Here is a 46415-nt window from a genome sequence, read left to right as displayed (position 1 = left end):
TTGATTATCCACGACAAATGGTTGCGAATAATTTACCTTGTTATCACGTAAGTAGATTGTATTTGCTTATATTAATTTTTCAAAATGAGAATTGCTGTTTCGCTCTGGTGTTACTGGCAAAAACTTTAGGATGTACTTTAGTAAAAACAAATATCGACTTTTTACCAATAAATATAAACTTAGAACAGAGTAAATGTGTGATGACGTACGAACAAGCAAATAAAATACAACTAAACTAACCCATTAATTGGAAAAATATGAACGCCAAAGCAAACAGAGAATCACATAATTTCGAGCTCTATACAAGACAAATTAAAATCACTTTCTTCGAGCCAAAGAATAGAATTCATAAAAATTACACCATATATATTGGTTAATTTTCTAGGATATATCCAACCTTTACTTAAGGGCGTAGTTGCTGAGAAGCTACAAGTAAATTATACTTGTACAGCTGAAATCTAATTGCAGTACCAGTTCTGTATGAATTGTGATCTATTTTTTCCAATTATTCAGAGTTGTTAGATATAAGTTACCTCTGAAGATAATCAATTATACCTTCATACAGAAATGGTTTATTAATGATCGCTTAAAATCTAAATTTGTCAATAACAAAAAAATTATACTAACTTTACTGCATCAATAGTGTCAGAATTAAGCGGCAATAGGCGGAAATTCATGGCAATTTTTACTAATTATATATATCCATATTATTCTAAACATATAGATAATAGTGTGTGTATTCCTAAGGCAAACATCTAGAGAAGTAAATTCTATCTAACTTAGTTTTTCTAGATATTTATGAGCAAAATAAGTAGTTCTTGTATTATTTCAAGAATATTTATGTGCGTAGTTAGATATTAGTGTGGTGGCAAGCTAATGTTAAGTCTTTTAATTGCCTAGAATGTAAAATGTTATACTCAAGCACATGAACAAGAAGTAATCACACAAATGTGTGTGTGTCTTGTTTGAGTATGACAATTGAATTAATTTATTCACATCTAATTCAGTTTATATATTTTTTTAAACTGCATTAGAATTTTGTTTATGAAATCATAAAATAATAAGCCTAATTCGTAATTGAATTAGATAAAATTTGTTATGTATATCAAATACATATTTAATGTTAATTTTTAAGGCAATTTATAATTTTAAATATAGTAGATAATACTCTATTAATGCGATAGGAAAAATATATTTTTTCTGTAAAATAATAATGTAATATATTAGTAATGTAATATACTTATTTTGTTGTTTATAGCCGCTAATCTCTTAATAGAGTGAATTTAGTATTTATATTTGCTAAATACGCTCTACATTGGCATGTAAATATTTATTTTATATATTGGTAGTAAAAGTAATAAATAATACTAATATTTTATAGTGTTGTATATGGATCGTTGTTTATAAGGGAAATAAAATGGCAGCAATTCAAGTTGATAAAGAAGTTTTTGAAGCTTTGAAGCAAGCTTACGCAGAACAATTTGGCTCTTCACCTAAGTCTTTGATTACTAAGTTAAATCAAGTATATAAAGAAGAATTAGACGATCCCAGGGATGATTTAATCTCTGCTCGGACAATACGAGGTTTTTTCAATGCTGATAAGCTACCAAAAATGCAGGAAAAAAATCTTAATTATTTGTGTAATATTCTTCTAAAGAAAAAAAGTTATAGAGAAGCATTACGACAATTGATAAAAATTGAAACTACTGAAAATGAGTTGGGAGATGATTGGTTAGAACCTTACTGGAAACACTTAAAAAGGAAGTGTAGTACTATGAGGGTTCTTGATATGAATGAGGCAGTAGATATAAACAATATTTATGTGAAATTTAATATTTCAAAAGATATTAAGGGACAAAAGCAGCACACTATTGAAAAATTACTAAATGAGTTAGAACTGAACAAAGATAAAAGCCCTAAACGTTTAGCTTTCTCAAATGATGAAAATCTAATTTCCGGTTCAGAAGCTGTAAAGCACTATAAAAAGCTTATTGTCTGGGGAAAACCAGGAGGTGGGAAAACCACTTTTTTGAAATATTTGGCGATAAACTCAAATCTAGAAGAGTCAGTTAACAAACTTATTCCAGTATTCATTTCACTTAAAGAGTTTGTGGAAAGCGATAGTAATCACAAATTAATAAATGCAATTATAAATGAATTTAAATTTATTCCAAATTCTGAAGCAATAATTCAATCTTTGCTCAGAAAAGGAGAGTTTTTAATTATGTTAGACGGTTTAGATGAAGTAAAACTGGATGATAATCGAATTTACCAAGAAATAGAAAGTTTGACGACTTCATATCCAGACAATAATTTTATAGTTACTTGTCGTACAGGCACTACTGATTACGTATTTAAAGATTTTACAGAAGTTGAAGCCGCAGATTTTGGCTGGGACCAAATAAAAAAATTTGTATACAAATGGTTTACTGAACGTGGAGAAGGAAAAGTTGCTCAAAAGTTTATTAAGAAGTTGGAAACAAATGAATATGTTAAGGAACTAGCAACAAATCCACTATTACTAACAATTCTATGTTGTATCTTTGATGATTCTTATGACTTTACAAATAGCCGTTATGAACTGTATGCAGATGCAGTAGATTCTTTCTTAAGAAGGTGGGATGCTAGCCGTAGAATTGACAGAAATTTATATTTAAAGCTACCACGTCAGCGCAAAATAGCAATGCTGAGTGAAATTGCTTATGACGGGCTAAATCATAAACCTAAAAAAATTTTATGGAAAGAATGGGAATTACGAGATAAGATGATTAACTTTTTGAAAAGTATTAGTGTTGAAGCTGAAATTCATAAGGTATTAAAAGAAATTGAAGCTTATTATGGTTTAATCATTAAAAGGGCAAAGGGAATTTATTCTTTTTCCCATCTCACTTTTCAAGAGTATTTTGCTGCTGAGTACATTGTAGAGAATAGAGAGATTGTTTATTTAAATCAATTTGTAGAAGAAAATTTAACAAAACGCAGATGGCGACAAGTATTTGTCTTGATTATTGAACGTCTTAATAAAGCTAAGGCTGATGAGTTTCTCATATTGATGTTTAAACGTACTAACGAAATTGTTAAAAATAACCAATTATTGCAGGATATGCTTGCGTGGTTAGATAGAATAACTGAAAATTCCGGTGTTGCATCCAGTTCTTGGAGAGCTTTTTATCTCGCTATTGATTTGGACGTGGACCTTTACATCAGTCATGAAATCGATATAGACAGAATTCCTGCAGGAAAACTATCTACAGATATGAGAAGCTTTAATATGAAGCGAAAAAAACTCACACCTGCAACAGAAAAAACGAAGCTTATATCTGGTTTGGCTGGTATCCTAGCGTTAGCCGTAGGTTCTTATACAGAAGAATATAATGGATCGCAAATTCCTCAAAAGGCTAGTGACTTTACAAAAGAGCGTTTCAAGTTTTACCAGCCGCAAAACATTAGTGAAAATTTTATTTTAGCAATTAATAAAGCCAAACAAATTGGCTATGTTGATTTAGCTACAGATTTGGAAGAAGCAAAAAAATCAATCCCTGAAACTACTTTCGAACGTATTGAATGGAGAGATTGGGCTGAAAAATTAAGACTAATAATGCTTGAGCATCTAGATATTGGTCATAAAGTACACTTTGATAAAGTAGATAGTAAGATATTAGGAGATTATATTTATGCTAATAATCTACTTTTAGAGTGTATTCAGGTAGAAAGCTATTCATCTAAGGGATTACGTGACGAAGTATTTAATAATTTACTATTACCAACCCATAAAATTTCAGCAAATTTATTGACTTCTTGATATCCACAAGCCTAAGGACTATATCGTTCTACATTTTGATGTAGATTAATTTTTTATGACTGATTTTAGCTGTCCTATTATTTTCAAATCTTAAAATATTTTTTAGATTTTGGATCTAATTTCATCATATAATTGCTCAAATAAAATAGAGCGAGATAACCATATCACTAGGGTGTATTTAATTCATATATTTAAATATATAAATAAACATGAATTAAATTTATATTTGCCAAATAAAAATTTAAATAACCAATTATTTTTAAATATTTTTGCATCAAATAATCATTAAAAAAATATTATTTATATGCAGCAGCTAGCATTATATATAATAATATTATTATGTATATTTAAATTTCTAATACAAAGTAATATGCTGCCAAGATTTATATTTTTTTCAGCAGCGTTAGGATTAGGAACCTATGGGTCAGCAATTTACTTAAATATTGATGCTAGAAATATTCCTTTTCTTCAGGAAATTATGTATGCTTCTATTGCTGTAGGATTATATATAAATGTTCTTGGTATTGATAGAAGTATTCTCAAAGGATGTTTAGATTCAATTGCGAAAGTAATATTTGTTGGTGTACCGTTAAAAATTTTAATCCCAGGTTTTCTCTTAAGTATTTTATCCCCTCAAATTAGAGCTACATCTTATTTATGTGCAACAGTGATAGCTCAAATAGATCCAATTGCAGCAGGAAAATCTTTAGAATGTAGTAAAATCAGTTCAAAGTCCGCAACTATACTGAGAGCTTGGTCGAGTTTTGACGACCCCATAACTGTCTTATTTGCTTTTTATATTTTTCTACCAGCTTTACTTTTAGAAAACTTCAATTTTGCTGAATACTTCATTTCATATATATTGAAAGATATTATTATTTGCTTTTTGGTATATCAAATTTATACAATTTATCAGCAAAAAATTATCATAAAATACCGTCAGAAATTAATTATAGATACAATATTAATCATCCTAACTATTTTGTATAGCATCATATTTAAATCTTTTCTATTACCTGCAACTATAGGACTCTTTATTAGACCATTTGAATCAGAAATATTTACAAGGATTACTTCTGGAATATTTTTGTTAAGTGCATTAATTTTAGGGTTAATGTCTGCAAATGTAAAACTATATTGGTATTCTGGATTTATATTAGCAGTTGCAACATTCTTTGTGGCACAAATTATAGTAACTCAGATATTTATAAAAGATTCCATGAATAGTAAGGCTAGAGTTATGTTCGGTCATCAAAATGGAATGACAGCTATGCTATTAACTATCGCCATTGAAATGTCAGCTAGCCAGGAAACTAATAATTTATTATCTGTAACGTTACCTGCAATTATTTGGATTGCGTTATTCTATTTCGGAAGTAATTATATTTTAGATAGAGTATTACCGTCTGTAAAAGAGGAATCATCTGCTAATAATATTCAGAACAAAATATCTAACAGAAAAATATAACTCTTCAACTCGCTTTAAAAATATAGTATTTGATAAGCTGGAAAATCTTAATCATTAACTGAATTTTACGGTCATATACGGAATATAATGGCAATTTTACTTCGGCACTGAGATACCGTATACAATCGAATTATCCTAAGTAAATTAGCAAATTCATGAAATTAAATTTTCATAGATTACCTATGTGGGTAAAGACTTCGGTTGGTGCTGTCGCTGTTATTTCATTAGTTCTAGCAGGTGTTAGATTTAATATCCGAGACCTCATCGACACCGTAAAATTTCCAGAACAGGTATCTAACCCAAAAAAAGAATATCTAGAAATGAAAATATTAGTGCTATATGAAACTAATAAAAATCCGATTGAAAATGTAGAAGTTAAGTTAATAGTATCAAATGGTTCACCTGCAACAAAAAAAACTGATGATAATGGATACGTAAGTTTTATTATTCCTAAAGAAATTGGGGTAACGTTATTTTTTAGAAAACAAGGTTTTAAAAATAAAAATAAAACTTGGAATAGGACTATAGATCCAGAGCGAGTTAATATTTACTATTTGACACCAGAATAAGATGTCTCTTGTGGAAAAATTTGTCCCAAAACTCACCTATAAATCCTCATTCTAATAATCTATAATCCTCTTCTGTTCGCGACGCAGATATTTTAGGCGTGTAATTTTGTTTGAATCGACGCGCTTCCATAGAGAAACACTTGTATAAGCTCTTTCTTGAGTTTTACGATTTGCGGGTTAGTTCGGTTACAAATTGGTGCGTTTATTCAGCCTTGAAGAATTTAAAAATTTCATCTTTTATTTATTACAACCCTTACATGTAGTGAGTTTTATCCAGTTCAAACCTCGCTTCGATTTAAAAATGCCGCTTATTGCCACTTATTTCCGCTTGTTGCCACAAAGGTTTATAATAAGGTCGTTAGCCTGACAAATGCTACAATTAAATAGGTGTAATCATGTCAAATCAACCAAAGCAGACCAAGGTGAAAGTTTGCAATCACAAACCAGATGATAAATGGGATGATGGCTGTTGTGGCGATGATTCAGGTACAAATAAAAGTTCTGAAATTATTAGCAATAGCACGCAAAAGAAACAAAGATCTCATGAAATAGATGATATTTCAGTAAATTCTTAAGAATAGCAATTCTTCGTGTGAGGAGTTTAAAATAATAATTTTAAGATGATATCCTAATTAAGTTTTAAAGCTATGTTACCCTTATTTCATTGATTATGTAATTAATAGTCAATGATCTATATTTATGTATAATTTATTTCCATGATTATGGAATAATGATAAATTTTGCTTCGAGGAAATTTGAGTGTTTCCAAAGCACCTTTAGTTTAATAATGAGAGAATCTTGAGATACCTCTTAAAAAGGAGCATTTGTATTTACCACAATTTAATTCTAAAATTTCTTCCAAAAAAAGAAGATTTACGACCCTCTAATTTATCTTTAGCTCTATTGCGGGCTCTTTTAGCTTTTTTATCATTTGGTTTTATTTTGATCGCCGCTTCATATGCTGTAACTGCGTCTTTATAGCGTTTCGTATCAAACAAAACATTACCTTTACTATAGAAACTTTCAAAATGTTCTGGTTGATAGATAATCGCCATATCATAAGCTTCGATGGCTTTTTGATATCGCTTCAATTTATATAATGAATTACCTTTGTTATACCAAGAATTATAATCATTACCTTGAATTTCAATTGCTCGGTCGTAAGCATCAACTGCTGATTCATAACGTTTAATTTTGTGCAGACACCAACCTTTATTAAACCAAGCTTTATAGCTTTTGGGTTGGTATTTAATTACTTGTTGAAAAGATTCAATTGCTTCTTCATGACGTTCCAGATTAATCAGCATATTACCTTTAGATAGCCATGCTTGGGAATAATCTGGTTGGTATTGCACAGCTTTCTCATATGCTTCAAATGCTTCTTTATGCTCTTTTAATCTGGCATAGGCATTACCTAAATTATACCAAGCTTCAACATAATCAATTTTTAAACCCGTTGCTTGTTTATATGCTTGTACTGCATCTTTATAGCGATGTTGTTTATGTAAGGCTTGTCCCTTATTGTTCCAAGCTACATCAAACTTATGATTCAAATTAGTTGCTCTTTCGTAAGCATAAATTGCTTGGGAATATCGATTAATTTTACTTAAAGCTTCACCCATTGAATTCCAAACTTCTGGTTGATTCTCATCCAGTTTTAATGCTTTGTCAAATGAGCTAATAGCATCTTCATATTTTTTTAGTTTGTATAGACTTAATCCTCTACCTATCCATGCTTGTTTATCATTATTTTCTAGCTGAATTGCATTATTATAAGCTTCTGATGCTTCTTGGTATTTTCCTGTATCATAAAATGTTTTACCCAAACCATTCCAGGCTGGGGAAAAATCGGGTTTAATATCAACTAATTTTTCATAAGAGTTAATCGCATTTTCATATTGTTTTAAATCATAAAATGTATTAGCTTTCTTATATAATTCATTAGCATTTTCTTTACCTATAATCTTTACTAATGAGAAAGATATAAGACCCCCAGTAATTACTAAAATAACTGCAGCTAATGATTTAATAATAATTTTTTTATAATTAATTTTGGAGGAAATCGCAGGTTTTAATTGCTCTAATTTCGGAGAAATAAGAAATGTTTTTGATGTTTGATTTTTTTGCCGTTCTAACTTTCTCAAAGATTCCAATGCAACAGTTGCTGAAGAAAAACGCTGACGAAAATCATAGCGCACCATCATATCTAAAATTTGTCCTAACCCAGGACTAACCTGTGCTCGATCTCGCCAAATAATCTCATAAGTTTCTTCATCTTTTTCTAATTCTTCGGGAGCAAGTCCGGTTAATGCTTGAATCCCAATTATCCCCAAAGCATAAATATCGCTATTAAATTTGGGAGAACCCTGTGCTTGTTCTGCGGCGATGTATCCAGGAGTACCGATCACTACAGTAGATTTAGTTTTTCCTTCCGGAGTAAATATTTGTGTGCTGATTTGTTTAACTGCACCAAAATCTATTAAAACTAATTTGTTATCTTGTTCTCTACGCAGAATATTTCCAGGGTTAATGTCGCGATGAATTACCTGTTGCTGATGAATAAATTCTAATATTTGTAAAATCTCTATCAACAAAGAAATTACTTCCTGCTCGCTTTTTTTCTCTCCGGGTATTAATTCTTGATAAAGGTCATGACCAGCGATAAATTCTTGAACGAGGTAAAATTCTTGATTTTCTTCTAAGTAAGCTAATAATTGCGGAATTTGATTGTGGTTTCCTAATTTATGTAAAACTTGAGCCTCTGTATCGAACAAACGTCTAGCTGTTTGCAGGTTCAATAAATCTGTTGATTGAGCTTTTAATTTTTTGACAACACACTCAGGTTTACCAGGTAAGTGGGTATCTTGGGCGATATATGTTTCCCCAAAACCACCTCCTCCTAAATGTTTGACAATTTGGTACCGTCCAACAAGTATTTTTGCCAACATTTTAGTTTGCGATCGCGTGTTTCGATATATTCTAATTTCAATCTTGCCATATTCACCAGCATCAAGTTTTTTTTATAGTGTAGTTTTGATACCTTTCGTAAGAATTGAATATTTTCGGCTCTTTAAATCTATCATTATCGATTTATAAGTTGAGGTATTAAAAATTAGGTTCTTCAAATTGATAAATAAATTAGTATAGTCAGCTATTACTTAGTTTTTGAGGGGTAAGAAAATAAAATATTTTTTCCTCTGTTTTAAAAGTGTTATTTATCACTAAAGACAGATTTTAAATAGTGAGACAAATGTGAATATTTACTATTAATCTGTTATTTTACTCAAACGTCCTGCAATCTAAAATCTAATAAAATTCCAACTTGCAATGATACCTATTAGTGATAATGTTCGCGGTAAAAGGATACCAGTAGCCACTTACTGTCTGATTGGTATTAATATAATGTTATTTTTTTGGGAACTAAAACTAGAATTAAGTGGCGAATTAAGTAATTTTATTTACAGTTGGGGAGTCATTCCCAGTAAAATTAGTTTGGCAATTGCCGATGCAATTTCAGGTAATCCTGCAGCTTGGATAGTAGTTATATTAAGTTCGACGTCTTTACTCACAGGAATGTTTCTTCATGGGAGTTTCAGTCAGATATTAGGTAATTCGTTGTTTTTATGGGTTTTTGGTAAATCGGTAGAGAAAGCCTTTGGTCATGGCAAATTTTTAAGTTTATATCTGATTTGTGGTGTTATTACTGGTTTAATCCAAATTTTAGCTGAACCTACTTTGAAAGTACCCTTAATTGGTGCAAATGCAGCGATCGCTTCTCTTTTAGGAGCATATGCGTTTAGATTTCCCAAGGCTAAAGTTGATACTATTTTGCCTTTAATAATTGTGTTTATTCCCATAGAAGTACCTGCTTCGTTGTATCTTTTGTGGTGGTTTTTACAACAGTTATTTTACAGTGTTGGTAGTTTAAATATTAATGGTGGAGTAAATCCTAGTAGTGCAGGATACTGGGCACATGCTGCAGGTATATTCGTTGGTGGGAGTTGGGCGCGTTTTAGATCTTAAAATCACCTCCAAAGGCTATTCACTCTTCTGGTATTAGCTTTCAACTATTTTATTTACCTAAAATATTTCCAATTTTGGATAGCTAATTTTCAGTTTTCTATGTCATGGAAACACGATCGCCAACTTTAAAAAGAGTAAAGACTTTACCCGTATGGCAAACACTTTACCGGAAAAAGATACTGTTACTCGCGCCTTAAAACTCGGAATGCTCAGTATAGCTCAAGATGAAACAAGCCATGCAGCATATTTGTATGAAGCAATGATGCGCAGGATGTCTGCAAATGAAGTTCAAGTCTTGATAGATGAATGGCGCAAACGTAAGGTTAATGCTATGTGGGTATTTGCTGGCAATTTGTTACAGCGCCAAGAGGAACAACCTTTATTAGTGCAGGATAGCGTAGCATCCGAAACAGAAGCAAATACAGAATTTGCTGCTGCTTAAATCTACTTTTAAGCTTCAAGCTAGACTATTCTGCTAATTACCTATATCCTCCTTCGGACACAAACAGATAGTTTTTATAATCGTTAGTGTTCGAGGGGATTTTCACAAAGTAAATTTACTACGCAAATAGACTGAACTATTGATTATTTATTTATATAAAACTTATTACTTGCGATCGCACAGCTTTATTTCTGTACTTGTATCCCACAACTATTAAATTTACTCCAACTAAACCTTTTAGAAGTAACTTTTAGAACATTGAAATTTGGGATTAAGTTTTTTTAGACTTTAGATATAGCTGATTTAAAATTTGTCGGAATAAATCATTTTACTTTTGTTTTTACCTTGCCTCTTAATTAAATGTATTTAATTATACTATGCAATGAATGGGTAATTTTTGAGCGAATATAATTATAATTCTCTCTAAATAAGGGGGAGCGCTGAAGAAGGTGATACATTAAATAACCCTTCTTCTACGCCCAGGGTGACAAATAGTAATAAGGGGGAAACCTAATCGGAATTAACTTTTACAACTAATAGTCCTAAGCTTAATTCGTATATGCAAGGAGTGAGGGGTCTTCCCCCTTAAGTGCCCTAGGCAACTTTATCATAAAATTTGGCTATAAGAAAACGAACAGAATCATCAAAAAATCTTATTCGTACCAAAGGTGTGAAATATTACTTTTATTTTCTCAAGTAATTAATAAAATAAAGTGTAACTTCATGCAAGCCTTTAAGTGATTTTAACCAGGCTATAATCCGAAGTTAATCTAATAGTTGTTTACTAAAGAGTGATTCACTTTTTGCTGCAACATTTGAACCCCTCAGGTCTCGATTAACATGGGTCTTGGGGGATTATTTATTCTTCCCCATTATTTGCGATCTCTTATGTATAAATTTTGAGTAAGATATTCTTATAGGTAAGCCAGGACAGAAAAATAATTTCAGTACTGCCTGTGAAAAGTAAGAATAATTTTCCAGTTTCTACAAGGGGAGCCAATAATCTTTTAGATATTGCTAAGTCTTATCTAGTCGACCGAGTTGCACCCATAGCCAATGATATAGATTCCAATCCAGATAGTTTACTCACAGCACTTAAAGGGCTTGGTGAATTGGGTTTATTGGCTTTGAAGGTTCCTCATCGTTGGGGTGGAGAGGAATTAGGACAAAATGATTTTAGTGATTTTCAAGAATTAGTAGCTAGATATTCTGGAGCTTTAGCTTTCTTACAAACCCAACATCAAAGCGCCGGAAGTATGTTGGTAAACAGTAGCAATTCTCATTTGCAAGAAGATTATCTCCCCTATATGGGAACTGGAGAATTATTGGTAGGTGTTGGATTTTCCCAATTACGTCGTCAGGGAAAACCTTTAACTGAAGCGATCGCTGTCCCTGGAGGATATCAATTAGATGGTTTTGTCCCTTGGGTGACAGGATATGGTTATTTCCATTACTTTATTGTTGCTGCGACCTTGTCAGATGGTCGTGCGGTTTTTGGAGTTGTACCTTTCCAGGGAACACAACAGCAAGGTGGAGGTTCAATAACGTTTTCCGATCCCGCGTCCTTAGCAGCAATGACATCAACCAACACAGTGAGTGCAACTTTAAATAGTTGGTTCTTAGCATTGGAAAATGTTGTTGCAGTCAAAGCCCCTAGTTGGATAAATCATAACGATCACATCAAGGTTCTTAAAAGTACTCCTATGGTGATAGGTTGTGCTTTAGCTGGGTTAGACCTCATTGAATCGACATTACAAAAAAAACCTTTTCCGTTTATTCAAACAGCTTTTGAGTCTCTGAATAAAGAACTCAGGGAATGTCGACAACAAATTAGGGAAATAAGCCAGCAGCCCGCAGATGTAGAATTATCTGTAAAGTTAAAATTACGAGCATGGTCAATAGATCTTGCGGCACGTATCGCCCATGCTTGTGTTACTGTTTCTAGTGGAGCGGCTAACTACACTCATCACAATGCCCAAAGAATTTATCGGGAAGCATTGGTGTTTACAGTAACGGGTCAAACCTCAGCAGTCATGGAAGCAACACTAGCCAGGTTAACGCGGAACTCCAACCCAACTTTCTCTAATCTGAAACAAAACACCCATAAAACAGAAATTACAGCAAAAACCAGATCAAAAATTACATCAAAGAGTTCCCAAAACTTTATTAGTTACTCCCGTGTCATCCACCTCAGTCACACAATTGATACTGGTATCCCCCAGTGGGAAGGTGACCCACCAGTAGAATTTGAAACAGTAGCCAATTTGACTGATGATGGTTATTATTTGCGTCGTTTCTCAATGGGGGAACACAGTGCGACTCACGTTAATGCACCTAATAGTTTTCATTTGAATGGCATGGGTATCGATAAATATCCTGCAGACTCTTTAGTTTTACCCGCAGTAGTTATAGATGCTCGGAAGCAAGCATTAGCTAATCCTGACTATAAACTTACTCTTGAAGATGTATTTGCTTGGGAAACACAAAATGGAGAAATACCTTCTGAGTCTTTAGTCTTACTGAATACGGCTTGGAAAGACAAATGGGGTGCTTGCGATGCTTTTCTTCCACAGGATCCCCAAGGAAATCTACACTTTCCAGGTTTTAGTCTTGATGCAGTACATTTTTTACTCGAAAAACGGCTAATTGCTGGAGTTGGTATTGATACTCACGGAGTCGATTCGGGTAACGATAAGACTTTCGCTGTTAACCACTTAGTATTAGAAAAACCCCGCATTGTATTAGAAAATCTGAGCAATTTAGAACAGTTATCTCCCACCGGGACAACTTTAGTTATTGGAGTTTTACGCTTGAGTGATGGTTCGGGTTCTCCTGCTGGAGTACTTGCATTTTGTAATAGTTGAATTGACAAGAAGTCAAATCATTTATCTTAAAGTCTAATACCAACTTGGAAAAATAGTGAGACAAATAAATTTTGTAGAGACGCGACAGAGCCTGCGGCGTCGGCGTTAGCCTCTGTCGCGTCTCTACGGGATAATCTGTTGTAATGATTTATTGAATTGGTATAATTTTAAAAATCTGAAAGCTATATTTTTTCTGTATAGTAATCTACCTTTTAAATACGTAATACTTGAAAATATTTTTCTGAAAGATAAAGTTATGTGTAGATGTGTAACGATTACAAAGCTTAATAAAAATGGTATTAAGAAAGTTACATTTAAGTAGAAATTAGAGACTAAAATCGAAACAAACCTATTAGTTTTGTCGCAAAGCCATAATAGAAGGGGTTGTTTTCGTTATGTCCGACTTAAATAGAGGAATCATGAAATTTGAGGGTGCTGACTCTCCAAAATTAGTTGTGATTTCGAGTATTTTTATCTTGGGGTCAATTACCGCTCTAATTATTTGGGCACTCAGTTCCGCCTACGCTATTAACTAAATATCTATTGATTGAGTACAAAACTAGGGTGTAGTAAGTGTTTTAGTGCAGTTAATATACGAAAACACGTAGGGGGATTATAGATATTAATACTCAATATTTGAGACTCAAGATTTAATCCTCAAGATTATTGATGCTTAAAATTAACCATTTTTGAGGTCAATGACTTGAGGTTAATCATGTTTTTCCCTTACTGTTATTGCTGTATTCTAAACATAGCTAGAATATCTCTAAAATTATCAGTTCTTGTATAACACCCAAAAATCAAATAAATTAATATTAGCGAACAATGGGGGCGTAGAACGTAACCAACGCCCCTACTTAATTTGACCTATAATTTGCCCCGAAATACTCAGAAAAGCTTTAGATTTGAAATGGGAAACGAATTCTAAAGTTTATAACATAATTTACGTATGAGCGAACTATGGGGTGCCTTACTTGTTTTAATTGTTTGCCCAATTTTGGGTGCAGTTCCGCTAATTGCTTGGATTACAAAGGCTTTGACCCAACAGCAATTAGTGAGGGTTGGCACTGGGAATATTAGCGTTTCTGCTGCTTTTTACCATGGTGGTACGCTAGTAGGAATATTGGCAGTTCTTTCTGAAGCATTGAAAGGAATTGTTGCAGTTTTAATTGCGAGAACATTTTTTGGTCACGGATCGGCTTGGGAATTAATTGGTTTATTTGCTCTAGTAATTGGGAGATATTGGATTGGTAGAGGTGCGGGAACGACAAATGTTGTTTGGGGATTTGCACTTCATGATCCCTTAGCATCGGTATTTATATTTTTATTTGCCAGTATTAGTTTTAGTATTTTGCGATCGCGAACCATAGCTAAGTTCGGGGTATTGGTGACGATCCCAATTATTGTGGCGGTTTTACATTTTGATGATACTCCGAAAATTCTGGCAGCAGTTGCCTTATCCGGGTTAATAGCTTGGATTTATACTCAAATCCCTGATGATTTAGATTTATCTCCAGAGGAAGCGAAAGCTGATTCCCAAGCTGTATTTCAGTTATTTCGTGGCGAACAAACTATATTATCCCTTGATGACGATCTAGATGCAGCATTTGTGGGAGAAAAAGCTGCGAGATTATCTCAAATTAATCAGTGGGGTTATCCCGTTCCCAAGGGTTGGGTGCTTTTACCCTATGACGATCCACAACCATTAATTGATTATCTACAACCTTCAGAATTATCGCCATTAGTAGTACGTTCTTCAGCTATTGGTGAAGATACAGAATATTCTTCTGCTGCCGGACAATACGATACAATTCTCAACGTCACAACAAAAGAAGGGCTACAACAAGCAATCGTCAAAATTCAAGCTTCCTATGATAGCCCTAGAGCATTACAATATCGTAGCGATCGCGGCTTGAAATCCGCAGCAATGGGAATCCTCATCCAGCAACAAGTTCGTGGGGTATTTTCGGGGGTTGCTTTTAGTCGGGATCCCATGAGTCAAGAACTTGATGCAGTAGTAATTGAGGCTTTACCGGGTAGCCCCACCCAAGTGGTTTCGGGAAAGGTGACTCCAGAGCAATATCGCGCCTTTGTTACAGATGGGGAAAACCATTCTTTAATTCAATTGGAAGGTTCGGGTAAAGTTCCACAAGTATTGATCAAACAAGTGGCTTACCTATCGCGACAAATCGAAACGCGCTATCACGGCATTCCTCAAGATATTGAATGGTGTTATGATGGGCAAACTTTGTGGGTATTACAAGCTCGACCGATTACAACTTTACAACCGATTTGGACGCGTAAAATTGCTGCAGAAGTTATTCCAGGGACAATTTGTCCTTTAACTTGGTCCATTAATCGCCCCCTTACCTGTGGTGTCTGGGGTACTATTTTTAGCATTGTATTATCAGAACGAGCTTTAGGATTAGATTTTAACCAAACTGCAACTTTACACTTCTCTCGAGCTTATTTTAATGCATCTCTCCTGGGAGAGATATTTAATCGGATGGGATTACCATCAGAAAGTTTGGAATTTTTGACAAGGGGAGCTAAATTTACCAAACCACCTATCGAATCGACATTACGAAATATTCCTGGACTTCTACGTTTATTAGTTAGGGAATTATGTTTGGAAAAAGATTTTAAACGGGATTTGCGTCAAAGATTTACTCCAGCCTTATCGGAGCTAGAAGAATTACCCGGCGATAATCTTGAGCCTAAGCTTTTATTGGAAAGGATTAATTTTATTTTGGAAATGCTGCGTCGCACAACTTATTACAGTATTTTGGCTCCTTTAAGCGCAGCATTACGACAAGCAGTTTGGCGAACCAAAGATTCTGAAATTGATCGTCAAAAAGATCCAGAAGTCGCAGCACTCAAAGCCTTAACAGAATTAGCAATTGCTGCTAAACAAATATTACCAAAGCCAGAACCTGACGATGTATTAGAAGGACTAGCCCAAACATCTCAGGGTATAAAAATTCTGACTCAATTTAACCAATTTTTAGAAAATTATGGTTATTTAAGTGAGGTCGGTACGGATATCGCCGTTCCTACTTGGAAGGAAAATCCTCAAGTCGTCAGAGAATTATTTGTGCAATTGATCCAAGGAAATACTCCACCACTAAACAATAATCGTCAAAAGCAGTCGCGCAAACATCAAGGAGCAGTACAAAGAAGAATCAACCTCAAAGCCAAAGTATCAGAAGTTTATTCTCGACTGCTAGCTGAATTACGATGGTCCTTTTTAGCTTTAGAAAAACAACTGTTAAAAAGCGGTTTACTAAAACAACCTGGAGATATATTTTTTCTAGAATTAGAAGAAGTACAAGCTCTTATTGAAAGTCGCAATACAAGCTTACTGGATAATTTGCCTCAACTCATAGTAAAACGTCAGGAAAAGTTCGAGGAAGACAAACATTTCAATCGAGTTCCCCTGTTAGTATATGGCAATGCACCTTTATCGCCTTTGGAATCTGCGAATAAAGTATCCGAACAAATATTACAAGGTATTCCAGCTAGCCCAGGAAAAGTTCAAGGAAAGGTCAAAGTTTTGCACAGCTTTGAAGCAAGTATAGATATCGATAAAAATACAATTTTGGTTTTACCTTACACAGATGCTGGCTGGGCACCAATTTTAGTTCGAGCAGGGGGTTTAATTGCTGACGCAGGTGGTAGACTTTCCCATGGAGCTATTCTTGCTCGGGAATATGGTATCCCTGCAATAATGGACGTCAAAAATGCTACTTGGGTGTTACAAGATGGACAAAAAGTTACAGTTGATGGCTCTAGCGGTATTGTGGAAATTGATAACGATCTAAGACCAGAATGAAATTTATTTCCCTCAGTAAACTAGCAGAAGAATCTGTTTCTCATAACCCTGAAATAAGGAAAAAGGTAATTTTGCGTGCAGGTGAATTACCTCACCTCACAAATTTCTCTCAAGCACGTTTTGCTCCAGGACAAACTTCACCTGCTCATGCTCATCAAGATATGTGGGAAGTATTCTTTGTTGAGTCTGGTTCTGGAGTTATTTCTATAAATGCTCGAGAATATCCTCTTTTTCTTGGCGATTGTGCAGTAGTGGAACCAGGTGAAGTTCACGAAATAAGGAATAATAGTGATCTGGAGTTAGTTCTTACCTACTTTGGATTAAAAACTAGTCAATGAAGTTAAATATTACGACTTCTACTCAAGATAATGCTCATAAATACCGGTATTTAGAAGCCCAGAAAGCAACCTGGGCATTGCACTACCTATTGATAATTAAGCCTAGGTTGCAATCAGGTAACATATTCGACGTGTGCTTATTTCACGCCTGATATTTGATTAATCCTGGGTAAAAGCGTTAGAAATTTTTATTTTTCAAATCTTACTTTCAAATCTTACTCTGCCAGATCATAGTCCTTTGCTAGTTGACATTGAATATCTTGCTTACTATTTTTTATTAGCCAAAGTTTATATTTTTATATCTTTCCCATACTATGTCAGGGGAACATTTTGTTTAGTTTTTAGTAAAAATTAATTTATCAACTTTAGTAAAAATTGACTTATCAGCGATTTGATTTTTCTCTAGAAATAATATATGGAGAGATTTTTATCTCATGTTATTTAGAATTAGCATTTACGGATTCATTGTTACGTTTTCTAAATTCTAGAATGTGTCCATAAGCTAGGAGTAGTCATAACCAATTACGAGTGGAATGGTTTTGAGATAGCGGGATAAATTGTAAAGAAATATCACTGAAATCCTCTCTTATCCTATTGTTTAACAGTTTCACATTCCTATTATTTTAGTTAGAGTACATCCTAAGGGAGACAGGAAAAATCCATAACACCTTTTTTTTACATTGAGTTCGAATATATTAATGAAAACTTACAATTACAAGCTTAGATCTATGTATATCAGGCAGAATAACTTACTCAGCACACCATGTAATGTGACAAATCTATTACCAAAAACTATGAATTCCATAGATAATAAATTATGGATTATCTGCTTTTTCAATATATAACGAATGAAACGTAAACTTTTTCTTATGGAACATATCTAAGATTTTTTTTATAATTGCACTTCAGATAGTAGTTAATAGTGTTTGAAACCATGTAAGCTATTTTTAATACAGATTAAATTTTCCAGGCCAAAGTACTTAACTAAGGTCTTAAATAGTTGTGCATCAAAGTGATATAACTACCACTCCTTTATCATTGGACTCATTATTTTCCTTACATAATTTAGCAAAAAAACAATAATGCAAGTAATAACAGTAAGTTTTTCTTGTGTTACTTTTTCTGGTCTCAAAAATCAGGTAATTGCTATAAATGTGTGGTTATATCACATCGGAATCATTCCTATTTTCTCAGTCAATCATTGTTTATTTGATTAAAAAAAATCTGAAAATGCAGATAACTAATCGCATTCATTTTAGAAATATCAAGGGCGACTTATTTGGTGGTTTAACTGCTGCCATTATTGCTCTACCAATGGCTTTGGCTTTTGGTGTTGCTTCTGGGGCTGGGGCTGAGGCTGGTCTCTATGGGGCAGTATTAGTAGGCTTTTTCGCCGCTCTTTTCGGCGGTACGCCAACACTAATTTCCGAGCCAACCGGACCAATGACGGTGGTCATGACTGCAGTAATTGCCAATTTAACTGCAACTAATGGCACCGAACAAGGGTTAGCCATGGCATTTACTGTGGTCATGATGGCTGGGGCTTTGCAAATTATTTTTGGGGCGTTGCGTTTGGGTAAATACGTCACCCTAATGCCCTACACGGTAATTTCCGGTTTTATGTCTGGGATCGGTATCATCCTGGTGATTCTTCAAACTGCACCATTCTTAGGACAGGCTAGTCCGAAAGGTGGTGTACTTGGAACTGTTCAAAACATACCCACCCTATTACAGAACATCAATCCAATTGAAACAGGTTTAGGTGCCCTGACAGTAGCAATTCTCTTATTTACACCATCTGCGATAAAAAAATGGGTTCCTCCTCAGTTGGTGGCTCTGGTCTTGGGAACATTAATTTCAATTTTCGTATTTGGTGATGTTGATATTCGGAGAATAGGTGAAATACCTACTGGCTTACCTGCATTACAGTTGCCTCAATTTAGCCCATCTCAGTTCCAAATCATGTTCATCGATGCTTTGGTTCTAGGTATGCTTGGCTGTATTGATGCATTACTTACTTCGGTTATTGCAGATAGTCTGACACGTACTCAGCACGATTCAAATAAAGAACTTATCGGTCAAGGGATTGGTAACGTAGTTTCTGGCTTATTCGGTGGTATTGCTGGTGCTGGTGCAACCATGGGAACTGTGGTTAATATCCAAGGTGGTGGTCGCACTGCTCTTTCTGGTTTAACCCGAGCAATGATTTTGCTTGTAGTAGTTCTATGGGCTGCACCTTTAACTCAAGATATACCCCTAGCTGTATTAGCAGGTATTGCCTTAAAAGTTGGTATAGATATTATTGATTGGAGCTTCCTCAAACGCGCTCACAAAGTATCTCCAAAAGCAGCATTAATTATGTATGGCGTGATAGGTCTTACTGTATTTGTTGACCTTATTGCAGCTGTGGGAGTAGGTGTATTTGTTGCCAATATATTAACTATCGAACGCCTGAGTAATCTCCAATCTAAAGATGTAAAAACGATTACTGATGCAGATGATGCAATTCTCATGAGCGAAGATGAGAAGGATTTACTCGATCAAGGAAATGGTCGCATCTTGTTATTTCATCTCAGTGGTCCCATGATTTTTGGGGTATCCAAAGCAATATCCCGCGAACAAACAGCAATGGAAGATCACGATGTCTTGATTTTGGATTTAAGTGATGTTCCCGTACTTGGTGTTACTTCTTCATTAGCAATTGAAAACACTATTAAAGAAGCACTTGAGAAGCGTCGTCAAGTATTTATCGTTGGTGCAGCGGGTTCTATTAAGAGAAGACTAGAAAAATTAGGAATTTTTGATATCTTACCAAAGCAGAATCTTGTCATGGATAGATTAGAGGCATTGAGATTAGCAGTAGGATATCTACAGGAAATTGATAACAATCCTGTTACTTCAGCTTCAGATTTCTCTTTACAAGGTTGAAGGGTAAATAATAGATAGAATTAATTCAACTTTTTAGGTTGTGAAAACTATTTGGAGAGATATAATAGCAAGACACGAAGACTTCCCTGTATTTTCCTTTGTGTTTTGATTTTAAGTAATATAACTTAACTATTTCAGCTTCCATCTCTAAATAAAGGACTCATTCGCAGTTTTTTGTAAACCTTAGCACAATTTCTGTTTATTTCTGCCTTATCCCTTACCTGAACGAGCAATGTGGATATGCCACTTAATTATATAATGTATTAAATTAACCTGGTACTCCATCACATTAACTTGCCGGGTTTGTAGAGATTTACAATTTTATGTTGCTGGGGGGCTTTTGACTACAAACAAATATGTCATAATTAATCCTACAAAGCACCAGTGGTCTGTCGAAATAGTTTTGATATGCTTGTAGTTGCGCTTTAGCACATAAAACATATATTAAACAAGACTAAAGCCCAACTACAGACCAAGAAATTACCTGCTAAAAATCTCTGTTGTGAACTACTAGTTCAAGGTTTTATAATTCAATACCGTTCAGATAAGCCTAAATTTCTTGCTGGAGAAGGGATAGAGGCTAACACCTACGCCACAGGCTCTGTATTATCTCAGAGCCTGTTATTTTTTTGACAAAAAATGACTTAACTGTATTTTTTTATTATCGTGCGTAATTATACTCTGTAACATAAAAACGATTTGAGAAGATAGATAAAAAAATAAATACTAAGGTACTAAGGAAATATGTCTTTTGAAAATTTTATTTTATTTATATTTATTCAATGAATAACCGTATAAAAAGAATAATTTTTATTCAAAGTTAATCTGATAAAATAAGTTGGGTGTTTATTTTTTTAATAAACAACTACAATAAGGTATTTATTTAACAAATTTAGATATAAGATATTTTTAGATAGAGTAAGAATGAGCTTGACTGAGTAAGTAAGCAAAAACTTATTCGTTTCCCTATACCTAAAAACAAATTTTGATAAATAGGAGATGCTGCGCTAACACTTCAGTTTTTTAAGCATACGCTTTGCAGGCGCTACCGTCGCTACATACTTTAAGCTTGATGAACTTTCCGTTTTTTTGATAACGGTATAGCCTGCATTATCAACTTAAGGTTACGGTGATTCTTATATTCTTAAATAAATTAGGGCTAGATTTGAGGGAATCTTGTTGTATATATTTTTACTGATTACTACTTGCTTCTCAATCGGGACTTTGGTAATTTCTGCAAATCATTAAAGGGCTTGAGGAAGTAAACATTTGAAACTCGTTATTAACGAATTTCATTGCTTTAAGACCCAATTTTATCCAATACAGTTCAGTTAAGACTTTTTTTGAAACAAATAAAACCGTAGAGATACGCTAGCAAATAGCAGAAGCGTGCCGACTTCGATTCTGGCTATAGGTATTTTGTGATCGCTAGGTCATCATATCCCGTATCTACCAAGAAAATCATACTTATCTCGACCGTATTGCAATTTTATCAGTGAGTTCAATTTCTTAAAATCACCAACAATCTGGGGATAATGGCACAATTTTTTGACTGGCTACCAGACAGCCCCATAGTGTCTTTTACTATTCTTCTGCTGGTAACTTTAACCGTACCGCCAATTTTCGAGCGATTTCGACTTCCGGGACTTGTGGGACTTTTGGCTTCTGGGGTAGTCCTTGGACCTGATGGATTAGGACTTTTAAATACAGATAGCGAGACGATGAAGCTGCTTTCAGACATCGGTAAAATTTACCTAATGTTTGTTGCTGGGCTGGAAATAGATTTGGAGAACTTTCGTAAAACGAAAGAACGTTCCCTTGGTTTTGGTGTTGCAACCTTTACTATTCCTCTAATTTTCGGCGTTATATTAGGCAAAACGTTCAATTTTGATTGGAATACTTCCATTTTAATTGGTTCTCTCCTTTCTTCCCATACTCTTTTAGCTTTTCCCATTGTTAGTCGTTTAGGAGTAGTAGAAAATGAAGGTGTTACAGTTACCATCGGAGCAACTATTTTTACTGACATCGCCGCGCTTTTAGTTCTAGCAATTTGTGTATCTATCCATGGTGGAGAATTTTCTGCTGTCAGTTTGGCGGTTCAATTAGCAACTTTGGTGATTTACTCAGTCATAGTTTTGCTTGGCTTTGACTGGGCTGGGAAACAATATTTCCGACGCACGGGAGACGAACAAAGCAATCAATTTTTATTTGTGCTTTTAGCAGTATTTTTGGCATCAGTAGGAGCACAAGTTATTAATGTAGATAAAATTGTGGGAGCATTTCTCGCTGGTTTAGCCGTTAACGATGTGGTTGGTCGTTCTCCTGTAGAAGAAAAAATAGAATTTCTGGGAAGCGCTTTATTTATTCCATTTTTCTTCGTGGATATGGGGCTGATTTTAAACGTCTCTGGCTTTATATCTAGCTTGAGTTCCGAATTGCTGCTAACTCTGGGAATTGTTGGAGCGTTAATCATTTCCAAATTTTTAGCCGCACTAACAGCAAAATTCCTCTACCGCTACGATTGGAACGAAACCCTAACAATGTGGTCTTTATCTTTACCACAAGTAGCTGCAACCCTAGCTGCAGCATTGGTTGGTAAAAACGTAGGATTAATAACTGATTCCGTCTTTAACTCAGTTATTGTTCTAATGCTAGTGACATCAATTCTTGGTCCTGTGTTAACAGCAAAATTTGCTCCCAGGTTAAATGTTCCTAACTCACTTATAGAAACAAATACAGGTCTAAATATCTGGTACACAGACACAGAAAATTTGTACTTGGGTTTAGAGTTAGAAGAAGTAGATAATACTTCTAATGATCGCTTTAATATTGTTGTTCCGGTATGCAATCCCCATACAGAAAAATATTTAATTGAAGTGGGAGCATTATTAGCCCGCAATCAGTCAGGAAAAGTCATACCAGTTTCAATTACAAAGGCTCATCTTAACATGGATGAACCAAGTTTAAATACCTCACTGCGCCGAAGCAAACAGTTATTGCTCAAAGCAAGTAAAATTGGTCAAGAATTTCAAGCTCAAGTAAAACCAGTTATCAGGATTGATGATGATATAGCTCAGGGAATTTGCCGCGTCGCAAGAGAAGAAAATGCAAGCTTAATTGTAATGGGTTGGAGCAAAACAGACAGTTTTCAAGCACGTTTGTTTGGAAATATTATTGATAGTGTATTTTATTCTTCCCATTGTCCGGTTACTGTGATGCGCCTAACAAAAGAACCAAATAACATTAGTCGCATACTCGTAACAGTTAAAAATATCACCAGTCATTCCCTTCGCATCATCCAATTTGCTCTACTATTTGCTAACATCAACCAAGCAGAAATTACATTGTTGCATGTTTGTCCACGTGTAACTACTGAAGGACAAGTTGCTTTATTTGAGGCAGAGCTTGCCTCATATCTGCAGAACAATCCATCGAATACAGAACCAGTCATTCAAATTATTCGTAATGATGATGTAGTTGGGACAGTTAGCAATAAAGCTTTTTCGTACGATATGGTTATTCTAAGTTCAATTCGTCGTCGTACAGCTGGTGGATTAGCAGTTAGTGATTTAACAACTGAAATACTTAAAGAATTAGATTCTTCACTCATCTTATTTGGAGAACCAAATCCGGTTTAGAGAATGCTTGTAAAGCCGTATTATTACCCAAAATATCTTACATTTCCTCTCTTCCCAAGGAAGTTGGGGTAATCGTCAATAAATTTGAGTTATAAACTATATATCTTACATCTTGCACCAATAAAAATTGATGTATTCTCATTACTCAGTATTAAGCATGAACGCTTAACTTAGCCCTAAAAATCAAGTAAAAGAATGTAGCTTTATTGCGGCGATTTTAAGGTTTTCGTGGTTTATACTCAGAGGTGCAAGATATGAGATATCGTGATTATTCTTTTAGATACCAGTCTTAATTTTTGTACTGTTGCGATTTAATCTATTTCTGTGCTAGATATCTATTCTAACTAGTGAAACACTTCTGAAATTCACTTTCATGTCCGAACTACCACCACTAAATACCGAAACCATTTGGGCAATTCTTAACGACCAAATCGATGATGCGACGGTAAATAAGCTTGTATGGCATTGTCTTGGTTATCGTTACGATCCTAATTCCCAAAAGTGGGATAGTACAGCAGCCGATCCCCAGTGGCGAGAAGAATACCCGGAACCACCAAACTTTATTGCCGAGCGCCCCCCAACAGTTAAACTTACTCGTTCTATTCCAAAGGGAAATAAACAAATCCTCAAGGAAAAACTTGGCTTTAAGGGTTACAAAATTGGTGAGTTTGGACCCCGACAGACAAGGAGAGCAACCGCTGCAAATTGGTTGTTTAGTTATATGGATTTAATGGGTAATCAATAAAACTCAACTTCATAAATACAGAAGTATATGTAGATAAAAATAATGTAACCAAAAAGAGTTGATTCGGAAGATAATTTAATCTTCAAAATCAACTCTTTTTGCAATATAGTTAGGCAATAAATCTTTAATATAAGTGATGACTTGAAGTAAGAAAAACAAAGCTTTAACTTATTTTTTCTTGCCCCCTGTCGCTCGCTTATCAATGTACATTATGTTTATTTGAGTGTGTGTAATGCTAATAACAAATTGTATTTAGTTTCTGTAAAGTTATGCTCTGAAATCACTGAAAACCTATTTTACCCATGATTTTGCGCTCTTTATGAGAGAGCTTTGCCCATTTCACCCACTTGTGAATTGATTATTTATGGGATGAAGTAAAAGGTAAGGTTTATCTTTAGTTTTGGAAAAAAATGATTATGCTAATACCCATCTCAAAAAATACTGCTGCACATCAATCCTTTGAATCTATTGCCTGTTCTCTGTTTTCCATTCCCTTTGATAAAAAAGTGTCGCAAAATTAAAGGAAATCAGTATACATTCAGTAATCTCCATCGAGAGTTCGGAGCACCTACTGTCTTTGACTTAGAATCAAAGCTCGTCTCCTTGATTCCAAATGGAGATGATGATTGATTTTCGACTTCGAATTTCATTGCTCTCATATGTTTTCACAAGTATCATCTGAGAAGATAAGGGCTGTGATAATATGAGAAACTGCTGCATTAATTATATTGAAACTTAATCGGATTCAGGTTATGGCCTTAACGCAACAGCACAAACAAGAAATAATTTCAGAGTACCAAGTTCATGAAACTGATACTGGTTCGGCTGATGTACAAATCGCAATGCTCACAGAGCGTATTAACCGCCTAAGTCAACATTTGCGAATCAATAAAAAAGACCATTCTTCCCGTAGAGGATTATTAAAAATTATTGGTCAACGCAAGCGCCTTTTGTCGTATATTCAGAAACAAGACCGAGAACACTATCAAACTTTGATTCGTCGTCTCGGTATTCGTGGATAGAAACTAAACGCCTATGTCTCCCGAACCAGAACGTAACAACGAATCTTCTAAGAATGATTCATTGCCTTTTGAGCCGAAGAAAAAGCGTCAAAATCCGGCTAAGTCAACCAAAAAAGGAGTACCAACCTCAAAAAAAAATGCTCAGCAGTCACAAAAAATAACCCTCACCAAAGAAGATACGGAAATTCCCAAGGTGGTTAGCCAGCGCATGATTAGACGGGTGGCTGTATTTTGTGGCGTTCCAACTACTTTAGGTATTGGTACGTTAGTTACAAGCTATCTACTTCTCATTTATGCCAATGTTGAGTTACCACCATTAGCTGTATTGCTAGTAAACTTGGGTTTCTTTGGTCTGGGAGTTTTAGGTATTACCTATGGTGTGCTCTCTGCTTCATGGGATGAACACAGAGCAGGAAGTCTGCTGGGTTTTAGCGAGTTCTCTACAAATATTGGTCGTATGGTACAAGGATGGCGTGAAAGTAGGCAAAACAAAGCGTGATTTTTTACGCTCTGGTGGAAGTAAATGACTTGAGTTTCCTCCCCTACTGAAAAGTGAGGGGCTATCACGCTCCTAGTTATTTCTGGTGTCGAGTCAAATACTATATTATTTGCAAAATGTTGAAGTTTATGAGTAATAACTTCAACATTAGCTATATTTTGGGACTAAGCATTGAGGTCTAAAATTTCTGTAGGGACTTCCAAAAAATAATTTATATGACTATTGATTGCTATTAGGGGCGCACCGACGTACGCCCAAAAGAATGGTATATTTCTTTAATTGGAAGTCCCTTAACCACTCATAAGATACAGGGCAGCTAAAAATGATCGTAGTAATGAAGATTGGTTCTCCGGAAGCAGAGATTAAACGTATTAACGACGAACTTACTAACTGGGGACTGACACCAGAAAAAATAGTTGGTAAGCATAAAGTTGTTATCGGCTTGGTGGGAGAAACCGCTGGCTTAGACCCCTTGCAAGTTCAAGAAGTGAGTCCTTGGATTGAGCAAGTTTTGCGAGTAGAAAAACCCTACAAACGAGCAAGTCGCCAATTCCGTCACGGAGAAGCTTCTGAAGTTAAAGTTAATACTCCTGCTGGAACTATAGTATTTGGCGAGCATCATCCCTTAGTGGTGATTGCGGGACCATGCTCGGTAGAAAATGAGGAAATGATTATTGAGACAGCACAGCGTGTAAAAGCAAGTGGAGCGAAATTTTTACGCGGTGGAGCATATAAACCCCGAACCTCTCCATATTCTTTCCAAGGTCATGGTGAAAGTGCTTTAGAATTATTGGCAAAGGCGAGGGAAGCGACCGGACTTGGCATTATTACCGAAGTGATGGATGCTGCTGATTTAGAAACAATCGCAGAATTTGCTGATATTATCCAAGTAGGGGCAAGAAATATGCAGAATTTTTCCCTACTGAAAAAAGTTGGTGCCCAGAGTAAACCGGTATTCTTGAAACGGGGGATGGCAGCAACTATTGAAGATTGGTTGATGGCTGCTGAGTATATTTTAGCTGCGGGTAACCCCAATGTAATTTTGTGTGAACGAGGTATTAGGACTTTTGACCGTCAATATACCCGTAATACCTTAGATTTGTCTGCAATTCCTGTTTTGCGGGATTTGACTCATTTACCGATCGCTATCGACCCCAGTCATGGTACTGGTTGGGCGAATTACGTACCTTCAATGTCAATGGCTGCGATCGCTGCAGGGTGTGACTCTTTAATGATTGAAGTTCACCCCAATCCGAAGAAAGCTTTATCAGATGGTCCTCAATCCTTAACACCTGAGGGTTTTGAGCAATTAATGCAAGAATTAGCAGTAATTGGTAAAGCTGTTGGACGTTGGGAAAAAACTACTGCTGTTGTCTAAGATACTTTTAAGTAATGAGTAACAAGTTGAGTTACTTATTACTCATTACTCATTACTTATTACTTGTTACTGTGCGCAATACTTACAGTACGCTTACGCTAGGTCGCGCCCCGCTGTTCGCTGTAAGCGCGTCCAAGATGCACCTGCGGTGAACGCTAACATTACTCATTACTCAAATATTTATCGTCTTCTACCTCTACCGCTACCAAAGGAGCGTCGAGCGCGAGAACGAGAACCACTACCAAAGCTTCCGGAACCGCGTCTAACTGTTCTTCTCTTTCCAGATTGTCTCAAATTGCTACCACCGAAACCAGAACCTGTTGCACGGGTACCAGTGTTATTGCGATTCCGATTACCTGCAGTTGAGCGACTGGGAGAACGTCTGAGATTACCAGTAGAGCGTAATACAGTACGATTTCTCACCGATGCAGGCGGAGCATTATAACGCTCACGATATCTATCAACAGCAACATCATAGCTTCTACCATATCCACCATAGCCAGTTAACACACCACCGGGTTGATAAACTGGTGGTACATAATACTGAGGTCTAAATAACAAACTACCTATTGCTTGACCTGCGATCGCACCAGCAAAGGGTGCCCAAAAGCTATTTTCACGCCGGACTATAACTGTTTGCTGCTCGCCTGTCCGGGGATTTTCCCTTGTTTCAGTAACATTGTGGACAAATTCCAACTTAAAATCCGGTGTCAAATATAGAGCCGGCTGACCGTTTTCAACTTTTAGGTAGGTGCTTTTACCTTCTTTGATTTCTTCATCAGTCAACCGTGCCATTTGTAATCTATCGGTTGTATAAGTTGGAGGATTGCTGTTGAGTAAGAATAAGGTATAACTGCCGTCAGCATCGTTGTAAGAACCTTGCTGTACTGGATACTGACCATCACTAATTTTAGTGGTGTTAGTAGTTCTAGTTTGAGTAACATTTCGGTTTGAGCTAGAACTATTTTCTACACCTCCACCACAAGCAACAGTTGTTAAACACAAACTTAAGGATAATAAAACGGCTGTAAGTTTACGTAATATTTTCATGAGCATTTCACATTGTGCTATATCAAATCTTAACAATTGCCAGAACAGGACGATAGGTAAGTGATATTGAAGGGTTTTAAAAGGGCGCACGTCAGCGCGCCCTGAATACTGGTATTTTTTAACTTAGTGTACCTAATTGATTGATGTGGGGAGTATGTCAACTTATGTTTATTACAAAGGAATGAGTTCGGGATAATACTGTAAAAGCTGATCGTTGGTAAGCTCATCACCCAAACGCGCAGGTGAAAAATGTACTTGAATCGCCCGATATTTTTCTTTGTAATTTAAATTTATTAAAGCCTTGAGACCATATTTAAGCGCTTCGATATTAGAAAGGTCTGTTTCTAAATCCGGTTCCTCTCCTTCATATGCAACCGTAATCATCACAACTACATTGCGTGTAGCTGGAAGGGATAAAGGTTCTTCCACATCATCGGAATTAAAATCAGGCTCGCTCAAGTAACGTTCGGCTGAATCGGTAAATAATTCGTTTACGTAATCACCAGCTTCACCTTCATTCCAGAAAAACTCACCTTCGTTACTAGCGGAAAGCCAGTATTCGTCATACTGTAGTAGAGTTTGACAAATTTCTACTAACACTTCCCCTAAAACTGTAATTTCCCCATCAGCATTAACAGCTGTGCGGGCATTACTATTTAATACACCTAAAATTGGTGCAACATCCGAACCAGATAAATGTAACATCAGACGGGAGACTACATAGCGAGTCTTCCCCATCATTTTGTTAAAAGCGTCCCTCACTTTCTTCCCTCCTAGATTAAGTTATTGATTAATATGCAGCCAGATTAATTAAAACATAATGGTTTCTTTTATTAATTATGACTAATTTATTTATTCTCAAATTCCTGTAAATAAAGAGGTAAGACAAGCTAAGGAATGAGAATTTAATTAATAACCTGTAATTTTGAAATTTGGAATGGTGCGTTACGCGATGCTAACAGCACCCTACTTTTGTACTGTATTGAATCCACATTCCTAAGTGGGTGCTACAGGCTTTGGTATGTCTCTAAACTTTAAATGTACTATCAATGTAGCAACAATGTAATACTAGACAACAATTTCATAAAACCCATTAATAAAATCAATAATCATGCTCTGAGAAAGGGTTGTCATTTTTGGTATGTTATTCGAGTCGTCTTTATAAGGATAGGTATTCGCCTCAGAGTTATTAACAATTTTTGTTCCAAAATTAGGATTTTCGTATATCATCAGTGTCTGAGCGCTTGAGTTAGTCATAATAATTTGTGTAGATGCCTGGAAAAACTTCTTCTTCCCTGAATGTTGTAAAGAATTTTTCATTTTTTTTAAAGAACTAATATCAAGAACAACTTGTTCTATGAGTGTCTTTAATTTTTGAACAATAGTAGGATTAGAAAAACAAAAATAAGCAACATCTTCACTGGTAATTGCATCTACAGCCATGCAAATACTTTTTTGGGTATATTCAGCATCTTTAAAAGGAATAATTGCGATATAAGCAGCAGCCAACAAAAATTCATCGCGATTAATCCTAAAAGTAATAACTGTACGGCGACTTCCAATTTCTATACTTGGGGGTTCCTCTAAATGTTTTTCTGCACCATCGGTAAAGTGGCGAAAATAACGAGCAATTTGATAATAAGCACCAGCGAGCACGAGATGAGCCTCATAATCTAATGCTTTATCAACAATAATCTTAACTGTCGGGGAAGTCTTATTAAAAAAGCATTTCGATTCTTCAGGGTTAAATTTGTGAATGACAGAGCGATCGCCATTGGGACTGAGATCTACCCACTCACAAATAATGTCATTTGTTTTTAAGCCAAATCTAGAAGTTCCATAAAGTCGAGAACCTGTTAATGTTGCTCCGGTGAGATCCGCACCGACCCATTCAGTTTTAATTAACTTTGAATTTGTTAAATCGGCTTGAACCAGACTTACATTTGTTAGATTACTATTACTTAAATCTGCTCCAACTAACTTAGCCCCACTGAGTTTAGCACCGCTCAAATCAGCCCAACGAAGATTTGCTCCGCTCAAGTCAGCCCAACGAAGATTTGCACCACTTAAGTTTGCTCCGCTAAGATTACTACGACTGAGGTTTGCCTGCTTTAACTGCGCATCTCGAAAATTACTGCCGCTCATGTTAGAGCGAGCCAAATCGGAGTTATTCAAATTAGCTTGTTCTAAATTAGCTCCTGTCAATGAAGCATCTTTTAAAGTAACCTGGTGTAAGTTTGCACGATTAAAATTAACTTGTCGTAGCGTTGCTTCTCGCAAATCTGAACCACTTAAATTTGCTTTCCACAAATTAGCATTGCTAAGATTTGCCCGAATTAACTCAGCCCGAATTAAGGTTGCTTTTTGTAATTGAGCGCTGCTTAAATCTGCCCTAATCAAATTAGCAACATTGAGGCTCGCATTATTTAGGTTGGCATTACTTAAGTAAGCACCCCGCAATCTTGCCACATTCAATTTGGCATAACTTAAATTGCTAGATATTAAGTTTGCACCACTGAAGTTAATTAGACTCAAGTTACTATGACTTAGATTGATGTCAGTTAACTTGACGCCAATTAAATTAGCTTCTGACAAGTCAAGAGCACTAAAATCTCTTGCTCCCAAAGCATATTTTTTTAGTAATTCTTCTACCGTCATTAAGATTACCTCTAGGACGCCAACCCAAATAATTACTCGAATTGCTAGTTGTGAGCGAAACAAATGAAGAACCCCTAATTCACATTCCTTATTAGGAATAATAGGAATAAATCTTTTTTAGTGAGATTGTGAGTCAGTTTATTTCTCTAACAAAAAAGAAAAACAGGGGGACTGGGGAATTTTAGAATCAGCTAATAGTGTAAATGAGTAGTTTGAAAAATGCCCTGGGGAAATCCAATACTCTAAGTATTTATAACTACCAAAGAATGTGCATCAGTAAAGTAAGAACAAAATATTGAGAATAAAAATGTCAAAATCAATGAATATAGGTATTTTAGGATTGGGATTAATAGGTGGATCTTTGGGTTTTGATTTGCGAGACCAAGGACATCATATAATTGGAGTTAGTCGCCAGGAATCTACTTGCAAGCAAGCAGTTACTCTTGGAAACGTAGATGAAGCATCAACTGAAATGAGTCACCTAAAATCTGCAGAGGTGATATTTATTTGTACACCCCTAGGACTTATTGTTCCCATACTCAAGCAGTTAATTACTTATCTACCTTCAACGACAATTATCACCGATGTTGGTTCAGTTAAAACACCTATAGTTAAAACTGCAACATCTCTATGGAATAACTTTATTGGCGGACATCCGATGGCGGGGACTGCAGAAAGTGGAATTACAGCAGCTAAGAGGAAATTATTTAAGGATAATCCCTACGTATTAACACCAGTAGATACAACCGCAAATTATGCCCTTAAAACTGTGGAAAATCTTGCATGTCAACTAGGGGCTAATATTTATCACTGTAGCCCGGAAGTACATGATAAAGCTGTCAGTTGGATTTCACACTTACCAGTTATGGTAAGCGCCTCATTGTTGCATGCTTGTATAAACGAAAATGATAATACAGTAGTAGAATTAGCTCAAAAACTAGCTAGTTCAGGATTTCGCGATACCAGTCGAGTGGGTGGTGGAAATCCTGAACTAGGAGTAATGATGGCAAAATATAATCGCCAAGAATTATTGACTTCGCTCCAAGAATATCGTCATAATTTGGATTGTTTGATTGACTTAATTGAACGAGAAAATTGGGAAAGTCTACAACAACAATTACAGCTAACTCAAAAAGCAAGACCTGCATTTACTGAATAGATTATATTGAAAATATAGAATTAAATTTGTTACGCCTGAAGAAAAACATATCTATATTTTCAACATAGTATATTTAACACTACAACGACTGAAAACAAAATAACCCCACTGTGCTCTACCACCTTTACCAGCGAACACATTTACAAAAATCATAAACCTACAAAAATCATAAACCCACTCAGATAGTCAAAGCCTATAGACAAAGCCGAATATATATCAAAACATTAATGCCATGATGTTCGAAATGATGTATCCAGTTTTCAAGGAAAAGACTTGGAACAATACAGGCTATCAAATAAAGTGTGCCATCAAAGAATCAGTAGAAGCGATATTGATCAAAAAAGCATTTAATATTTTTTCAATATTTAATAACTAAAGTAGAAAGATATACTGATGAGTAAAACTGTAAATAATATGGGGAATACAGTTCCTACTTCTAGTCTGCGAGCCTGAATAATCTCCATGCAAGACACAGGAACAATTAAAGGCCATAAAATAGTAGTAATTACCAGCATTACAAATGATAAAAATTTATCTGCTGGGCTGGAGGTGGGGTTTCGCCGTGAAAACCTCAACCAATTTTGTAAAAAGTAGAAAGTTATCAAAACATAACTGATACTGAAAAATAACGCTATTTTATTCACTGTATTTATTTCCCTCAGATATTTTCAATGAAGGTAATGCAATCCCAATTAATACTTAGTTATACTAGCTAATATTTTTTCCACCCAAATAACTGCTACTAGCTACTAAGATAAACACTTGAAAATGTTATAACTCGATCTAATTGGCAAACAGAAAACTTTTGTAGAGATTTATTTTTCAATAGTCCTGTTATTAAAAGTCTAAATCATAGGAAAACCTTCTGACAACAAAGACAAAGTTTATCAAGTTATAAAATATTAATGTTCATCAACAATTGGGAATAGTATGTGTTTATAGCTTAGATATTAATAGAAATTTAGAGATGAATAAATCAGTAATTACACTTGATTGTCATGAAAATATTCAAAACTTAAATTATAATCGCGAGTTAAAAATTTTACTGTAACTGTATACGTACTTTGTATAAAAAAAATAAATATCACACTTTTTTAAAGTAAATTTAAATAAAAAAGTTGGTAGATATTATTGGTCGTAAAAATATTTCTCTACCAATTTTCCCAAAGAAATTATTCTGGGAAATCTCACAAAAAAATTGAGGCAATTTATCACTGAAACTATTGCTGGATAATACTTTGTGTATTGTTAACTATCTAATAAGACCTCTTGCAAAAATAATTTATGGAATAATTATGAGCATTGGAATTGTTATTGTAGCTCGAAAAAATCAATTATATTCAAATATTTTTCTTTGTATAGACGTGTAACTGCTTATTCTTTAATAAATATGCAGCCTGTCACTCTAAGTAATTACCCTGTATATATCAAAATCAAATCATACACAATTTGCATAGAAGTTAACTTACTTTGTGCACATTTGAAAATCTTCCATCATATCCACAAAACAATTATGCAAGAGGTCTATATTAGCTCACCTTTTCACTTTCGCGGGTACTAACACAGGTAGAGCTTTGGGAATCACGCGAAAAGTAGCAGGTGTATAAATAGTTATTTCACCATCGGTATTTATTGGACAAGGTTTTCCTGTATCTACTCTAATTTGTCGAGTTTGTAGGCTTCTAATCTGCGGACAGTCAACAAAATTTCCACTCCGCATAACCGGTAAAAGAGAAAAGATTTCCCACCAGTGTTCTATCTCTAATAAATAAAAATCTAACTGCTGGTCATCAATTCTAGCATTTTCAACTGCTGCTTTACTACCGCCATAATATAGACCATTTCCCACAACTATTTGAACAGTTTGTATTACAGGTTTATTGGGAGAAATTTTGACTGATAAAGGACGAGATTTCAATATAGCTTGGATGACTGCACCAAAATAACTGAATATTCCCAAGGGGAGTTTAGCATTCTTAGTTAATTTTTGAGTAATATCTACACTCAAACCCAAACTTGCAAAATTAAAGAAGTGTTTACCATTCACACATCCCAAATCAATATGTCTAATATCACCTTCGATGATTATTTTACATGCTTGATTTAAATTTTTAGGGATACCTAGAGTTTTTGCTAAATCATTACTACTACCAAAAGGTAATACACCTAAAGGTAATTTAGTTTCAATTAAAGCATCTACACCTGCATTCAGAGTCCCATCTCCACCAGCAATAATAACCAAATCTACTTCATCTTGATTGGTTTGAATTAGTTCAGAAATATCTTGGGGTTGTTCTGGATATTCCGCAATTACTTCTAAACCAGAACGCTGTAAATAGCCTATTGCTTCTGATAAACGCTTGCGACTTTGACGGGGTGTACTGATAGCTAATAATAATGCTCGCTGACGCTTAGACTTACCCATAATTATTTATCAATATTATTTGCCATATGATTTTGAGTACAAAATTGTCAGGATTAATGAAGAAATTCATCTATGTTGTTAAAATTTGTATTTTGCATTACAAATATATGTCTAAAAGCCTGCCTTCTCTTTTGTTTATGCCTCAAATGTGAGTTCATATCATTGATTAAATAGTATTTTCAATGTAATTTTATACTATATTTTTCGTTTATTTTTGGAAAATTCTGAAGATATAATTCCTAGTAATTATTATCACAAACAAAACTAAGTATAGAATCTAATTTTATTGAAATATATCATTTATTTTCATAAGTCATTCCATGCAAACATAGTATAAAAATTATCTCTTGATTTTGAATTAAAAGAACGCTCATTTTATACTTAGAATCAAATAACTATAACTATTTAGTTTGATATTTCTATTTAATAACTTCAAATCGAGTATTCATTTTTTATAAATCCATATGAAAAATTTTCATAAATTATACATTTGATATTTCTTATACTAAAAAAAGAAAGATTTATCATTAAAAAATAAAACATAAAAAATATATATATGAGTTTTTATAACAAGTAGTCAATCCCCCACGACCTCTCAATACTTATCTTTCGCTTTCAAAACCTGGGCAAACACTACACTATATATCATGTTCCTTATTATATATATATTTCAAATAACCCACAAAAAGATATTTAAAGGAAAATGAGCATATGTGTAGAAAATCAATTTGCACCGTTATGCCACTTTATTTACAAAAGAAAAAGAAACACATTGACTATCTGCGTTTCTTCACCTACCTAATTAAGTTATTAAATCTAATTTATTTATATTAACTATTCGCTATTAAATTAATAGTAAAACTAACTATTTTGTTGATAATAATTGACTAGATTCTTTAGAACTATAATTAATTAATTCGTCAGCTTTAGCAATAAATTCATGTTCTAAATAAGGCTTAGTTAAATATGCAGTTGCGCCTAAATTTTGCGCAAGTTGGCGGTGTTTATCTCCACTACGAGATGAAAGAATGATAACAGGTATTTTGATAAATTCTGGACTTTGTCTAATATTACTTAATAATTCAAATCCATTCATGCGTGGCATTTCTAAGTCAGACACAACTAACTGTATATTTGGATTTTTTTGTAACTGTTCCAAAGCTTCCACACCATTTTGTGCTTGGATTACCTGGTATCCATATTTCTGTAAAGTTAGTGAAAGGGTTTGACGGAGACTAATTGCATCATCAACGATTAAAACGACACGAGAACTTATCTGATTATGGCTAATACTATTTTTAGAAGGGTTAAGTAAAGCCGTGGTTTGATTATTATCACTTCCCATACCCAAAGCACGATGGTTATTTACTGATGGTAAGAAAGTAGTATCTAAAGTCGCTAACATTTGATCATGTTCTGGTAACAAGGTTCCATCAATAACTAAAATTAAGTTTCCACTAGCTAAACTGCTACAACCATAAACATATTTTGGGGGTGTAATCGTACTTCCTAAAGGTCGAATAACTAATTCTTGTTCGCCAATAATTTGGTCCACTTCTAAACCTAACATCTGTTTTTCTCTGCGCAGTAATAGCACGGGGCTTTTCATATTTGCCGCATGTTCGCTTAAAACTTTATGCTCAGCAGTATCAACATTAAAAAGCGGGCAATTATAACCCATAAAATCTGAAAGCTTACGCAAGCTAATCATCTGCTCGTCATTATCTGTTTTCCAGTAAAGTGCTTTTTTTCCTTCAAATTCTTTAATTTGTTCGGGAGTGGGAATTAATATCTTTTCAATACAATCTAGAAGTAGAGCGTATAAATTGTTATCTACTTGAACAATCATTAATTTATCAGTGGTCATAGAAAAAGGAATTTTAAGTGTAAATGTTGTTCCTTGATGAGGTATAGAACTAACTGTAACCGAACCATTTAGAGAATGTAGTTGGGAACGTACAATGTCTAACCCAATACCTCTACCTGAGATTTCACTAACTTTACCAGCAGTAGAAAAACCGGGTGCAAATAAACAATCTAAAATTTCTTCTTCTGTGGGAGCAGAACTATAAGCGCCAAATTCTGCTTCTGGTGTTAATAGTCCAAATTCTACTGCTTTATTACGAATTTTATTTAAATTTAAACCCTGTCCATCATCTTTGACTTCAATGATTGTTTGACTACCCTGGTGGTAAGCACAAATTTCAATTGAACCAGTTTCTATTTTTCCATTTTGACGACGAACTTCTAAGTCTTCTATTCCATGGTCAAAAGCATTTCGTACTATATGTAATAGAGGGTCGTATAATTTTTCGGCGATCGCTTTATCTACTAAAACACGAGTACCGACCAATTTCAGTTCTACTTGTTTGTCCGAGAGGTTTTCTAGGTTCCGTACCATTTGGGGGAAACGATTGAGAATATTACCCAGAGGTACCATTCTTGCTTCTACCAAGTTGTCTATGATACTTAAGGTTAAGCGTTGTTTTTTCTCATGGATGTGAGTTGATTGGCTGAGTAGTAAATCTAAAGATTCTGTTGTTTCTTGTAGTTGTAGTGTTTCTTCTAAAGCAGAGTTGAGCTTAAGATAATACTCTGTATATTTATCCATTTCCAGAGAGTCAAAGTCAACAGAAGCAAAATTTTGCACCTGTTGTGACGTCACCTGTTTGTAGAGTGGTAATTCGCGTAGTTGCTCCAAGGTTAACTGGTGTCGTTGATTTTGCTTAACTAATTGCTCAATTATTTGTTTGAGTTGTGTATCTTGTAAAGCTCGCTGTTTTTGATGAATTAGCAGTTCTCCCGCGAGGTAATTGAGTCTTTGTAATCCTTCTACGTTTACACGTACAGATGATTGGGAACGAGAATGTTTTGCTCGAGGAGATTCTGTGGGAGATTGATTTTTTATTTTTACTTTTTGATTTTTTGTTTCTAATACAGGTTCAATAACTGCTTCTTGAGTTTCTGCTACTGTTTGTGAAACAATTTTTACAGGTTCAGAATTACTTGATATGATTTCTTTGCTATAACCATTTAAATCCTCGGCAGATATAATTAATTCTGGCTCCCCGATTTTTACTGGCTCGTTTTCTATAGATGTTAAATCTTCTCCCCATATCGCTTCGACAATATTATCTTCAAGTGTTGGAATCTCCGGTTGAGGAGTAGCTTCTTTGATTTTTAGTAATTTTTGAATGTGAGGACTTGTCAACCAATTTTTTTCTTGTTCGTTGACAGGAGGTAAATTCTTATATTCTCGAGCTAGCTGAGAAATTTTGTTTTGTATATCGTTAATAACTGGAAGATAAAAATCAGATTCTTCTTGGTAATATTTAAATCTGATTACTGTTAATAATACCGTTAAAATGATCCCGTAGCGATAGACTTTAAGACTATCACTTTCCTTCTCTTCAGCTTGTAAGAAGATAATAAATTGATCCAACCAATTTTCTAAACTTTTTACAGAACTTTCAGAATTATGGTTTGGAATAAGTAAAGATAAGCTTAGGTCTTGAGAAGCAATATCTAACTCATGATTGAACCAACCTAATATACAACGAATAACTTTTAAATAAAATTTAGCTTTTTTTGGTTTTAATTTTTTTTGATTAATATCTATACTTTGAGTTAAAAATTCATATAATTCTTCAATTTGTTCTCTTAATGACAAGGAAGATAATGATATTTTAGGAGTAGGTAAACCTATATTTTCTCCCGATGGTATTGATAATTCTAAATCGGTACCTGGATTAGGAATATCTGGGGTTGTTGGTTGTTCGTCAATTAATGCTTCTTGAGTAAATGAAATTAAAGCCGGTGATGCTTCTCCCCCACGAGTGCGATCGCCATCTAAGATTGCTGCTTTGGCTTTCTGTAAATCGCTAAGAACAACTTCACCGATTTTTAAGGCTTTATCAGGATTGGTTTCTAGCGCAGTAATAGTTGCTTGAGCAATTTCTCCAAAACCAGGTAAATTCAAAGATTCTGATAAACCATGAAAGACCTCAGCTTCTGCACATAAAAACTCAGCAAATTCCGCTGGTAGTGGTGGGTTTTTCAGATGTTCGGTAATACTTTCAATGCGTTGAGTCACCCCAGTTTCAAAAATTGATAGAACAATATCAAATCCCAATTCTTCAGAAGTGGGAATGTGAGTTTCCGCTCCAAAAGCATCACCAAGTTTTTCTTGTAAATGTGCAAATATTGTCGCTGCGCGTCCTAGCAGTTCATCATGGTCTATCGGTCTTCCGGTAATTTCTGCGTTTAAAGCTAATTGTAAACACTCAAATGACTGAAACAGTAAATTATAAAGTTCATTATCAATATCTACTTCTGGATTGTAGAGAGCTTTAAATACATCTTCGAGAGAATGAGATATTTTATTAATTGCTTCTAATCCAACATTTGCTGCTCCCCCTTTTAAGGTATGAGTAGCACGCATTAATTTATGTACTTTTGCTTTACTGCGGTCTTCGATGAGATCGGAAAGTTCTTCCTCTATGGTTTGTAATAGTTCTGGGGCTTCGCTGAGAAAGTAAATATAGCCTTGCTCGCGGATAGAAGAATCTGTAGTCATAACCAGAATTTAGGGGATCAGGATGAATGAGTGAGTAACAAGTAACAAGTAATAAGTAATGAGTAATAAGTAATGAGTAACAAGTAATGAGTAATGGGTAATAATGAATGATAAGGACGTGGGATGCTAGATCTATACAAAATTCAAGAGTTAGGAGTAAAGACGTTCTAGTAGAACGCCTTATGTTTATTGACCCAGAATTTAAATTCGAAAATAAACTGCAAATAGTTTATGTGTCTTTGTTTTAGTCAACTTTAAACTTACTTGCACTCATTAATAGTTCCTGCGCCATTTCTGATAATTGTTGGAAAACAGTTGCAATACCATTGGCTTCAACTGCAGTTTTATTTGCAATTTGGGCGACATCCTTCATGGATGCTGTTGCTGATACGGATTGCAACATTTGAGTTTGGGTTGCATCGGTAATTTCTTGAAGCAAGCTACTAATTTCGCTTGTTGCAGCTACAATTTCATTCAAATTTTGGCGAGTTTCACTAACTAGAGTCGTACCTTCAACTACCTGCTGAATACCATCTTCCATCGCAACTGCAACATCTCCAGTTTCCTCTTGGATTTCCTGAACTAACTTTTCAATTTCGATGGTTGCTGCTGCTGACTGACGAGATAAAGAACGAACTTCATCTGCTACCACTGCAAAGCCTTTACCATATTCACCTGCACGGGTTGCTTCAATCGCAGCATTTAACGCCAGTACGTTGGTTTGAGTTGCAAAATTACTAATTAGGTTTACTACTTTAGAGATTTTTTGCGAAGATTCACTTAAACGTTTAATTTTTTTACTGGTTTGAGCAACAGTTTCACGAATTGTCTCCATGGCTTCCACAGTCCGATTCATGGCTGTATCACCTAGGTTGACTGTTGCATTGGTGCGGGTAACCACAACTTGCACTGACTCCGCATTTGCGACAACAGCTTGAGTTGAATCTACTGTTTGTTGAATTTCATTTAAAGCCTCATTCACCTCGTGGGACTGTTGTTGAGCTAAGGTTGTTAATCCTGTAAGTGCTCCATTACTACGTTGAGAGTTTTCTGCAACTTGTTGAGCTGCTGTTTGTACCTGTAAAACTATTTGTCGCAATGCTTGCAAAGTATTGTTATAAGCATCAGCAATTGTACCTAATTCATCTTCTGCAATTGGAGCGCGCACTGTTAAATCGCCGTCAAGTGCAGGTCTGACTGCTCCTAACAGTTCGATCGCACGTTTTTGGAATTCTTCCTTAGCTTGTTTATCGTTTGCAGCAGCAGCAGTTAATTGTTGAGACTGAATCTGTAATTTTTCCAGGTACTCTGCTTGCTGCAATACAACTCCAAATTGACCAGAGATTTGTTTGATTAAATCAATTTCTTGTTCTTCCCAATTTCTAGGTTCCCTACACTGGTGAACGCATAAAAATCCCCACAAATCATCACCTTTTATGAGGGGTACAATCAAGTTTGCCCGAATCTCTAACTCTGCCAATATTTCTATATGACATTCACTAAAACCAGCATTATAAATATCAGGAATAGCTTGAATTTTACCTTCGCGATAACCGGAATGATATTGTTCGCTAAAACAGCGATCCTGAACCTTACCTTTGAGTATGGATTTATAAGGCTTGAGAACGTCTTCAGCAATAAATTCACCTTCGTCGTAGTTGCCATTTTCTACACAAAAACGAAATACTCCAACCCGATCGGCACTTAACAGACTACGAATTTCTTTTGCTGTAGAGTTGAATAGGTTTTCTAAATCTCCTGTAGATTGACGGATACGTTCGACAATATTACTAACTAGCTGTTTTTGCTCTGCAGCTTGTTGTATTTTACGCGATCGCACTTGTAGTTCCCGTACGTATTCTGCTTGCTGTAAAGCTATTCCTAACAATACTGCAATTTGTCCCATTGCACTGATTTCGTAATCTTCCCAAATACGAATATCAGAGTGTTGATAAGTTGCTAATAATCCCCATAGTTGATTGTTTTGAAAAATTGGTACTATTAGATAAGCCTTTGCTTCAAATTGTTCTAGTAAATCTTTGTAGCATCGAGGGAATTGAGCCTGGGAAATATCATTAATAACAAATGCTTTATTTTGTTGAGATTTAATTGCTTGAGGGTCTTGAAGGTATGTCTCTTCATTTTTATAAGCACTTCGCTCAATGTCTGTCTTATAAATATTTTCTAAAGAACGAATAGACTCGCAGTGGGCGTTTTCTTGGAGTAAATCTGGATCTATTTGTTTTTCTGTAAGTTTTTCTTTAAAAGAAGTCCAACCTCGATCTAAAGACTCAGCAATAAAATCTCCACTCCTGTCAGAGTTGAAGCGATAAATAACTGTATGGTCTGCTTGTAATAATCGGCGAACTTCAGCAACAGTGGTTTGGAGAATAATCTCAAACTGGGAAGAGTCAGTAAATTTTTCTGTTAGTGTTTGACCAATTTTACGTATCAGATAACTTACATGTTGCTGACGTTCTGTTGTTTGAGTTAATCGATCTGACTGAGCTTGGATTAACTCCATGTATTCTGCTTGGGAAACAGCAATCCCAAAATTAATTGCAACTTGCTTTAAAAAATTAACTTCCCAACTTTTCCATGCACGGGGTGCAGTATTTTGATAAGCGGTGACCAAACCCCACAATCTTTGTCCGACAAATATTGGTGCAACTGCATAAGCTTTCACTTCAAATTGTTCGAGAATCTCTAGATGGGATTCTGAGTGACCAGCTTGATAGATATCGTTAACTGTAAAAGTTTCGCGCTCGCGATAGCGATCACCCTGAGTTTCCTGTAAAGTTGTATCTTCCCAGAAATTGTGAATTTCATCTCCTACAAAAGGTGAGTAACCAGCAGCTATAGACTCAGCAATAAATTCACCATTACATTCTCGCTCGAAATGATAAACAGCAACGCGCTCGCATTTGAGTAATTGACGTACTTCTTGAGTTGCAATTTTAAAAATTTGTTCGATTTTATAAGGACGTTGGAGTTTATCAATAATCTTATTTAGAGAGCGTTGTTTTTGAGCTTGGTCTGCTAATTTTTCCTCGACTTCCAAATCTCTTAATTTTTGGGTAACTTCAACTGTCACTCGCTCAAGTAAACTAATTTGGAATTCTTTCCATTGACAAGCTGTAGAACAATTATGTACTCCCAATAAACCCCAAACATCATTTTCGAGAAAAATTGGTAGAATTAAACTGGATTTTACTTGATATTTTTCTAATAATTGTAATTGATAGGGTGTAAGTTCAACTTCTTCAATATCATCAATTGTTACTGCATCTAAATATAAGCTTTTAGTTTCTAAACCAAAAGTAACTACTGGGAGAATTTCTCCTTTTGTGGGCGTCCATCCCTGAGCAATAGATTCTGCTAAAATAATTCCAGATTCTTCAGCACTAAATTGATAAATAAAAACCCGATCTACTTCTAAAACTTCTCGGATTTCGGAACTAACTATTTGTGATAAAGTATCAATACTTGTAGTTTTACGAATTGTCTTGGCTATCTTAGTTGACTGCTGTCGCCAATCTTTCAAGATTTCATCAGTTGTCTTTTTTTCTGTACTTACACGATTAACAATGGCTGTAATTTTATCTGAGGGAGTGCAAGGGAAATCATCCTGTGTATTTTCTTCATTATCTAATTCATTTGTATGACATTCTCTTTCTGTACTATCTTGATAAATATCAGTCATGAATATAAACCTCAAACAACAAAAAAAATAAACAAATTAGTTGAAAAATATTAGAATTATTTTGCAATTTTTTAATTTAAGAATGGAGATGATTAGTAAATCGACATTATATGAAGAATAAGAATAAATAAATTTCGATTAACTATAGATTTCCCAAGCAGGAGATTTGATAATAGCATTAGCATCTAAGCTAATAATGATATTCTCGGACTCATCAATAAAGTAACCATGTAATCTGGGAATAATATCTGATTTAAAAAGTTGAGGATCTGGTGATTTCATTAAATCAGTATCTAGCCAGTAGATATCAATTAACTTACGAACTAGAAGACCTAAAGATTTACCTTCTGCTTGTACAACAATCACCATCATTTTTGAAATTAAAGGTGCCTCTTGTATGACTGATGTATACCCCAACATTTCTTCTAAATCAATTATCCATAGCATTTCACCCCGCCAATTATATATTCCCAAAATATAATTATGCATTTGGGGAACACTGCATATTTCTGTTAATGAAATTGGTACAACTTCTGTAATATCTTCTAATAAAATTACGGCTGTATCTATATTACCCAAGTTAAAACTTAAAAATTTATGTTTGCTGTCCAAATCTATATTCCTTTTACTGAATTTTTGATGTTTTTAAAAACATTATCATGCAAATATTCATCTTTTAAAAGTCTTTTTATAAAATTCTGTATTGAATGAAATGATTATTAGTATTACTTTTTAAACTTCTGCAAAACTTTTGTTAATTCATCTTGATCTACTGGTTTAGAAATATAGGCATCAGCACCCAACATATCACCCCACATTTTATCTACATCAGTATTTTTTGTGGAACAAAACACTACAGGTATTTTGCTAGTATTTGGATTCTTTTTTAAATCCCTACAAATTTCAAATCCACTTTTGCCTGGTAAGATAACATCTAAAAAAATTATATCTGGTTTATTTTGAGTTAATTTATTATGGGCATCTTCACCACTATTTGCAGTTATCACGGAGTATCCAGCACGTTGTAAATAACTACTGATTATTTCCATATCTGTTAATCCATCTTCAACTACTAAAACTGTATTCATGATGATTAATTACCTATTAAAAAGTTTTTTCTTGAGCGAGCAAAATCTATTTTAATGAAGTCTATAAGGATAAATTACTTTATATATAGAAGAATTATTGTCATCTCATTTTGAGATTTTATTTAATTTAGTCAAAGTATAAGCTTGTCTATCTACAAGCAAAAAATAAAGATATAATGAGTAATAAATTTGAATTGCAAAAATTAAATTTTTAGTACCTTAATTTCTTCAAAATCCACTAAATCGCTATTCTGTTAGCGTATATTAGCTATTTTTTGTGGCTGTAAATATTTGCGTATAACACTCATGACTTTCTCTGCAACTACAGGCTTAGTTATAAAATCCGTAGAACCAACTACTTTCGCTCTGACTCTATCAAAAAGACCATCACTTCCCGTAAGTATAATAACTGGTGTTTCAGCAAAAAGAGATACTCTACGTAGCTGAGCACAAATTTCATAACCACTTGCTACGGGCATTACTAGATCTAAGAAAATTAACTCTGGTTTGTGTTCTATTAATATGGGTAAAGCTTGTAAAGGATCTTGAATTTTAACAAGCCGTAGCCCATTTGGAATCAATATTTGTTCCAACATTTGTGATACCTGAGGGCTGTCGTCTACACAAGCAATTAGGGAACCACCAGAATTGTTTGGTTTACCTGGAGTTGTTTTCTTATTTTTTTGGATTGTTTTTAACGGTAGGTCGGGTACTGTTATTAATTCAATAATGCCTTTGAGAACATAAGGTAGCAGAGAACGTGCAATTGCTAGCGGTGTTTGCTTCATTTTCACAGCTAAATCCCGCAAAGTATACTTACCATTCATCAAAGCTACAAAATTTTTATACACAGATGGACTAACCATCTGTTCTAGTTGCTCAGAGCGACGTAATATCGGCGCTAAGTCTGGTGAAAAATTTGCTAGTCCTCCTTCAGACCACATTTTCCACGAATCCTGCATAAATTTTAAGGACATATCTGCACTGGTAAAGCTCATTGGAGCTTCCAAGATTACGTCTTGCTTGCGTTCGCAGCTAACAAAATTGAAGTTTGCCTGTTGAGCTAAATCAAATAAGAGTTCTGCGATTGTATGCTCAACAATAGTACTGATTTGTTCGCGGTTAATTTTCTGCTTTTTATGCAAGATTTCTAGAATACGATAATCCCAGTAATCTTCTGAAATATCATCACTGCTTAACTGTATTTTATCTACATTAATCTCTGGACAATATTGAGCCATGTATCTTCGCCATCGGCGAAAAGGGTGAGTACCACCTGTAGCCCAGACTATGCGTCCAAGACGGTAGTAAAATCTCCATTTATGTTCTTTTGAACTTTTAATGTTTAATTTTCCACTGTATTGCAGTTGAGTACATTTTTTAAACTCATCGAGTAAATTACTCGATACCATCAATTCTGGATGGCTCATATTTTGTCCCTTCGATTAATAAGTTAATATGCAGTAAAACTAAGACTGGTACTCTGTCACATCAACTTAGGGTAATTTTCAACTTTGGATGATTTATAGTTGGAATTTTGGTATCTCAGTTCTAAAAATTTTGACCTAAAAATGTTGATATCAAGATTTGGGTTCGCATTTTTACTATATCTATCAGGGACAGGCTGATACCAGCAAACATACAAAATATTGATTTAAGAACATTGATCTAAGAACCCTGTAGCTCAACTAAGTACCAATAAATTACCCTTCAATATTTGCTTGACAGATTACTAGTAATACAAAATAATATGGAAAATTTTACTCACCTTTGAGAGCAAAATAATCCTAGTATCTGAGTATTTTGTACATCATCTTTGTAATTTAGTAAGATTTTCTTGGTTCGATGATTTACTTATTATGTATTTTTACCCAGGATTATTGAATTTTGAGAATACAAAACTTGGTTATTTTCATGTCTATAATTTCCCTAAAGTTAAACTCAATTTGATATACTGGGTTTAACTTAGGAGAAATATTTCATCCCTTTATTTATACAAAATTATTAAGTCGATAGATTCCTAAAAACGTTAAAACTCAATATAATTTTCATTCCTATAAAATCGACCAATAATATTCTTTATAAAGGGGGTATTAAATTGGTTATAACCAATATCAATACATTGTTTGCATAAAGTACCAGTTAAATTGCTTATGCTTAATACTAAGCATTGATATTACTAAATAAAACCGTGTAAATTCTGATTTT

The 46415-nt window shown here is 34.7% G+C and carries 27 protein-coding genes and 1 pseudogene; 18 read left to right on the top strand and 10 right to left on the bottom strand.

Features of this window, described 5'->3' with window-relative positions; genetic code table 11:
* The 5 genes from QNJ50_RS09060 to QNJ50_RS09040 all read left to right on the top strand — a co-directional run.
* Window positions 1–239: hypothetical protein (locus QNJ50_RS09060; RefSeq protein ID WP_300634360.1), on the top strand; the 239-nt coding region annotated here is incomplete at its 5' end.
* Window positions 240–1417: 1178 nt separating this feature from the next.
* The gene (locus QNJ50_RS09055) at window positions 1418–3802 is read left to right on the top strand and encodes an NACHT domain-containing protein (protein WP_300634357.1); all 2385 of its coding nucleotides are present in this window, start codon (window positions 1418–1420) and stop codon (window positions 3800–3802) included.
* A gap of 304 nt (window positions 3803–4106) precedes the next feature.
* On the top strand, window positions 4107–5270 hold the full coding sequence (locus QNJ50_RS09050) for a hypothetical protein (RefSeq protein ID WP_300634353.1): 1164 nt from the start codon (window positions 4107–4109) through the stop codon (window positions 5268–5270).
* A gap of 182 nt (window positions 5271–5452) precedes the next feature.
* Window positions 5453–5839, top strand: a complete 387-nt coding sequence (locus QNJ50_RS09045) for a hypothetical protein (protein ID WP_300634351.1) — start codon at window positions 5453–5455, stop codon at window positions 5837–5839.
* Between the two features lie 395 nt (window positions 5840–6234).
* Window positions 6235–6414 (top strand): hypothetical protein, encoded by a 180-nt coding sequence (locus tag QNJ50_RS09040; protein WP_300634348.1) that lies wholly within the window; start codon window positions 6235–6237, stop codon window positions 6412–6414.
* Between the two features lie 255 nt (window positions 6415–6669).
* On the opposite strand, the gene QNJ50_RS09035 is transcribed toward QNJ50_RS09040, so the two are convergent.
* The gene (locus QNJ50_RS09035; protein ID WP_300634345.1) at window positions 6670–8787 is read right to left on the bottom strand and encodes a serine/threonine-protein kinase; all 2118 of its coding nucleotides are present in this window, start codon (window positions 8785–8787) and stop codon (window positions 6670–6672) included.
* 379 nt (window positions 8788–9166) lie between these two features.
* On the opposite strand from QNJ50_RS09035, the gene QNJ50_RS09030 reads away from it, so the two are divergent.
* The 11 genes and pseudogenes from QNJ50_RS09030 to aroF all read left to right on the top strand — a co-directional run bounded on the left by QNJ50_RS09030 (window position 9167) and on the right by aroF (window position 27548).
* Window positions 9167–9862: a rhomboid family intramembrane serine protease gene (locus QNJ50_RS09030; RefSeq protein ID WP_300634341.1), complete on the top strand. Its 696-nt coding sequence runs from the start codon at window positions 9167–9169 to the stop codon at window positions 9860–9862.
* Window positions 9863–9995: 133 nt separating this feature from the next.
* Window positions 9996–10304 (top strand): annotated as a pseudogene (locus QNJ50_RS09025) (ferritin-like domain-containing protein); the annotation flags it as partial.
* Window positions 10305–11260: 956 nt separating this feature from the next.
* Window positions 11261–13168 carry a cyclase family protein gene (locus QNJ50_RS09020; RefSeq protein WP_300634338.1) on the top strand — a complete coding sequence of 636 codons (1908 nt, stop codon included), beginning with the start codon at window positions 11261–11263 and terminating at the stop codon, window positions 13166–13168.
* 949 nt (window positions 13169–14117) lie between these two features.
* The gene (locus QNJ50_RS09015; RefSeq protein ID WP_300634335.1) at window positions 14118–17000 is read left to right on the top strand and encodes a glycerol-3-phosphate acyltransferase; all 2883 of its coding nucleotides are present in this window, start codon (window positions 14118–14120) and stop codon (window positions 16998–17000) included.
* Window positions 16997–17338: a cupin domain-containing protein gene (locus tag QNJ50_RS09010; protein WP_300634332.1), complete on the top strand. Its 342-nt coding sequence runs from the start codon at window positions 16997–16999 to the stop codon at window positions 17336–17338. The genes QNJ50_RS09015 and QNJ50_RS09010 overlap by 4 nt, the downstream gene beginning before the upstream one ends.
* Window positions 17339–18568: 1230 nt before the next feature.
* A complete protein-coding gene (locus tag QNJ50_RS09005) occupies window positions 18569–20266 on the top strand; it encodes a SulP family inorganic anion transporter (protein ID WP_300634328.1) in 1698 nt (565 codons plus the stop codon).
* A gap of 1535 nt (window positions 20267–21801) precedes the next feature.
* Window positions 21802–23904: a cation:proton antiporter gene (locus QNJ50_RS09000; protein WP_300634325.1), complete on the top strand. Its 2103-nt coding sequence runs from the start codon at window positions 21802–21804 to the stop codon at window positions 23902–23904.
* 373 nt (window positions 23905–24277) lie between these two features.
* Window positions 24278–24649, top strand: a complete 372-nt coding sequence (locus QNJ50_RS08995) for a DUF1823 family protein (RefSeq protein WP_300634322.1) — start codon at window positions 24278–24280, stop codon at window positions 24647–24649.
* 752 nt (window positions 24650–25401) lie between these two features.
* Complete coding sequence (gene rpsO / locus QNJ50_RS08990) at window positions 25402–25671, top strand: 30S ribosomal protein S15 (protein WP_027840434.1); 270 nt, start codon at window positions 25402–25404, stop codon at window positions 25669–25671.
* Between the two features lie 13 nt (window positions 25672–25684).
* Window positions 25685–26170 (top strand): PAM68 family protein, encoded by a 486-nt coding sequence (locus tag QNJ50_RS08985; RefSeq protein WP_300634315.1) that lies wholly within the window; start codon window positions 25685–25687, stop codon window positions 26168–26170.
* A gap of 322 nt (window positions 26171–26492) precedes the next feature.
* The gene (gene aroF / locus QNJ50_RS08980) at window positions 26493–27548 is read left to right on the top strand and encodes a 3-deoxy-7-phosphoheptulonate synthase (protein ID WP_300634312.1); all 1056 of its coding nucleotides are present in this window, start codon (window positions 26493–26495) and stop codon (window positions 27546–27548) included.
* 180 nt (window positions 27549–27728) lie between these two features.
* Here aroF and QNJ50_RS08975 read toward each other — a convergent pair whose 3' ends face one another.
* From QNJ50_RS08975 to QNJ50_RS08965, 3 genes are all read right to left on the bottom strand, one after another.
* A complete protein-coding gene (locus QNJ50_RS08975) occupies window positions 27729–28604 on the bottom strand; it encodes a hypothetical protein (RefSeq protein WP_300634309.1) in 876 nt (291 codons plus the stop codon).
* Between the two features lie 165 nt (window positions 28605–28769).
* Window positions 28770–29360 carry a DUF1517 domain-containing protein gene (locus tag QNJ50_RS08970; RefSeq protein WP_300634306.1) on the bottom strand — a complete coding sequence of 197 codons (591 nt, stop codon included), beginning with the start codon at window positions 29358–29360 and terminating at the stop codon, window positions 28770–28772.
* A gap of 306 nt (window positions 29361–29666) precedes the next feature.
* A complete protein-coding gene (locus tag QNJ50_RS08965; protein WP_300634366.1) occupies window positions 29667–31256 on the bottom strand; it encodes a pentapeptide repeat-containing protein in 1590 nt (529 codons plus the stop codon).
* 319 nt (window positions 31257–31575) lie between these two features.
* On the opposite strand from QNJ50_RS08965, the gene QNJ50_RS08960 reads away from it, so the two are divergent.
* Window positions 31576–32415, top strand: a complete 840-nt coding sequence (locus QNJ50_RS08960) for a prephenate/arogenate dehydrogenase (RefSeq protein ID WP_300634363.1) — start codon at window positions 31576–31578, stop codon at window positions 32413–32415.
* 462 nt (window positions 32416–32877) lie between these two features.
* Window positions 32878–33009, top strand: a complete 132-nt coding sequence (locus QNJ50_RS08955) for a hypothetical protein (protein WP_300634303.1) — start codon at window positions 32878–32880, stop codon at window positions 33007–33009.
* 940 nt (window positions 33010–33949) lie between these two features.
* Here the strand turns inward: QNJ50_RS08955 and QNJ50_RS08950 are convergent.
* From QNJ50_RS08950 to QNJ50_RS08925, 6 genes are all read right to left on the bottom strand, one after another.
* Complete coding sequence (locus tag QNJ50_RS08950) at window positions 33950–34840, bottom strand: lipid kinase (RefSeq protein WP_300634300.1); 891 nt, start codon at window positions 34838–34840, stop codon at window positions 33950–33952.
* Window positions 34841–35705: 865 nt separating this feature from the next.
* Window positions 35706–39416, bottom strand: coding sequence for a hybrid sensor histidine kinase/response regulator (locus QNJ50_RS08945; RefSeq protein WP_300634297.1), 3711 nt, complete (start codon window positions 39414–39416; stop codon window positions 35706–35708).
* Between the two features lie 244 nt (window positions 39417–39660).
* On the bottom strand, window positions 39661–43119 hold the full coding sequence (locus QNJ50_RS08940) for a GAF domain-containing protein (RefSeq protein ID WP_300634294.1): 3459 nt from the start codon (window positions 43117–43119) through the stop codon (window positions 39661–39663).
* 138 nt (window positions 43120–43257) lie between these two features.
* Window positions 43258–43731 carry a chemotaxis protein CheW gene (locus tag QNJ50_RS08935; protein WP_300634292.1) on the bottom strand — a complete coding sequence of 158 codons (474 nt, stop codon included), beginning with the start codon at window positions 43729–43731 and terminating at the stop codon, window positions 43258–43260.
* A gap of 113 nt (window positions 43732–43844) precedes the next feature.
* Entirely contained in the window at window positions 43845–44207 is a 363-nt protein-coding gene (locus QNJ50_RS08930) for a response regulator (protein ID WP_300634289.1), read from the bottom strand.
* Between the two features lie 254 nt (window positions 44208–44461).
* The gene (locus QNJ50_RS08925) at window positions 44462–45637 is read right to left on the bottom strand and encodes a response regulator (protein WP_300634286.1); all 1176 of its coding nucleotides are present in this window, start codon (window positions 45635–45637) and stop codon (window positions 44462–44464) included.
* Window positions 45638–46415 lie beyond the last annotated feature (778 nt).

The sequence above is a fragment of the Mastigocoleus sp. MO_188.B34 genome (assembly GCF_030065675.1).
GTDB lineage: Bacteria > Cyanobacteriota > Cyanobacteriia > Cyanobacteriales > Nostocaceae > Mastigocoleus.
This window is presented reverse-complemented; position numbering and strand designations above follow the sequence as displayed.

Coding starts and splice junctions, on each gene's coding strand:
- QNJ50_RS09035 (WP_300634345.1), bottom strand. CDS start 8,787: ATGTTGGCAAAAATACTTGTTGGACGGTACCAAATTGTCAAACATTTA.
- QNJ50_RS08945 (WP_300634297.1), bottom strand. CDS start 39,416: ATGACTACAGATTCTTCTATCCGCGAGCAAGGCTATATTTACTTTCTC.
- QNJ50_RS08960 (WP_300634363.1), top strand. CDS start 31,576: ATGAATATAGGTATTTTAGGATTGGGATTAATAGGTGGATCTTTGGGT.
- QNJ50_RS08965 (WP_300634366.1), bottom strand. CDS start 31,256: ATGACGGTAGAAGAATTACTAAAAAAATATGCTTTGGGAGCAAGAGAT.
- QNJ50_RS08940 (WP_300634294.1), bottom strand. CDS start 43,119: ATGACTGATATTTATCAAGATAGTACAGAAAGAGAATGTCATACAAAT.
- QNJ50_RS08975 (WP_300634309.1), bottom strand. CDS start 28,604: ATGCTCATGAAAATATTACGTAAACTTACAGCCGTTTTATTATCCTTA.
- QNJ50_RS09045 (WP_300634351.1), top strand. CDS start 5,453: ATGTGGGTAAAGACTTCGGTTGGTGCTGTCGCTGTTATTTCATTAGTT.
- QNJ50_RS08995 (WP_300634322.1), top strand. CDS start 24,278: ATGTCCGAACTACCACCACTAAATACCGAAACCATTTGGGCAATTCTT.
- QNJ50_RS09000 (WP_300634325.1), top strand. CDS start 21,802: ATGGCACAATTTTTTGACTGGCTACCAGACAGCCCCATAGTGTCTTTT.
- QNJ50_RS09010 (WP_300634332.1), top strand. CDS start 16,997: ATGAAATTTATTTCCCTCAGTAAACTAGCAGAAGAATCTGTTTCTCAT.
- QNJ50_RS09050 (WP_300634353.1), top strand. CDS start 4,107: ATGCAGCAGCTAGCATTATATATAATAATATTATTATGTATATTTAAA.
- QNJ50_RS08930 (WP_300634289.1), bottom strand. CDS start 44,207: ATGAATACAGTTTTAGTAGTTGAAGATGGATTAACAGATATGGAAATA.
- QNJ50_RS08985 (WP_300634315.1), top strand. CDS start 25,685: ATGTCTCCCGAACCAGAACGTAACAACGAATCTTCTAAGAATGATTCA.
- aroF (WP_300634312.1), top strand. CDS start 26,493: ATGATCGTAGTAATGAAGATTGGTTCTCCGGAAGCAGAGATTAAACGT.
- rpsO (WP_027840434.1), top strand. CDS start 25,402: ATGGCCTTAACGCAACAGCACAAACAAGAAATAATTTCAGAGTACCAA.
- QNJ50_RS09040 (WP_300634348.1), top strand. CDS start 6,235: ATGTCAAATCAACCAAAGCAGACCAAGGTGAAAGTTTGCAATCACAAA.
- QNJ50_RS09055 (WP_300634357.1), top strand. CDS start 1,418: ATGGCAGCAATTCAAGTTGATAAAGAAGTTTTTGAAGCTTTGAAGCAA.
- QNJ50_RS08950 (WP_300634300.1), bottom strand. CDS start 34,840: ATGGGTAAGTCTAAGCGTCAGCGAGCATTATTATTAGCTATCAGTACA.
- QNJ50_RS09005 (WP_300634328.1), top strand. CDS start 18,569: ATGCAGATAACTAATCGCATTCATTTTAGAAATATCAAGGGCGACTTA.
- QNJ50_RS09015 (WP_300634335.1), top strand. CDS start 14,118: ATGAGCGAACTATGGGGTGCCTTACTTGTTTTAATTGTTTGCCCAATT.
- QNJ50_RS09030 (WP_300634341.1), top strand. CDS start 9,167: ATGATACCTATTAGTGATAATGTTCGCGGTAAAAGGATACCAGTAGCC.
- QNJ50_RS08955 (WP_300634303.1), top strand. CDS start 32,878: ATGCAAGACACAGGAACAATTAAAGGCCATAAAATAGTAGTAATTACC.
- QNJ50_RS08925 (WP_300634286.1), bottom strand. CDS start 45,637: ATGAGCCATCCAGAATTGATGGTATCGAGTAATTTACTCGATGAGTTT.